This is a genomic window from Litorivita pollutaquae (assembly GCF_003205515.1).
Classification (GTDB): domain Bacteria; phylum Pseudomonadota; class Alphaproteobacteria; order Rhodobacterales; family Rhodobacteraceae; genus Litorivita; species Litorivita pollutaquae.
Window position 1 is genome coordinate 1 of the sequence record NZ_KZ826492.1, and the last position, 56843, is coordinate 56843.

The 56843-nt window shown below is 57.4% G+C and carries 55 protein-coding genes, 3 tRNA genes and 1 riboswitch (1 of these 59 running past the window's edge); of the genes, 13 read left to right on the forward strand and 45 right to left on the reverse strand.

Going from position 1 to position 56843, the window contains the following annotated elements:
* Positions 1-95 precede the first annotated feature (95 nt).
* Positions 96-428, reverse strand: coding sequence for a hypothetical protein (locus DI396_RS14960; protein WP_110797085.1), 333 nt, complete (start codon positions 426-428; stop codon positions 96-98).
* Positions 428-1738: a DUF4365 domain-containing protein gene (locus DI396_RS14965; protein ID WP_110797087.1), complete on the reverse strand. Its 1311-nt coding sequence runs from the start codon at positions 1736-1738 to the stop codon at positions 428-430. The genes DI396_RS14960 and DI396_RS14965 overlap by 1 nt, the downstream gene beginning before the upstream one ends.
* 304 nt (positions 1739-2042) lie before the next feature.
* Here DI396_RS14965 and DI396_RS14970 point away from each other — a divergent pair, with 304 nt between their 5' ends.
* The gene (locus DI396_RS14970) at positions 2043-3653 is read left to right on the forward strand and encodes a reverse transcriptase domain-containing protein (protein ID WP_204362864.1); all 1611 of its coding nucleotides are present in this window, start codon (positions 2043-2045) and stop codon (positions 3651-3653) included.
* A gap of 142 nt (positions 3654-3795) precedes the next feature.
* On the opposite strand, the gene DI396_RS14975 is transcribed toward DI396_RS14970, so the two are convergent.
* The 12 genes from DI396_RS14975 to DI396_RS15030 all read right to left on the reverse strand — a co-directional run bounded on the left by DI396_RS14975 (position 3796) and on the right by DI396_RS15030 (position 11359).
* Positions 3796-3870: transfer RNA gene (locus DI396_RS14975), tRNA-Phe, on the reverse strand.
* Between the two features lie 80 nt (positions 3871-3950).
* Positions 3951-4145 (reverse strand): DNA gyrase inhibitor YacG, encoded by a 195-nt coding sequence (locus DI396_RS14980; protein ID WP_110797089.1) that lies wholly within the window; start codon positions 4143-4145, stop codon positions 3951-3953.
* Positions 4142-5176 carry a ribonuclease E/G gene (locus DI396_RS14985; RefSeq protein ID WP_110797091.1) on the reverse strand — a complete coding sequence of 345 codons (1035 nt, stop codon included), beginning with the start codon at positions 5174-5176 and terminating at the stop codon, positions 4142-4144. The genes DI396_RS14980 and DI396_RS14985 overlap by 4 nt, the downstream gene beginning before the upstream one ends.
* A complete protein-coding gene (locus DI396_RS14990; protein ID WP_110797093.1) occupies positions 5173-5751 on the reverse strand; it encodes a Maf family protein in 579 nt (192 codons plus the stop codon). Before DI396_RS14990 ends, DI396_RS14985 begins: the two co-directional genes overlap by 4 nt.
* A 63-nt stretch (positions 5752-5814) precedes the next feature.
* Positions 5815-6033 (reverse strand): translation initiation factor IF-1, encoded by a 219-nt coding sequence (infA, locus tag DI396_RS14995; RefSeq protein ID WP_085311012.1) that lies wholly within the window; start codon positions 6031-6033, stop codon positions 5815-5817.
* An 87-nt stretch (positions 6034-6120) separates the two neighbouring features.
* Positions 6121-6999 (reverse strand): carbon-nitrogen hydrolase family protein, encoded by an 879-nt coding sequence (locus DI396_RS15000; protein WP_110797095.1) that lies wholly within the window; start codon positions 6997-6999, stop codon positions 6121-6123.
* A gap of 57 nt (positions 7000-7056) precedes the next feature.
* Positions 7057-7515: an arsenate-mycothiol transferase ArsC gene (locus tag DI396_RS15005; protein ID WP_110797212.1), complete on the reverse strand. Its 459-nt coding sequence runs from the start codon at positions 7513-7515 to the stop codon at positions 7057-7059.
* A 5-nt stretch (positions 7516-7520) separates the two neighbouring features.
* Entirely contained in the window at positions 7521-8000 is a 480-nt protein-coding gene (locus DI396_RS15010; RefSeq protein WP_110797096.1) for a UPF0262 family protein, read from the reverse strand.
* A gap of 6 nt (positions 8001-8006) precedes the next feature.
* Positions 8007-9311, reverse strand: coding sequence for a histidinol dehydrogenase (gene hisD / locus DI396_RS15015; RefSeq protein WP_110797214.1), 1305 nt, complete (start codon positions 9309-9311; stop codon positions 8007-8009).
* Positions 9312-9413: 102 nt separating this feature from the next.
* Complete coding sequence (locus tag DI396_RS15020) at positions 9414-9887, reverse strand: DUF2948 family protein (protein WP_110797098.1); 474 nt, start codon at positions 9885-9887, stop codon at positions 9414-9416.
* The gene (gene murA, locus DI396_RS15025) at positions 9884-11152 is read right to left on the reverse strand and encodes a UDP-N-acetylglucosamine 1-carboxyvinyltransferase (protein WP_110797100.1); all 1269 of its coding nucleotides are present in this window, start codon (positions 11150-11152) and stop codon (positions 9884-9886) included. Before murA ends, DI396_RS15020 begins: the two co-directional genes overlap by 4 nt.
* A 21-nt stretch (positions 11153-11173) precedes the next feature.
* A complete protein-coding gene (locus DI396_RS15030) occupies positions 11174-11359 on the reverse strand; it encodes a hypothetical protein (protein ID WP_110797101.1) in 186 nt (61 codons plus the stop codon).
* A gap of 100 nt (positions 11360-11459) precedes the next feature.
* Here DI396_RS15030 and DI396_RS15035 point away from each other — a divergent pair.
* Positions 11460-11534, forward strand: a tRNA-Thr gene (locus DI396_RS15035).
* Between the two features lie 310 nt (positions 11535-11844).
* Here the strand turns inward: DI396_RS15035 and DI396_RS15040 are convergent.
* Complete coding sequence (locus DI396_RS15040) at positions 11845-13098, reverse strand: GAF domain-containing sensor histidine kinase (RefSeq protein WP_110797103.1); 1254 nt, start codon at positions 13096-13098, stop codon at positions 11845-11847.
* A gap of 436 nt (positions 13099-13534) precedes the next feature.
* Here DI396_RS15040 and DI396_RS15045 point away from each other — a divergent pair.
* From DI396_RS15045 to DI396_RS15060, 4 genes are all read left to right on the forward strand, one after another.
* Positions 13535-13624: transfer RNA gene (locus tag DI396_RS15045), tRNA-Ser, on the forward strand.
* A 334-nt stretch (positions 13625-13958) separates the two neighbouring features.
* A complete protein-coding gene (locus DI396_RS15050; protein WP_110797104.1) occupies positions 13959-15668 on the forward strand; it encodes a sensor histidine kinase in 1710 nt (569 codons plus the stop codon).
* The gene (locus tag DI396_RS15055) at positions 15665-17002 is read left to right on the forward strand and encodes a sigma-54-dependent transcriptional regulator (RefSeq protein WP_110797105.1); all 1338 of its coding nucleotides are present in this window, start codon (positions 15665-15667) and stop codon (positions 17000-17002) included. Before DI396_RS15050 ends, DI396_RS15055 begins: the two co-directional genes overlap by 4 nt.
* A gap of 5 nt (positions 17003-17007) precedes the next feature.
* Complete coding sequence (locus DI396_RS15060) at positions 17008-18246, forward strand: ABC transporter substrate-binding protein (protein ID WP_162617245.1); 1239 nt, start codon at positions 17008-17010, stop codon at positions 18244-18246.
* A gap of 291 nt (positions 18247-18537) precedes the next feature.
* Here DI396_RS15060 and DI396_RS15065 read toward each other — a convergent pair whose 3' ends face one another.
* The 10 genes from DI396_RS15065 to ychF all read right to left on the reverse strand — a co-directional run bounded on the left by DI396_RS15065 (position 18538) and on the right by ychF (position 29293).
* Positions 18538-20025, reverse strand: coding sequence for an NAD-dependent succinate-semialdehyde dehydrogenase (locus DI396_RS15065; protein WP_110797109.1), 1488 nt, complete (start codon positions 20023-20025; stop codon positions 18538-18540).
* A 395-nt stretch (positions 20026-20420) separates the two neighbouring features.
* On the reverse strand, positions 20421-21578 hold the full coding sequence (locus DI396_RS15070) for an iron-containing alcohol dehydrogenase (RefSeq protein ID WP_110797110.1): 1158 nt from the start codon (positions 21576-21578) through the stop codon (positions 20421-20423).
* Positions 21575-21988, reverse strand: coding sequence for a hypothetical protein (locus DI396_RS15075; protein ID WP_110797113.1), 414 nt, complete (start codon positions 21986-21988; stop codon positions 21575-21577). Before DI396_RS15075 ends, DI396_RS15070 begins: the two co-directional genes overlap by 4 nt.
* A gap of 95 nt (positions 21989-22083) precedes the next feature.
* Positions 22084-22740 carry an ABC transporter ATP-binding protein gene (locus DI396_RS15080; protein ID WP_110797114.1) on the reverse strand — a complete coding sequence of 219 codons (657 nt, stop codon included), beginning with the start codon at positions 22738-22740 and terminating at the stop codon, positions 22084-22086.
* Complete coding sequence (locus DI396_RS15085) at positions 22740-23531, reverse strand: ABC transporter ATP-binding protein (RefSeq protein ID WP_110797116.1); 792 nt, start codon at positions 23529-23531, stop codon at positions 22740-22742. Before DI396_RS15085 ends, DI396_RS15080 begins: the two co-directional genes overlap by 1 nt.
* Before the next feature lies 1 nt (position 23532).
* Positions 23533-24513, reverse strand: a complete 981-nt coding sequence (locus DI396_RS15090; protein ID WP_110797117.1) for a branched-chain amino acid ABC transporter permease — start codon at positions 24511-24513, stop codon at positions 23533-23535.
* The gene (locus tag DI396_RS15095; RefSeq protein WP_110797119.1) at positions 24510-25406 is read right to left on the reverse strand and encodes a branched-chain amino acid ABC transporter permease; all 897 of its coding nucleotides are present in this window, start codon (positions 25404-25406) and stop codon (positions 24510-24512) included. Before DI396_RS15095 ends, DI396_RS15090 begins: the two co-directional genes overlap by 4 nt.
* 156 nt (positions 25407-25562) lie before the next feature.
* A complete protein-coding gene (locus tag DI396_RS15100) occupies positions 25563-26891 on the reverse strand; it encodes an ABC transporter substrate-binding protein (protein ID WP_162617246.1) in 1329 nt (442 codons plus the stop codon).
* An 896-nt stretch (positions 26892-27787) separates the two neighbouring features.
* On the reverse strand, positions 27788-28102 hold the full coding sequence (locus DI396_RS15105) for a hypothetical protein (protein ID WP_110797123.1): 315 nt from the start codon (positions 28100-28102) through the stop codon (positions 27788-27790).
* Positions 28103-28195: 93 nt separating this feature from the next.
* Positions 28196-29293, reverse strand: a complete 1098-nt coding sequence (ychF, locus tag DI396_RS15110; protein ID WP_110797124.1) for a redox-regulated ATPase YchF — start codon at positions 29291-29293, stop codon at positions 28196-28198.
* A 217-nt stretch (positions 29294-29510) separates the two neighbouring features.
* Between ychF and trpA the strand changes: the two genes are divergently transcribed.
* The 5 genes from trpA to pth all read left to right on the forward strand — a co-directional run bounded on the left by trpA (position 29511) and on the right by pth (position 34764).
* Positions 29511-30302, forward strand: coding sequence for a tryptophan synthase subunit alpha (trpA, locus tag DI396_RS15115; protein ID WP_110797126.1), 792 nt, complete (start codon positions 29511-29513; stop codon positions 30300-30302).
* A 233-nt stretch (positions 30303-30535) separates the two neighbouring features.
* Entirely contained in the window at positions 30536-31222 is a 687-nt protein-coding gene (locus tag DI396_RS15120; protein ID WP_110797128.1) for a DUF3800 domain-containing protein, read from the forward strand.
* A gap of 298 nt (positions 31223-31520) precedes the next feature.
* A complete protein-coding gene (locus DI396_RS15125; protein WP_110797129.1) occupies positions 31521-32684 on the forward strand; it encodes an alpha-hydroxy acid oxidase in 1164 nt (387 codons plus the stop codon).
* Between the two features lie 303 nt (positions 32685-32987).
* On the forward strand, positions 32988-33623 hold the full coding sequence (locus DI396_RS15130) for a 50S ribosomal protein L25/general stress protein Ctc (protein WP_110797131.1): 636 nt from the start codon (positions 32988-32990) through the stop codon (positions 33621-33623).
* A 340-nt stretch (positions 33624-33963) separates the two neighbouring features.
* A complete protein-coding gene (gene pth, locus DI396_RS15135) occupies positions 33964-34764 on the forward strand; it encodes an aminoacyl-tRNA hydrolase (RefSeq protein ID WP_110797132.1) in 801 nt (266 codons plus the stop codon).
* 55 nt (positions 34765-34819) lie between these two features.
* On the opposite strand, the gene trpB is transcribed toward pth, so the two are convergent.
* The 19 genes from trpB to miaB form a co-directional block, all read right to left on the reverse strand.
* Positions 34820-36055, reverse strand: a complete 1236-nt coding sequence (gene trpB, locus DI396_RS15140) for a tryptophan synthase subunit beta (RefSeq protein WP_110797133.1) — start codon at positions 36053-36055, stop codon at positions 34820-34822.
* Positions 36056-36196: 141 nt separating this feature from the next.
* The gene (locus DI396_RS15145) at positions 36197-36874 is read right to left on the reverse strand and encodes a phosphoribosylanthranilate isomerase (protein WP_110797135.1); all 678 of its coding nucleotides are present in this window, start codon (positions 36872-36874) and stop codon (positions 36197-36199) included.
* An 8-nt stretch (positions 36875-36882) separates the two neighbouring features.
* On the reverse strand, positions 36883-37233 hold the full coding sequence (locus DI396_RS15150; RefSeq protein WP_110797137.1) for a lipopolysaccharide assembly protein LapA domain-containing protein: 351 nt from the start codon (positions 37231-37233) through the stop codon (positions 36883-36885).
* Positions 37234-37236: 3 nt separating this feature from the next.
* Positions 37237-37518 (reverse strand): integration host factor subunit beta, encoded by a 282-nt coding sequence (gene ihfB, locus DI396_RS15155; RefSeq protein WP_110797138.1) that lies wholly within the window; start codon positions 37516-37518, stop codon positions 37237-37239.
* Between the two features lie 337 nt (positions 37519-37855).
* Positions 37856-39535: a 30S ribosomal protein S1 gene (gene rpsA, locus DI396_RS15160; protein WP_110797139.1), complete on the reverse strand. Its 1680-nt coding sequence runs from the start codon at positions 39533-39535 to the stop codon at positions 37856-37858.
* Between the two features lie 281 nt (positions 39536-39816).
* On the reverse strand, positions 39817-40305 hold the full coding sequence (locus tag DI396_RS15165) for a BLUF domain-containing protein (protein ID WP_110797141.1): 489 nt from the start codon (positions 40303-40305) through the stop codon (positions 39817-39819).
* Between the two features lie 72 nt (positions 40306-40377).
* A complete protein-coding gene (locus DI396_RS15170) occupies positions 40378-40986 on the reverse strand; it encodes a (d)CMP kinase (RefSeq protein WP_110797142.1) in 609 nt (202 codons plus the stop codon).
* Positions 40987-41272: 286 nt separating this feature from the next.
* Positions 41273-42619: a 3-phosphoshikimate 1-carboxyvinyltransferase gene (gene aroA, locus DI396_RS15175; protein WP_110797144.1), complete on the reverse strand. Its 1347-nt coding sequence runs from the start codon at positions 42617-42619 to the stop codon at positions 41273-41275.
* A gap of 139 nt (positions 42620-42758) precedes the next feature.
* The gene (gene trmB, locus DI396_RS15180; protein WP_110797145.1) at positions 42759-43571 is read right to left on the reverse strand and encodes a tRNA (guanine(46)-N(7))-methyltransferase TrmB; all 813 of its coding nucleotides are present in this window, start codon (positions 43569-43571) and stop codon (positions 42759-42761) included.
* A gap of 407 nt (positions 43572-43978) precedes the next feature.
* Positions 43979-45160 (reverse strand): methionine adenosyltransferase, encoded by a 1182-nt coding sequence (gene metK, locus DI396_RS15185; protein WP_110797147.1) that lies wholly within the window; start codon positions 45158-45160, stop codon positions 43979-43981.
* Positions 45161-45165: 5 nt separating this feature from the next.
* Positions 45166-45215, reverse strand: a riboswitch (SAM-SAH riboswitch).
* A 33-nt stretch (positions 45216-45248) separates the two neighbouring features.
* Positions 45249-46820 carry an apolipoprotein N-acyltransferase gene (lnt, locus tag DI396_RS15190; RefSeq protein WP_110797149.1) on the reverse strand — a complete coding sequence of 524 codons (1572 nt, stop codon included), beginning with the start codon at positions 46818-46820 and terminating at the stop codon, positions 45249-45251.
* Positions 46817-47770 (reverse strand): hemolysin family protein, encoded by a 954-nt coding sequence (locus DI396_RS15195; protein ID WP_110797151.1) that lies wholly within the window; start codon positions 47768-47770, stop codon positions 46817-46819. Before DI396_RS15195 ends, lnt begins: the two co-directional genes overlap by 4 nt.
* Before the next feature lie 33 nt (positions 47771-47803).
* A complete protein-coding gene (gene ybeY, locus DI396_RS15200) occupies positions 47804-48319 on the reverse strand; it encodes an rRNA maturation RNase YbeY (protein ID WP_110797152.1) in 516 nt (171 codons plus the stop codon).
* A gap of 230 nt (positions 48320-48549) precedes the next feature.
* Positions 48550-49065 carry a DUF6389 family protein gene (locus DI396_RS15205; protein ID WP_110797154.1) on the reverse strand — a complete coding sequence of 172 codons (516 nt, stop codon included), beginning with the start codon at positions 49063-49065 and terminating at the stop codon, positions 48550-48552.
* 32 nt (positions 49066-49097) lie between these two features.
* Complete coding sequence (locus tag DI396_RS15210) at positions 49098-50063, reverse strand: PhoH family protein (RefSeq protein ID WP_110797215.1); 966 nt, start codon at positions 50061-50063, stop codon at positions 49098-49100.
* A 295-nt stretch (positions 50064-50358) separates the two neighbouring features.
* Positions 50359-50676, reverse strand: coding sequence for a hypothetical protein (locus DI396_RS15215; protein WP_110797156.1), 318 nt, complete (start codon positions 50674-50676; stop codon positions 50359-50361).
* An 11-nt stretch (positions 50677-50687) separates the two neighbouring features.
* On the reverse strand, positions 50688-51269 hold the full coding sequence (locus tag DI396_RS15220; RefSeq protein ID WP_110797157.1) for an OmpA family protein: 582 nt from the start codon (positions 51267-51269) through the stop codon (positions 50688-50690).
* 774 nt (positions 51270-52043) lie between these two features.
* Complete coding sequence (locus DI396_RS15225; protein WP_110797159.1) at positions 52044-53126, reverse strand: Hint domain-containing protein; 1083 nt, start codon at positions 53124-53126, stop codon at positions 52044-52046.
* A 418-nt stretch (positions 53127-53544) separates the two neighbouring features.
* The gene (gene miaB, locus DI396_RS15235) at positions 53545-54912 is read right to left on the reverse strand and encodes a tRNA (N6-isopentenyl adenosine(37)-C2)-methylthiotransferase MiaB (protein WP_110797162.1); all 1368 of its coding nucleotides are present in this window, start codon (positions 54910-54912) and stop codon (positions 53545-53547) included.
* 132 nt (positions 54913-55044) lie between these two features.
* Here miaB and DI396_RS15240 point away from each other — a divergent pair, with 132 nt between their 5' ends.
* Entirely contained in the window at positions 55045-55926 is an 882-nt protein-coding gene (locus DI396_RS15240; protein WP_110797217.1) for a hypothetical protein, read from the forward strand.
* Positions 55927-56100: 174 nt separating this feature from the next.
* Here the strand turns inward: DI396_RS15240 and irrA are convergent, their stop codons facing one another.
* Positions 56101-56532, reverse strand: coding sequence for an iron response transcriptional regulator IrrA (gene irrA, locus DI396_RS15245; RefSeq protein ID WP_110797164.1), 432 nt, complete (start codon positions 56530-56532; stop codon positions 56101-56103).
* Between the two features lie 189 nt (positions 56533-56721).
* On the opposite strand from irrA, the gene fabA reads away from it, so the two are divergent.
* A protein-coding gene (gene fabA, locus DI396_RS15250; RefSeq protein ID WP_110797165.1) for a bifunctional 3-hydroxydecanoyl-ACP dehydratase/trans-2-decenoyl-ACP isomerase crosses the window boundary here: on the forward strand, positions 56722-56843 show its 5' end (the start). 388 nt of this gene lie beyond the right edge of the window; the window shows 122 of its 510 coding nt (coding positions 1-122); the start codon lies at positions 56722-56724; its stop codon lies off the right edge, out of view.

Here is a 56843-nt window from a genome sequence, read left to right on the forward strand (position 1 = left end):
TTGACGATCTTCTCGCCAGGGCTTTTCGTTGTCTTTCTCATCGTCCACTCCTTGGTGGCTACGATGAGCAACAAACCCTCTCTTAGCAAATCGCCCTATTTGGACCCATAGGCGCTGACGTCAGACAGTTCATCACAAATAAAAGGTACACGAAAAGGCCCTTGTTCCGTGCTGCCGGGAAAGGGCGGATAAAGGGTGGTGAGGCGAGTGTCAGCTTTTCCTTCAATGCCGACACGACATCGAGCAAGCCATTCTCCGGTACCTTCTACCGTCTCGCTGTCGCCAATAAGACCTACGCGAACTGCAGTGGGCGCGCCAGTTTGGCCCGCGTCGAATGGGCCGTAGTCCATCAATCCGTAGCGGATGTCGATATGGCGATGTGCCTGCCCGAACTCCAATTCAGGCTCGGGCAGATGTGATAGCTTCATCAAATCAACAGCCCTTCAATATCAGCGGGCGTCTCTCTCACTGGTTTCCAAAGTTCATCCGGCACACCGAAATCTGCTGCCAACTTCTCAACGGGAGCGAACGAAAGGAACGGATAAGTATCAGAAAACATATCGGTCTGCGTGTCAGTCGCCAAATATGCACGCCACATGCCAAATTGCCCACGCACATCGTTGTTCCACTCCATCCGCTTTATTTTTGCTAAATGCTCGCCTCCGAATTTGTCCTTTTCCCTGCCATTCCGAGTAAAATGGTATGTCGGTGTAATCTGTACATACCACTCTTCGCCAATGCGGATAAATTGCCACTGGAATGCTGAATGCCGCCAGAACTTAACCTGTCCGTCCTTTGTCCTATAGGGCTTGGCTACGGAGCGATCTGCCTTCTTCGCTTCAGCGAAGTACGTTATTCTGCGTTCTCGACCGCCGGGGTTTGGACGAAAATATAGCGAATAATGGCGGCGATCATAGCTCATCTCGCGCCTCACCATCTCTTTCATCGCACAGTTTAGCAATGCCACGAAGTCCCGTTCGCGGTCAGGGTCATCAGAGTGGGACCACTCGGAGACATCAAACTCTTCCATAGCGCCAGTGTCACACGCCTCACGCCAAGGATGGGTGTCAAGGTCATGGAAAGAAAGCGCCGCGCCGCCTCGCAAGATCGTTTCTCCCGGTGGGTATCGCACATGCTCTTGCACACGCCCCCAAAATTCACGCACGCTTTTTGCGTCGGTCGGTGCCCAAAAAATCGTCTTGGCAAGAGCAGACACGCGCAGCAAGTTTGGCGTGAGCCATTCAGATTGACGTGGTGCAGAATAATAGCTGCCCGGACGCGCAGTCTGAGCCACCTCCCGCAACGCCAATGCGGCATCTGCGTTGAACAAGTCCGCAGATTTATCGAACACGACCTTCCGTGTAGCACGGTTCTGTGGGTCACCAAACCACGCGCGCATATCTTTCCAATAAGCCTTGTCATTTTTTACGTCGACGACAATTAAGACGACAGGCGCTGTGCCAAATGTCCAATAGTCGATATCTTTCTCGTTGCAGGGCCAACTAAATGACAATTCGGACATCCCGGGAAGTGGGTTGCGGGTCGCCTTGCTCTGAAATTGCACAATTTGGTTTGCCACTTCACCAGTCGCTGGATCGCGTATTTCAATAGAACCGTCGATCCCTGCCTCAACACCCCCGGTCTCATAAAACAAATACTCCATCGCGGCGACAACTTTGCGGATGTGCGCGATCCCTTGTTCTCCAATTGCGTCAGAGCGCGAAATTTTCTTTGCCATGCGTACAATCACTAAATGTTGTCGATATCTCAGAGGCGACAACAGTAAGATGTGTATAAAACACCTTCCATCACGTGCCGACTACCTAGGACCAATCCTTGAACGATAGCACTTCGGTCAATTGACATGAAGTATTTGTTTCGCTTTCTGGTTGCGCATTTTACCAAGGTGCGCGAAGTTTGATGTACGAGGTTTCCCCTCGCAAACGCGCTGTCGTAACTGCGGCGTAAGAGCAAAAGTCTGCACAAGAAACGTGCGCCCAACATGAGCTATGTGCACATGGGGCGATTGGAGGGGAAACCTCGTGCCAAGCCCGTTCAATTTATTTGGTGGCGCGAGCCGAACAAAAATCCCACCTGAGCTAACGAGCAAAGACGAACTTCTTAAACACCTTGGTGTTTCCCCTGCTGAACTTAAGAAAATTTGGTGGTTTCGTGGTCGGATGTATTCGCATTTCAACATTTCAAAACGTTCAGGAAAGACTCGACTGATCAGCGCGCCAGATTACCGGTTAAAGATGCTGCAGCAAAAGATCGCGCGAAGCCTTGCGAAGTTGTATAATCCCCGTAAGCCAGTTCATGGCTTCGTGCCTGATCGGTCTGTTCGCTCAAACGCCGAGTCACATTTGCGTCGCCGTTTCATCCTAAACGTGGACCTCAAAAACTTCTTTCCGACGATTACAGAACCTCGAGTACAAGGACTGCTTGAAAGTATTGGCATCAATAAGGATGTGGCAGAGACAGTTGCACGGATTTGCGCAAACAATGATTGCTTGCCGCAAGGGGCACCTAGCAGCCCCGTGATTTCCAACATGATTTGCTTCCGCCTTGACAAAGCCCTAATGAAATTCTCCAAGGAACATCGGCTCCTCTACACACGATATGCCGACGACATAACGCTTTCTAGCTTTCAACCGCCTACAGCTTTGTTTGAAGGCGACCGCCCTGACCCCGGAAAAGTCGCCGAAGAAAAGCTGTCCGATGAACTTCGCTCGATAATCAGAAACAATGGATTCGAGTTGAATCCAGAGAAAATCCATTATGCGGACAAGAATTCGCGAAGGATAGTAACAGGGATCAAGATTAATGAGGGAATGAACGTTGACCGACGGTATGTCAGAAACGTTCGGACCGCATTGTTCAAGGTTGAAAAGCATGGCCCCGCTGCTGCTCAGGCAGAGTTGGAGGCGCGCTTCGGCAAGACCTGCAAAATCCAAGCGCATCTTCAGGGCAAAATTTCTTGGGTAGGCTTTGTTAAGGGGCAATCTGATCCAGTTTTCCGCGGCTTGGCCAAGCGCTACAACGCCTGCTTTCCTGCGTGTCCTATCAAGGTCCACCCCACTCAAGCTGAAATCGTAGATCGGGCGATATGGGTGGTGGAGACCGAAGACGATACTGGCACAGCATTTTTCTTAAAAGGTGTCGGACTCGTGACTGCCGCTCATTGCGTCAACAGTGCATCGGAAATCGAGGTATTCCATCCTTTGAAAACCGCCAACAGGTTCAAGGTAACGATCAAACACATTTGCGCGCACCGAGACCTAGCAATCCTCGAACACTCGATTTCTTCGACAGAGTATTTCGAGCTGGAGTCATTCACAGGTTCCCCGGTAGTCGGAACAAACACCTTAGCTGCAGGCTTCCCAACCTACGGACCAGGTGATCAACTTAACATTAGACAAGGAAGCATAAGCTCCCTAACGACCAAGAGCGCAGTTCCCTTGATTGAGGTTTCGCAAATGCTTGGGCAAGGGATGTCTGGCGGTCCGTTAATGAACAAGAATAACGAGATTTTGGGCATCATCCACAAAGGTGGTCCTGTTGCCTACGTTGCAAAAGATGGAAGCGTTTCTCCACAGCGGCAGCTTGCGGTTGCGATTTCAGAGCTAAAAGCATGGGTGTCGGCCCTGCCGTAAGCCACTATGCGCACTCACATCCTTATGGGATTGCCGGATACCTGTACGCGCAGATTGCTACCCCAGTGATACCCCAGCTCAAATTGGGCACCCACACAATTAGCCGAGAAACGCGCAACACATTGATTATATTTAATTTAAATGGTGCCCGGGGGCGGAATCGAACCACCGACACGAGGATTTTCAATCCACTGCTCTACCCCTGAGCTACCCGGGCACCGGAGAACGCGTTTGCGTTCGGGTGCGTGCGTTCTAGGGGAGGTGCGGGGCGCTGTCCAGAGGCTTTTGTCAAAATATTCAGTGTGGTTTTGACTCTGTCTCTTCTGCGGCGCGCATTGCCTGCTCTATGGCCTCTTCGATGTCATCAGGGTCCTGCGACGGGACGGCATATCCCCCTGTAAACCATCGGGCCAGATCGACATCTTTGCAGCGATCAGAGCAAAAAGGGCGGCATGCTTCGGTGCTTTTACGCCCGCAGATGGGGCAACTCATTGCGCGCTACCACGCAAGACCTCGCTCAGCGGCAGGCGCGCGCGTTTGCGTTGCAATTCATAGTTTCCCAAAGGGGTGAACCCGGCCATGACCGTGTCGATCCCGTCTTCGCGCAGCGCCTTGCGCAGTGCACTTTCGAAACCGGGGCGGTCCTTTTTGGGCATCGGAGCCAAATCAAGGATCACCTGACCACCAAGGCCGCGCAGGCGCAATTGGCGCGGCAAATCCCGCGCTGCCGCGATGTTGGCTTTGGTGCCCGCCGCCAAGGAGGTGTCCGCGCCGGTGTTCACATCGACCGCGACAAAGGCGCGCGTCGGTTCGACATACATCGATGCACCGCCCGACAACCGCACGACCGCCGCAGACAGATCGTCGATCGCGTCCAAAACACCATGCGCTTCAAAGCCGCCCTCGTCGGTCTCGATCTGGGCCTCGTCGGTCCAGTCGCGCCATGCAAGCGCGTGTGGCCCGTCGCCTTCGGTTAGCGCCTCTGCGCCGCCCTCTGCGTCGCCCATGACGGCCACCGCCAGATCATGCATCGCGGCGATGTCTTCTGCGATCTCGCCGGCCTCGGCGCCCTCGCAGGATGAGCGCAAGATCAACCCCATGTCAGAGCCGCCCATCACCTCATGCGCGATGCCGAGCAGCAGATCGCGCATCTCCTCGTCGCGGATCTTGCGCGAGATGTTTAAACCCGGGGCGTCGGGTGTCACAATCGCATAGCGGCTTTTGAACAGCAGACGTTCGGTCACCGGCAAGGCCTTGCCCTCTTCGGCGTATCCGGTCACTTGCACCAACAATGCCTGCCCGGGTGCAAGGCCTTTGATCTGGCGCAAAAATGCAGACCCGTCAGGGGTTTGCATGAACATGCCGCCTTGTCCCTTGACCGGTTTATCGGCAATCGCACGGTAAATCGCACCGGGGCGGGGGGCGTCGGAATCGATCAACAAATCAATCAGCCGCCCGTCTTCCAAGAGCGCCGCCGCTTCGCGGCCTTCATATTGGTCGAGAACGATCATCCGGCCTTTCATGGGCGGTCCTTCCACATCGGGTAACCTGCGGCCGTCAGCAGGGTTGCGGTTTCGGCAAGCGGCAACCCGACCACGGCGGTGAACGATCCGCTGATCCACGGGATCAATGCGCCTGCGGGGCCTTGAATGCCATATCCGCCGGCTTTGCCTTGCCAATCATTCGTGGTGAGATAGGCATTTAATTCTTCGTCCGACAGGCGCTTCATCTGCACCGTGGTCACAACATCGCGTTCCCACATCTGTGCGCCGCGTTTGACCGCAACGGCGGTGATCACGCGGTGGCGCCGCCCCGACATGGCAAGTAGAAATTCCGCAGCCTCGCCCGCATCCGCAGGCTTTCCAAGAATGCGCCGCCCCAGTGCCACAGTGGTATCCGCTGACAAAACGATATCATCCGTATCAGCACGCACGGCCAATGCCTTTTCGCGCGCCATACGGGCGCAGTAGGACCGTGGCAATTCGCGTGTGGCGGGGGCCTCGTCGATGTCAGGGGGGCGGATATCATCGGCGACAACGCCGATCTGCGCCAGCAATTCGCGCCTGCGCGGGCTGCCGGAACCGAGGATAAGTTTCATGCGCGCACCTGTGGGCCAAGGCCCGCAAAGCAGGCGGCGCGCCACGTCAGTGCGCACATGGGATTATTTGAACCGGTAGTTGATCCGACCCTTGGTCAGATCATAGGGGGTCATTTCGACCTGTACTTTATCGCCAGCCAGAACACGAATGCGGTTTTTCCGCATTTTGCCTGCCGTATGCGCAATGATGGTATGGCCGTTTTCCAGCTCGACCAGGAATGTCGCGTTCGGCAGGAGTTCCTTCACGACACCGGGGAATTCGAGCGTATCTTCCTTGGCCATGTTGTCTCCATCTTTGAAAGCCCGCTCAATTTGCGGGTCGAGGCAGTAAATGGGCGCATTTTACCCGATTTTCAAGGCTTATCTGCCCTAACGGAGCGAAACTTGCGTGATGGCCAATCGATCGGTCTGTTCCACCCAGTGTTTCAGTCCCAGAACATTGCCATCGCGGCGCAATTCGCAAAGGGCAGGCAATGAAACCTTGCCGTAGGTCCAGCCATCGGTGCCGATACGGCCTTGGGCAGATACACCGGAGGGCGGCATGCCGCGATCGGGCGGCGTGAAAATGGCACCCATGCCGACTTGTTCTTCGATGCCTGCGATCCGCGCATCCCCCCCGGTGAGCGAGGCCATGACGCAGGCGCATTGCCCCTCCAACGCCCGGGCCATCGCGCCAATCCGCACCCTCCAATACCCCTCCAAGGCCTCGGTGCAGGACGGCACAAGGAGCAATTCCACACCCGCCTCGACCAATGCGCGGGCCAGCAGCGGGAATTCACAGTCATAGCAGATCAAGATGCCGATCTTGCCCAAGGATGTGTCAAAGACTTGCAGCGGCCCACCGCCCGAGACCGCCCAATCGTCGCGCTCGAAACGGGTCATGATCTGTTTGTCCTGAAACCCGATTTGTCCTTCGGGCGTGACCAAGGCCGCGCGGTTGACGAGGCTGTCGCCCCGCACGACCGGTGCAGAAGCGGCGAGGATATGCACCCCCAATCGGCGTGCCAGATCGGCATGTAACTCCCAAACGCGCGGCATCATATCGGAAACGGCAACGCTGGCGCGCGCAATGTCTGCCGCTACGGCCTCGCCCGCGATCGAGGCCAATTCCATCGCCCCATATTCGGGAAACACCATCAGATCGGCGCCGTGGCTGGCCGCCTCCTCGCACCAACGCGTAAGTTTGGCGGTATAGGCGTCCCAATCGGCAAGCCATTCGGCTGGATAGGCGGCGGTTGCGATTTTCATCGGACGGTCCTTTTCAGCTTGGGCGCAATCATTACGGGGGCGCCGGCACTACGCGGCCTAGAGCCGCAAGTCCGGCGCGCCCCAACGTTCGGTGAAATGCGCAACGATTTGATCGCGGCTTTGGCGATAGGCCTCCAATTTTGCCTCGCGTGTCTCGCCAATCCCGGTCGGATCCATGATCGGCCAATATTCGACCTCAAGGTGAAACACACGGGTGAGTTCCAAGGCCTGCCTTTGGCTGGCAGGAGACAGGGCAATGATGAGATCAAAAGAGGACAGATCATCCCCCCATTGTTGCATCTGTTCGAAGCTGCGCGAGCGATGCCGCGACAGTTCGACCCCGATTTCCTGGCATACGGCAATGGCGAAACCGTCGATCTCGAGATCGCATTTGACACCGACCGATTGCACATAGGTGCCGGTGCCGTAGAATTTCTTCATGATGCCCTCGGCCATCGGCGAGCGCACGGCATTATGATCGCAGCAAAACAATATGGATTGGGGGAGGTTGGTGATCACCCCTAGCTCCCGAAATGCAGCACGCAAATGAGGGTAAACAGTCGCCGCGCCGTATCGTGATCGACCTCGGCCTTGCCCTCCAAGCGTTCGGCCAACACATTGGCACCCTCATTGTGAATGCCGCGCCGCGCCATATCGATGGTTTCGATCTGGCTCGGCGGCATGTTTTTCACGGCATCAAAATAGCTTTCGCAGATGGCCCAGTAATCTTTGACCACTTGGCGGAATGGCGACAGGGACAGATGGAATTCTGCTGCCGGATCGCCGGCTTCGGTACGGATGTCAAACACCAACCGTTTTTCGCGGATCGATAGGCCGACACGAAATGGCCCGTCCGGCACCGCGCGGTCGTCGCGCTTTGGCAGATCAAAACTGTTCTTTTCCATCAAATCGAACATGGCGACCTTGCGCTCTTGCTCGATCTCCGGAGTCGGCGGGGGCAAGCCCGCATCGTCCAACTCGATATGACTGATATGCGACATGCCTGTTTATCCTTCGTTCAATCGGTCAAGGCGGGCGCGGACGGACAATCCATGCGCCTCTAACGATTCGGAGTTTGCCAGACATTCGGCCGCAGCGCCAATAGCGCCAAGCGCGGCAGGCGTCATTTGAGCCAAAGTTGTGCGTTTCATGAAGTCGAGCACCGACAGGCCCGACGAAAACCGTGCCGAACGGGCGGTTGGCAACACGTGGTTCGGCCCGCCGATGTAATCGCCAATGGCTTCGGGGGTGAACGCGCCAAGAAAGATCGCGCCCGCATGGACGCATTTTTCCGACAGGCTCTCTGGATCCGCGACGCAAAGCTCAAGGTGCTCGGGGGCGATGCGGTTCGACAGGGCTGCGGCCTGCTCCAAATCCGCGACGGTGATCACCGCGCCAAAATCGCGCCAACTGGCGCCCGCGATCGCGCGGCGTTCCAGCGTTTCGAGCCGCTTGTCGACGGCGGCAGCCACAGCACGGCCAAACGCCGCGTCATCGGTGATCAAAAGCGATTGCGCGCTCTCGTCATGTTCGGCTTGGCTCAACAGATCGAGCGCGATCCAATCGGGATCGTTGTCTTTATCCGCGATGACCAAAATTTCGGACGGCCCTGCGATCATATCGATGCCGACCTTGCCGAACACCCGCCGTTTTGCCGCCGCAACAAAGGCATTGCCGGGGCCGGTGATTTTATCCACCGGCGCAATGGCTTCGGTGCCGTAGGCCAGAGCCGCAATCGCTTGCGCACCGCCGATGCGGTAAACCTCGTCCACGCCGGCGATTTTTGCCGCGAGCAGGACCAAAGGATTGACCACACCGTCCGGCGTTGGCACGCAGATCGCCAAACGCGCGACGCCCGCGACCTTGGCGGGGATGGCATTCATCAACACCGACGAAGGGTAGCTTGCCAATCCCCCCGGCACATAAAGTCCTGCGGCGGCAACCGCGCTCCATCGCCAGCCAAGCGTCGCACCGGCATCGTCGGTCCAAGACTGATCTTCGGGAATTTGACGGGTGTGATAGGCACGGATGCGGGTTGCGGCCAATTCAAGGGCGGCGCGTTCGGCATCGCTGACCTGTGCGCAATACTGCTCAATCTCGGCGGGGGAAAACCGCATAGTCTCGGCCGTCAATTCAAGCCGGTCGAATTTCGCCGTCAGTTCCAAAACCGCCGCATCACCGCGATGGCGGACATCCGCGATAATACCCGCGACAACATCGTCGACATCGGGGCTGTCTTCGCGTTTCGCGGCCAAAAGGCCCGCGAAGGCGGTTTCGAAATCGGGATCAGTGGCATCAAGAAAAATCGGCATGGGCGTCTCCGGCATTGCATATTTGCACATAGCGCCCGTGCCCGCGCGCCTCAAGCCCCGCGTGGCAGTCGGTCGCGCAGGGACGGGTGGTGTTTGACGCCATCAATCGGGGTGTTGCGGGGTTTTCTTCGACGGGGCCACATAGGGGCGCGTCACATCTTTGAGGGTGGCCTCGATGCTTTCGACCGCAAGGCGGATGGCGCCGTCGCCTGCCAATGTCAAAATCACATGGCCTGCGCCGTCTTCACCGGGGTCAAACGCAATCGTCAGAACCGATAAAACGAGATGCTTGTCATCGCGGCTGACACCTTGGGAGGCGACCGACAGCACGTTTTCAAACGACAACACCGATTGCACCCGCTCGGGCGCGTGGCGCGCGCTGCCTTGATCTTCCCAACGCATCCGGTTGAGCAAAAGGGCGAAGCGCCGCGCGCGCGGTTGCCACGTCATTTCCGTGGCGGGAAACACCGCGTCTTGCACCAATGCCGAGATCACTTTGAGATCGGCGGCGTCCATCGCCCCAAGGTTAAGCGGCGCTTCGCGGCCCTCTTCGAATGTGGCGTCGGATCCGCTCATCGGTCCGACACCCGCTCTATGTTCGCGCCCACGGCAGAAAGCTTGCGCACCACATGTTCATAGCCGCGATCAAGGTGGTAAACGCGGCTGACCACGGTTTCACCCTCTGCCGCCAGACCGGCGAGGATCAGCGACACAGAAGCGCGCAAATCGGTTGCCATCACCGGCGCGCCTTTGAGGCGATCCACGCCAGTTACGGTGGCATGGCCGCCTTGCACGTCGATTTTCGCCCCCATCCGGATCAATTCCGGCGCATGCATGAACCGGTTTTCAAAAATCTTTTCTTCCAAGACCGAGGTGCCGTCGGCGGTGCACAAAAGCGCCATCATCTGTGCTTGCAAATCCGTCGGGAAGCCGGGGAAAGGTTCGGTGACCACATCCACCGCGCGCACGCGGTCATCGCGGCGGCGCACTTTGAGGCCGGCGGGGGTTTCTGTCACTTCAATGCCTGCGGCATCCAGTTTTTCGCAAAACGCGCCGATCAGGCTCATCTTTCCACCCAAGAGTTCCACCTCGCCGCCAGCAATCGCAGGGGCCAGCATATAGGTGCCCAATTCGATCCGGTCGGTGACAACCGGATGTGTCGCGCCGTTCAAACGGTCCACACCCTGAATGGTGATCGTCGAGGTGCCGTCGCCGTCGATCTGCGCGCCCATCGCACGCAGGCAATCGGCCAGATCAACGATTTCCGGCTCGCGCGCGGCGTTGTTGAGAACCGTGGTGCCCTTGGCCAATGTCGCGGCCATCAATGCATTTTCGGTTGCGCCCACCGAGGCAAAGGCGAAATCAACAATGCCGCCTTTGAGGCCCTTGGGGGCCTTGGCGTGCACATAGCCTTCCTTGAGTTCGAGTTCCGCGCCCATGGCCTCCAGAGCCTTGAGGTGCAAATCCACGGGGCGCGCGCCAATCGCGCAGCCGCCGGGCAAGGAGACAACCGCACGGCCATCGCGCGCCAGCATCGGACCCAGCACAAGGATCGAGGCGCGCATTTTGCGCACGATGTCATAATCGGCGGTGTGGTTGTGGATGTCATGGCTCGACATCGCCAGAACTTTGCCGCCCTGCAAGGACGTCACTTCGGCGCCCAAAGATTGCAACAGGTCGGTCATCGTCTTGATGTCCGACAACCGCGGCGCATTGGTCAGGGTCAGCGGCTCTTCGCTCAGCAATGTTGCCGGCATCAGAGTCAGGCAGGCGTTCTTGGCCCCCGCAATTGGTATTTGCCCTTTGAGCGGGCCATTGCCCGTGACGATAATCGAATCCATGTCTCTACCCTTCCGAAGCGATTACTCGCCCTGATCACTGCCTCTGTTTTGCCCTGCGGGGTGCGCGTCCGGCACAGGCTTATCGCTGCTGCGCACGCGTGCCTGTTGCTTGCGCCGGGCCAAATTGGCCTTCAGCGCCGCCTTCAAGCGGTCCTCGCGGGTTTGGCCGGTTTTCGGCCCCCGATGTGTGGTTTTTTTTCCATCCATGCCCCCTCTGTAAAGCACATGCAAAAAACCGTCCAGATTACCCTTGCACGATCTTTCATTTGCGTCTAATCAGCCGCCCACACGATAGGTTCGTGACGATGCTGTGGTAGCTCAGTGGTAGAGCACACCCTTGGTAAGGGTGAGGTCGAGAGTTCAATCCTCTCTCACAGCACCATCCATCTTTATAGATCAATCACTCACGAGACGATAGCGCGTCAATGTTTGCGTTAAAGCGACAGTCCCCCGTGCGCATGAAGACCTGCGAAGGACGGAGATGCTGCAGCAAGCGTGGACCTATCCCGCGCTGCCGGAACCGAAGCCACCATCGAGCACTTTGAGGGTGATCCCGGGCCAAAGCATTTATGGCCCATATACACGTCCCCACATTCCTAAAGTGATTGTCTCTGCCCCTCAGTTCATATTTGCTGGTGAGGTAACACTTGAAATCCGAACTCCCCACGGGCGAGGCTGCATCATCCCTTGCCTTAAGGAACGGGTTTGGTGTGGGGGGGCAGCAAGGGTATCCTGAGGCTGAATGTTGTCACGTTGCGTTCACATTTGACCTCGATCTGGCCGTTGTGCGCTGTGGCGATGGACGACACGATATAGAGCCCAAGCCCAAGCCCTTCTCCTGCTGCGTGAACTCCGCGCTGGAACGGGTTGAACAAAACTTGGCGCAATTCGTCGGGCACAGCGGCCCCATTGTTTGCGACACTGATTTCGATGCCATTCTCATCGATAAGACCTTGAACGCAAATAGGGGTGCCGGGCGTGCTGTATCGAACGGCATTTGACAAAAGATTCGAAACAGCCTGCGCGACGCGCGGAGCATCACAACTCACCGGCCGGTCGAAATTCAGATCAAGTGTGATCTCAAGCTCCGGAGCTGTAGCCCGACTTTCCTCGACGACCTGCGTTATGGCCTCGGTTAGTGGGGCATCGGATTGAGCAGAAATACGAATACCCCCGCCCAAGCGCGCCTTGGCGTGAAGCATGATATTTTCTATCAAATCGTTCATGCGGCGCAGCGAGGATCGCATCATCGGAAGTATGGTCTGCGCTTTTTCGGTCATGGGTTCAGTGCTTAGCTGCCTGAAACCGGCATCCAGTGCAGCAATGGGGTTTCGCAGATCGTGCCCTAAAACTGCGACGAACTCCTCTTGAATTTGACTTAGCTTGCGCTCGTGAGCGATCATCTCCTCATGTGCTTCCAGGCGTTCTTCTGTTTCGAGGCTTTGACCGATAATATCGGCAAACATCTCCAGCATCGCGACTGATCGCGGTTGCTTTACATCGCGCGGCTGTGGGTCGATTGCGCAAAGCGTGCCAAAGAACGTCCCATCACTCCGATAAATCGGGATCGATGCGTAACTCACGATGCCAAACATGGCTGCAATGGGATGGTCTCGGTAGACTTCATCGGTCGCTGTGTCGTTGAAGATAACCTTGTTTGACGTATCGCGAACGGATTGGCAGAAGGTTGACTGGATTTCGATTTCGTCGCCCGGTTGCAAACCGAAGTTGACCTCGTCGACGGTTCGGCACGCTACCCAATGATCATCGGTCACGCGCGCGACAGCAGCAAATCGCATGTTTGTAGCCAGCATGACCGTTTCGAGAATTGTGCCGATCAAAGCACTATCGGCAAGCATCTCGATATCAGACTGGAATTTGTGCGTTCCCTCCAAAAAGGCAGCGTGGTCCTGTATCGTAGCTTGCCGTGCGGCTAAATCATTCACTTCGGCTTCCTCACACTAGGTTCTGCAACAGGACACGCGTCTAATCTGTCAAGGACAAAAGGCGTATCCTAAAAGACAATATAGTTGGACCTGCGACGCAGAGGCAAGACTCCGGCACGCCCCAAGACGAGCTTGGAGTGAGAAGTGCGGGTCTGGTCCAATGTCCGCTTTATGAAAGCTGCGTCGCAGCGTCGAGAGCGTCCGTGAATGGCAGTTAGGGGCACCTCACACGGCACGTAATCGCACCCGATTGCCGTGCTTAAACGAGTCCAAAGCGCTTTCGCTGCAAGGGAACTGGCACAAATGTTTCCCAAACCCAGCGCCATTCGGAGCCACAGGGTGCCATTTGCACTGATTTTGAAGCGTCGATGGGAAATTTCAAAAAGAGGTTTTTTCGCCTTGTAACCTCTACGTTGACTTGGCTATACGCGTCGGTGGAGACGTGGCCGAGTGGTCGAAGGCGCTCCCCTGCTAAGGGAGTAGGCCCGGAAGGGTCTCGAGGGTTCGAATCCCTTCGTCTCCGCCACCTATATAAGTGAGGTGGCTGCTTTTAAACTAAAAATGTCCCCGAAATATTTTGCGTTCCCACATTCATTCCCGCATTCCCGCGCGCGCCGTTTGATGGAAACTTTCCTTTTAGTCTGGTTCGGTCACATTTCCCGTAAGCAGCTTGCGTTGTTCGTCGCGACGAGTTTGTCCGTAGCCCGCGTTATCGCAGGACGTTTTGGAATGCCAACACCCCGCACAGCGCAAAATGGGACATTTTTGCCTGATCGCAACGACACTTGAGCCGACAAAGACGAGCGCTAACCGCTCAAAATTTCAATGTGAGCGGTTAGCGCTCCAACGAGTTTGCCTATATGCTTTCTCTTGGAGGAAGGTGTTTGCGACTAAAGTTGCCATTTACACGGCTGAATTTGGCACGTCGCTACATTTGGGGCGCATTGGTCGTTGCCCTTATTCCATTGGCTCTCATCGCTGGCCTCTATGATCGTTACAGCGCCAATCTACTTAACAATCTCGTCACCAACAGAGTGGAGTCCGAGCTTGAGGCGACAGCTGCGAAATTGGACAACTTCTTGGCAACTCAGGTCAATCGGTTGGAAAATATCGTTGATTTGCCGGACACTACCGCATTCTTTGCAAACCACGAAGACAGCGACCTCAGGCCGTTGTTGGCTGACTTTTTGAGAATTGAAACTGAAAGCCCGGACATCTATGCCATCGAGCTTGCAGATATAGATGGCAATACCCTGCAAACCATTCCCTCAAACCGGTATCGCGAAAAACCGGATGACTTCAGTACATTGCCACTGGTCCAACACGGCGCTGTAACTATTTTGGGTCCGGTGCTGCCCAAGAACAACCGACCAGGCTGGTTTCTTATCAGCATGCCTGTGAAGCTCAATCAAGAGACGATCGGCATGGTGTCCTTGCGGATGCGGCTCGCGTCCCTTTCGGAACAAATGTCGTCACTCGTTGAGCCGAATGTCTACCGTCCGCATATCGTGGTCTTTGATCGCGTGAGGCTTTCGGCGGTCGGCACGGCAGCTGAGCCCGGCATTGAAACAGCAGGATCGCGCCAGTTCTTTCCAGGTTGGAAAATCCAATTGGTAAAAGGACGCGACATCTACAAAGAACCTCGAACTTATATTCGTTATCTCCTCATGGTCGCTGCGGCGTCCTCTGCGCTCTGTCTGGTCTATTTGTTCTTCCAATTGTCAGAACGTTTGTCGCGCAACCTTCAGCCACTCAGTGAAGGTGCCCGCGCGGTCGCAAACGGGAACTTTAGTGTTCCGGTGCCCGAGGATGCGCCGGGAGAGCTTGGGATTTTGGCCCGATCTTACAATCAAATGAGAGAACAGCTTGGCAAACTCATTGAATCGCGAATTGACGTGGAACGCCGAGCTGCTCTTGGCAACATGGCGGCCGGTATCGCCCATGAAATTCGAAACCCGCTGACAACGGTATCGGCCACTGTGCATGGTTTGAAGCGCACCGAAAAAGACGCCGAGAGACTGCAAATGCTTGATGTAATCTCGTCGGAGATTGCCCGGGTGGATGGCGCGATCAGCGAGCTTTTGAACTATGCCCGCCCGAGCGAACCAGAAAAAGAACACGTCGCCATCAAAGAAATCCTGCAATCCATAAAGGTCCTGATCGCGGCGACTGCGTATGAGAGCAGCGTTGTGGTCAATATCTCGGGGCAATCGAATTTGGTGCTGTTGCTCGATCAGGCCCACCTTCGACAGATCCTGCTCAACCTGGCCCTCAACGCGATCGAAGCAATGCCAGAGGGAGGCCACCTAACCATGCGCGCCTATCGCAATAAGGGGAGCGCGGTATTGGAGGTTTCCGACGACGGAACGGGTATTGATGATGATACCAAAGCAAAGGTCTTGCGACCGTTCTTTACAACAAAATCATACGGCTCAGGTCTGGGGCTCTCGATAACCAACCTGCTTGTCGAGGCCAACGGCGGCACCATGCAAATTGAAAGTGAAACAGGAATAGGAACAACCGTCACCATGACGTTTCCGGGCGTCGATACAAAGCGAGGCAAGTCATGAGTAAGACAACCGTTCTGATTATTGATGATGAGATAAAACTCACCCAGTCTCTGGCATTTACCCTTCGGCAAGCGGGGATGATTTGCCTTGAAGCGCACAATGGTCATACCGGATGCAACCTGCTCGAAAGCCAAAGCCCGGACGTTGTTCTTCTCGACATCCGGATGCCGGGTCAATCCGGGATAGAGGTGTTGGAATGGATGACAGCCGAAGCGCCGGATATACCGGTCATCATGATGAGCGCCTTCGACGATACGAAGGACGCCGTGACCTCCATCAAGATGGGCGCGGTCGATTACATCTCGAAACCCTTTGATATCGATGAATTGATTCATTTGATCGAAGGAACCAGCAGACGCAAACGACTTGAATCTGAAGTGAAGTATCTGCGTCAACGCTACACGAATGACCCGGAGTTCATTGGCAATTCACACTTGATCCGGACCTTGCGGCAGCAGGTTGAACGCGTGACCGAAAGCAATGTGAACACTTTGTTGCTGTCTGGTGAAACTGGCGCCGGGAAAGCCGTTATTGCCAAACAACTGCACCTAAAAGGAAGTCCGGCTGACAGCCCTTTCGTCGAGATCAACTGCGCAACCTTACCGGAGGGCCAGATTGAGGCCGAGCTTTTCGGGGCTGATAAGGGGGCCGTCCCTGGCAACGTGTCGCGCAGCCGCGGTCTGGTTGAAATCGCCGATGGTGGAACGCTGTTTCTTGATGAAGTCAGCGAGATGCCTCTGTCCGTCCAAGCCAAATTACTGACCTTTATCGAAACCCGGAACTATCGCCCGGTTGGTATCACCCGGGAGCATTACGCCGACGTTCGGGTCATTGCTGCGACCAACAAGAGTTTAGAGGAAGCTGTTGCCGATGGGTCTTTTCGTCATGACCTGTTCTTTCGCCTCAACGTCATGCCCATAGAAATTCCTCCGCTACGTGATCGGGGACAGGACATAGAGTTGCTCGCAAACTATTTCGCCCAGCGCTTTGCGCAAGAGACCGCAAATAAACCTATTGGTTTTGGCAAGTCCACGATCGCCTTTTTCAATTCGTATCCCTGGCCAGGGAATGTTCGGGAATTGAGAAACCTCGTCGAACGCTTGACGATCCTTCATGCTGGGCAGGTCATTTCTGCGGATCATCTGCCCTCGGAATTTAAATCCGTTGATCCGGTGGGGCCGATGTCCATCGAAGAATCGATAGATGGGGTTGAAAGAAACATGATCCAGGATGCTCTGTTGAAATCTGGCGGGAAGAAGGGGGTGGCTGCTGAACGGTTGGGCATCTCTCGCCATGCGCTCAAACGCAAGATGCATCGGCTTGGCCTCCAATGACTTGGATGAAACGCATTCAAGGTCTCTGCCTTGCAGGTTGCGCGGCGCTTTCCATTGCATCGCAATCTGTCGCGCAAGGGCAACCGGTCAAGGTCGGATGTCTCTATCCTTTAACCGGGCCCGCAGGTCTTTTTGGGCGTGACAGCTCTGTCGCGATCCAAATGGCGCTGGTTCATATAAGATCTCAGAAACCAGCAGGCTATCCGGAGTTGGAAGTCATAATCGAGGACACGCGATCAAAGTCCTTGCGGTCTGAACAGATTGCGCGTCGTCTTATTGAAGAGGAAAAAGTTGATTTCCTATGTGGCGTTGTGAGTTCAAGCGTCGCGCGCGCGGTGTCTGCAGAGGCCGCAAGGCATGAGACCTTCTTTATCGGGACCGACCACGCATCCCCTACCCTGACAACCGAAGCATTGAATCCCTATTACTTTCGCATGAGCAATGGGACCCGGCAGTCGATGCTTGCGGGTGCCAAGTACATCCGCGAAAGCTATCAAAACCCCGATAAACCCCTATCGATTGCATTCATCGGGCCCGACTATGAGTACGGATATCAAGCCTGGGATGATCTCAGAGAATTCCTGCGGCAAGAAGGCGTCAAGTTCGAGATCGCCGGCGAGTATTGGCCTCGCTTGTTTGAAACCGACTATTCAATCTACATTCAACAGCTTTTAGATTCCCCCGCAGATATCGTAGTGAACGGTCACTGGGGGTTGGATTTGCTCACCTTTGTAAAACAAGCGCGCCTGAGCACCCTTTTTGAAAGCACGCAGTTCATGAACTTTGATGCTGGCGGCAATTTCGAGATCCTGGCGGAACTGGGCAATGACATGCCCCTTGGTCTGGTGCTGTCGGCCCGGCATCACGTCAATTGGCCTCCGACGGACGCCAACAGGACGTTTGTTGATGAGTTCTACGAGATTGCTGGCCGCTATCCGAGCTACGCCGCGCAGGGGGCTTACGCGGGGATTTTGGCCATTGCGGAGGCCGTGAAAGAGGCCAGCGGCATGTCCGACAAAGAGGCAATCCGCACCGCACTTGAAAATCTATCACTATCGCTACCGGAAGACCCGGACGGCTTTAGTTCGGTCATGGATCCAACGTCACATCAACTTCTGCAAGTGCAGGCAATTGGGAAAACAATATTCAACAAAACCTACAAGCCAGCATCTGTCCTGATAGGCGAATGGTCGATCTACTATCCTCCGCAAACCTGGCCGACGCTTGACAGCAACCCCGACTAGTCTGGATGGAACAGTGGACCTGTCGCGGTTTGATGCCGCTCCTTTGATAGCCCTTATTGCAACAAAGGAGACGAGCTATGGGACTGAAACGGACAGATGATTTCCGGGCAGATACGTCCTGACCTTGGTTGACTGCCCAGTTTTTTGCTCCCAATTCAATGGCTTGGCGGCGCGTTTGGCCCAAGCACGCCACCAACAGGCAAACTTCGCTTCGACGTGCTCAAGCTGGCGAAACGGTGGAAGCCGAAAACCCACCTAACGGATCAAAGTGAGGTCAAAACAAAACTTGCCCTATGCAACGCCCCCGATGCAGATGTACTTGATCTCAAGGTAGTCATCACAACCATATTTCGACCCTTCACGGCCTTGGCCTGATTGCTTTATCCCGCCAAAGGGGGCGACCTCTGTCGAGATCAGGCCGGTGTTGACACCCACCATTCCGTATTCAAGCGCTTCCGCGACTTCCCAGACTTTGGAAAGATCCTTGGCATAAAAATAGGAGGCCAGACCAAAGATCGTGTCGTTGGCCTGCGCGATGACGTCCTCAACCGTTTCGAACCGGAAGAGCGGCGCGACAGGTCCGAAGGTCTCGTCGGACGCAATGAGCATGTCGCGGGTCACGTCTTTGAGAATTGTTGGCTCAAAAAAGGTGCCGCCGAGGTCGTGCGCCTTGCCGCCCGTCACAATCGAAGCCCCCTTGGAGGTCGCATCCTTGATGTGCTCTTTGACTTTCGCAACGGCGTCAGCACTGATGAGCGGGCCGGCCACAACGCCATCCGAGAAACCATCTCCGACTTTCATAGCCTCAACAGCTGCCGTCAGTTTTTCGGCAAAAGCGTCATAGACACCGGATTGAACGTAGATGCGGTTCGCACAAACGCAGGTTTGGCCGTTGTTGCGGTACTTGGAGATCATTGCGCCTTCAACGGCCGCATCGAGATCAGCATCATCGAAGACGATAAATGGGGCGTTGCCCCCCAGTTCCATCGAGGTTTTCATCACCTGATCTGCCGATTGCTTCATCAAGATGCGGCCCACTTCGGTTGAGCCGGTGAACGTGAGTTTGCGGACCTTTTCGTTGTCGCAGAACTCTTTTCCGATGATCGAAGACCGTTTGGAGGTGACGACCGACAGGAGGCCCTTGGGAAGTCCTGCCTGCTCGGCGAGATAGGCCATGGCCAGCGCCGAAAGCGGCGTTTCGGCCGCCGGTTTTGCAACAAAGGCGCAGCCGACCGCAAGAGCAGGCGCCACCTTTCTGGCAATCATCGCATTCGGAAAATTCCAGGGCGTGATCGATGCAACAACACCAACAGGTTGCTTGAGCACCATGATCCTTTTGTCCGGTTGGTGACCTGGAATAATGTCGCCGTAGACGCGCTTGGCTTCTTCCGCGAACCATTCGATGAAGCTCGCCCCATAGAGGATTTCTCCTTTGGCCTCGGCAAGGGGTTTGCCCATCTCGGCACAGAGGATCGCGCCAAGATCATCGGCATTGGCAACCAAGAGATCATACCAGTTTCGCAAAATGCCCGAACGGTCTTTCCCGGTCTTTTTGGCCCATTCCTTTTGAGCGATATAGGCAGCGTCGATCGCCGCGCGCGTCTCGTCAACCCCCATGTCCGGCAACACGGTGATCACGTCGCCCGTCGATGGATTTCGCACCTCAAAGGTATCGCCGCTCGACGATCTGTTCCGCCATTCGCCGGCGATAAAGGCGTCATTCAACAGAAGGCTCTTGTTGATCAACCGTTGTTCGAGTGTTGGAAGAGATTCAGTCATTTTTCCGTATCCTACTTTCCTGTGTCCCCGCCAAACGCCGGGCTTTTCCTTGCTTGTCTTTAAGGTTTTCACCTAGGGCGACTTGGCTCCGCTGCGATTAAAAAAGGCCCCGCGCAAAGCGTGGGTTTTGAATGGCATCCAACAGCATCGCAGCCGAGGGCCATATTTTCGAGCAGCCCGAGGGAGCGCATCCGATCCTCGGGTTCGTCGTTGCTCAGGCCCACGTGGGCGTTGCGGACCCTTGCGCCGATCTCGTCGCTGTTGCGAATTTGTCTGGATGTGCCCATGAGAAACACCCCATAGGTTTTACCGGACGCTACGAAACGGATGTGCCCCCAAAGCTTCGGATCATAGTTTGGTGTTCGATTCTCCGGCAATTTGCAATCCAATTTCCCCTAATAAGCGGCTTGATAGATCGCCAAGGCATCTGCGCGGGTGACTTCTCGGGGGTTGTTTACCAGCAACCGGGTCTGGTTCATCGCATCATCAGCGAGCTTGGGAAGGACATCTTCGGCGATGTTCATCTCACGCAAAGACTGTTGCAAACCACAGGCTTCAGAGAGCTTTTGAAGCTCATCACAGAACGCAAGCGCCCGGCCTTGTTCTCCCACCTCGGCCAGTTTCGGAAATGCGAAAGGTGCGATTTCCGCATAGGGTTCCGGATGGGTCTCAGAGTTGAACCGGAGCACATGCGGCAGGACCAGCGCGTTTGATAATCCGTGCGGAATGTGGAAATGGCCGCCCAGCGGATAGGCGAGGGCATGAACTGCTGCGACCGGAGAGTTGGCAAAGGCCTGTCCGGCAAGCATTGATCCCAGCAGCATTGCCGAGCGCGTCTCAAGGTCAGAGCCATCCCGGACAGCCGTCAACAAGGACGCGCCCATCAGCTCAAGCGCTTTTTCCGCGAGCATGCGTGATATCGGATTGTTGTTTTCGCTGGCCGATGCGTAGGATTCGATTGCGTGGACCATGGCGTCAATGCCCGTGGCGGCCGTGATGTGCGGCGGCAACCCAAGTGTCAGCTCGGGATCAAGCAAAGCGATATCAGGGATGAGGATCGGCGACACGACCCCCATTTTTTCGTTGGTTCCGGTGGTGACGATCGAAATCGGCGTAACCTCCGATCCGGTGCCCGAGGTTGTTGGAATGAGGATAAGCGGCAGGCGTGGCCCCTTTGCGTTGCCGACACCATAAGCGCTGCTGAGCGTTTCATTGCCGGGCGCCAACAGCGCCGCGAGTTTTGCCACATCCAGCGATGACCCCCCGCCAAGGCCAATAACCCCCTCAGACCCATGCGCGATGGCCGCTTCGGCACAGCGCATTACAACGTCTTCGGGCGGATCTGCCTGCACATCGTGAAACAAGCTCACCTCAACGCCGGATGCCTTCAAGGCGGCGAGGGCTTTATCCACGATGCCCGTGGACATCATGCCGGGGTCTGTAACCAGCAAAACGCGTGACCCAATGCTCGTTTTGACCATTTCGCCAAGCTGCGAAATCATGCCGGCACCGAATCTCACACTGGCGGCAGTATTGAAGGTAAATGGGGTCATTGGGTGGCTCCTTTTCGGTCTTCTCCGAATATCCATGTTGCTATTTTCGTGCGTGCCGCGATTTCCGAGATCGGCCAGCCAAGCCTGAGCATCTCTTGTTCTTGAATTTTGGTGCCTCGAAATGCGACAGAGGGCGCAGGTTCGAGTGGCGTGATCTCTACCCCCGAAGCTGTTGCCGGTTCCATCTCATACGATAAGAACCAGATCAGTAATACGCCAAGGGCCCAAAAAGTAATTGTCCAGGCCCATATCGATGGAAGGCCGACATGCCAGGCGTCATAGCCCACCGTTGGGGGCCTGAAGGCTGCATCGCCAAGGAAGTCGCCCGCACCAACAGCCAGAAAAACCCCCGCTAAAACAGCGGACCATGCCGCAGGCTGAACGGCCCGGTTCGTGCTTTTCGGTTTCATGGAGCGGCGAAGGAAAGGGTCATGATCAATGATTTTTGCGCCACCCGATCCCCATTTCCTTGTGCGTACATCTGAGCCTCCCAAGACGCCAGCGATTAGGCTGCGTCTTTATTTGCTATAGTGATTTGCCCACGTTCGATTGAGTAAACCTTGTCGACGACTTTTTCTGAGTGGGTGTAGTCAGATTCAGAGACGAGAACGGTCAACTTCTCGGACTTGAGGTTGCCGATCACTTCCATGAGGCGGGCCGCCAAAGCGGGCGCGACACCTTCAAAAGGTTCATCCAAGAGCAGCAATTCCGAACCCGTGACCAGCGCGCGCGCCAAGGCAACCAGCTTTTGTTGCCCGCCGCTGAGTGTCATGGCCTTGCGATCCGCAAATCTCCCGATCTCGGGCATCAATTCATAAACCCATTTCAGGCGGGAGCGATCAGAAGTGTTGGTCGCCCAAAGCGATACCAGAATATTCTCTTCAACCGTGAAATGCGGGACCAGCCGGCGATCTTCAGGAAGATATCCAATTCCGAGGGCCGCTCTTTCATGGGCTTTGGCTGTATGCAGGTCCATGTGGTTGAACTGAATTCTCCCTTTCTCAACAGGTAGAATCCCCATGATGGATCGCATGAGTGTGGTTTTTCCTGCACCGTTGCGGCCGACAAGACCGCAGGTGGTTCCTGTTTCGATTTCCAGGCTCACATCTCTGAGGATGGGAACGCGTTGAATGGACAGGCTGATATTGTCAATTACAAGCATTAGGTCGCTCCGGCTTGTTGAGTGCTGTCAGAAGAACTCCGGTGGTATTCGCTGCCGATGACGAATTCCCGGACTTTCGCGTTTTCAAGAACCTCGGCCGTTGGTCCGTCTGCAAGGATGGTCCCCTCGTAAAAGGCGACGCAGCGCGGTGAGAACGCTTCGACGATTTCCATGTCATGTTCGATAAAAAGCACGGCTGTCCTGGTGGTTTGTAGCGCATCAATAAGGACCCGCATGAAATCCATCTTTTCATCTGCGCTGACACCACTGGTTGGCTCATCAAGAAACAGCAGATCGGGCTCGGTGACGGTTGCCATGGCAATATCAACCAATTTGCGAACCCCTTGGGGAAGGGTTTGGATTTCCTGATCGGCATAACCGTCAATGTTGAACCTTGCGAGCAACGCATGCGCTTCATCTTCCAGCGCGCCGTCGATCGCGGGTTGGAAAAGAACAGGTCTGTCCTGTTTCGCGATCGTCAGAGCGATCAGCATGTTTTCGATGACGGGCAACTCGGGAAAGAGCTGCGGGATCTGAAACGATCGACAAATACCGAGCTTGGTGACCTCTCGTGTTGGGCGGCCCGCGATGCTCTTTCCACGATAGATGATATCGCCGGACGTGGGCTTGAGATATCCGGTCACCATATTGACGAAAGTTGTTTTACCGGCTCCGTTAGAGCCAATGACCCCCAGAACTTCGCCAGCTTGGATCGAGATATTAATGTCCTTCGCCGCGTAAACGGCCCCAAACTTCATCTCTAGGTTTTTGGTTTCAAGAATTGTCGTCATACTATTCACCTGCGATCGGTGCTGAAGCACCGTCATCTCGTGTTGCTTTCTTCTTTCGGGTGATCAGTGACCACAGACCCTTGGGAAGAAAGATGATTGTCAGCAGCATCACGGTGCCCAGGATCATCTGCCAGGTATTGGGAGAGATCTCGACAGCGTAGACCCGGACAATCTCCAGCAGGAAAGTGCCGATCATCGGAGCAATAATATTTCCGGTTCCCGAAAGAATTGAGACAAACACAAATTGGCCTGAGGTCGTCCAATTCGTCATTTCAGGATCAACGTGTCCGAGGGGCAGCGCCCAAAGCACACCACCAATGGCCGAAACAACGGCCGCGAGCACATAGGTGATATGAACGGCCTTGTGAGCCGAGGTTCCCAGATACTCAACCCGCAACTCATTTTCGCGGATGGCTTCGTTGATATAGCCAATCGGGCTTTTGAGGAACCGGTTGAGGGCGATGGCGCAACCAATAGCAATGATGCAGGTCAGTGTGTAGAGCGTCAGCTGCGCAGTCTCGCCGGTTGGGCTCCAGCCAAGATAAGAAGCTGTCGGCAGGTTGAAGCCGTCGGTTGAGCCAAGCTCTTCAACGCTCGACAGCATCCCGAAAAGGATCATCGACAGGGCCAGCGAGAGCATCGCGAAAAAGATTTCCCGGTAGCGGCGCAACAGGAACCCGAGCAGAGCCGAAAGAACCAGAGCGGCCAGGATGCCAACAGCAAGCAAAACGAAGAAGTCTGTGATGCCATAGAACTTGGCCATCATGCCAGCGGCATAGCCGCCGACGCAAAAGTAAAGCCCCTGTCCAAAGGACACCAATCCGGCGCGCATCTGGATCATTACACCAAGGGCGACAAGCCCCGTGCCCATGGAAACGTGGACATAATTCACCAGCCACTTGGGAAGAATGAAGGCGATGATGATGAGAATAGGAAGGGCGATGAGAAGCCCGATTTCGGTGCGGTCGAGATTCTTGATCATATCTTCCTGCTTTCTGCCAAAGCGAAGAGGCCATAGGGTTTCACAGCAAGAACTGCGGCCATGACGAGGTAAATTGAGAACAGCTCCGCAGGGGGGTAAAGGTGGACGGAGGCCGCGCGTGCAAAGCCCACGATGAGGGCGCCCAGCATCGCTCCGCCGATGGACCCCATGCCGCCGATCACGATGACAGCAAATGAAAGAACGATAATCTCTGCGCCAATACCCGGCGACACCGAGATTTCCGGTGCGGTGATTGCGCCCCCCAGGGCACCTAGAACCGCGCCCAGAACGAATGTGGCGGTGAAGAAAAGGGTCACGTTGATGCCAAGGGCGCCGCTGATCTCACGGTCTTCGATGACCACAAGAAGCAGCTTGCCGATCCGGGTTCGGTTCAAGGCGTAAAAGAGCGCCAAACCGACGGCGATGGCGGTGCCGATAATCAGGAATTTGTAAACGGTGTAGGGAATTCCGAAGACCTCAACCGTTCCGAAGTAGAACGCAGGTTGCCATGCAACGTAAGAATCTGTGCCCCAGATCAGTTTGGTGGCATCTTCTAGGATCAGGAAAATCGCATAGGTGACCAACACCATCAGCACTTCATCCCGCCCGTACATGAACCTCAGAATGCCGCGTTCAACGACCAACCCCGCGATCACGCCCGCGATAAGTGCGGCAAGGGGGATGAGCAAGAAGGTGAAAGCAACTGTACTGCCAGTTGCGGTGTAAAGCCCGATGGCCCAGGCTGATGAATAGGCTCCAAGGGCATAAAACCCGCCATGGGCCATGTTGAGGATGCGCATCACGCCGTAGATCAGCGTTAGCCCCACCGACGACAAGAAAAGCCATGCAGCAAACCCAAGGCCATCCACTGCTATCGCGACTGCGGTAAGCATACGTTACTCCAATTATTGCTAGCGACTCAGTTCGGCATGCCTGCTCGGCTCCGAAAGAAAGCCCGAACCGTCTGGTTTTTGTGTCCGAATGGTTTGGTAAGTTGGCTTTCAGGGCGACCAGTAAAGCGTAGCCGCCCCGAAAGGATGGTCACTGTGCTAGTCGCACTTTGCGCCTTCGAAGCCGCCATTGATCCAGTCAATGGAGTTCGCCCCGGCCGGAGGGTTCACACATTCGGCAGGGAAGTGGATGATGTCCACCAGCGTTGCTGAACTTGTATCTTTGTCATATTTGTATGTGCCGTAGGCCGTGCCCTGGATCGCCTGATGCCCGTTAGCCAAGGCCATGGAAACGGTGCCGCTTGGCCCTTCCCATTCAAGCCCTGTAAGAGCGCCGATGATTGCATCCTGATCCGAACTTCCGGCCTTGTCTGCCGCCGCTTTCACGCCGAGAAGCGCTTGAGCCATCTTGTAGGACGGATAGGTCGGCAACGTGCCAAAGCGATCAAAGTATGCCTTGCGGAACCATGAGTTCAGCTCGGAGTCCGGTGCAAGGTCACCGTGGGGGCCGCGCGCGCCGATGATGGTGCCGTCGGGCATTTGGGCGCCCAACCGGTGCATGGCCGTCTCCCCGGCGCTCAAGATGACCTTGGAGCGCTCAAAGATGCCGCGTGCGGAGCCTTGAATGATAAAGGCCTCTAGATCGCCACCCCAAAAGCTGGAGTGCACAACATCCGGCGTTGATGTCAGCAAAGCTGAAATCTCGGAGCCGTACTGACCGGAGTGAATCTTCGGGAATTGCTCTGTTGCGATTTCTGTGTCGCTGCTCAATTGCGCCATGGTCCCGGAAAAGTCACGCCAGTTGTCCTGACCGAAAGCATAGTTCTGGTTGATGCCCGCAATGGTGCCGGCCGGTGCGCCGGTTGCAACGAGATAACGGGCTGCAGCAACGCTATCCATTGTCGCGTGCCCGCCGGTGCGGAAGGTGTATTTCGGGTCGGTCACGATTTCTTCGAAGATCTGCGGTGTGCCGCAATCAAACAGAATGGTCAGCCGCTCTGCCTTCTCTGCTTCCGGCGCGATCGCCTTGCAGCTACCGGAGGAGACATAGCCGATGATCATTTCAACGCCGTCTTTTTCGACCAGTTTGAGGTAATCAGCATTCTTCTGTTTCGAGTTCTCATCCACGAAGATCGGATCAATCATCGACCCACCGATCCCGGCTGTGTTGTATGGCCCCGGCACTGCCCCGGCGTTGATGGCTTCGATCATCAGTTCAGCCGCGTTGCGCGCCGGAACCCCGAACGGCCCCGCCGCACTCCCCGACAGGAAAGTCACAAAACCGACTTTGACGGAACTATCCTGAGCCTGAGCTTCGGACGGTGCTGCGAAAGTGGTCATTAGACCAATCGCGGCAGCGGCGAATAATGACGTGGTGTTGTCGAGTGCCGCACCAAACGGCGCCTTTTTACGAACGGAATTGTTCATTGGTATCCTCCAAGTTTTGACCTTGTGAAGGATCAAAATCCGCACAGCCGACCACGTGTGATCCGGGCACTCGAAGTGCCGTTTTCCTGAACGAAATCCTCCCCACACGATCGTCTGATCGCGTTCACCCATCTCGACATGCCGGGAAAATTCATTCAACTTTTTGGAAATAGGTTTCCGAGCGCATACCGCTCACAACCCCGTTTTTTTGAGCGCAAACCGCTCAAACGGGAGTTCCTTTGTTCAAAGGCGTTGGCTGCTTGAGGCGCAGTGGGCCTGTCGCGCGAGCTCTATTTCAAGAATGCCGGCGAAACTCGATTGTGCCTGAACTTAGCGTAAGAATTTCCGCTGGCACGGCATAACCCTTTCAAACATCACCATTTCCCTCAAGATGTGATGTTATTGGCTGTGCGTTGGCATTACAGATATCCGCTTTCGCACCGTCACGCCCGGGCTTTAATCGCAGAACGTTACACATAATTGACGCGCCACAGTCTGCCGTTGGGCGCAGAAATTCGTGCCGGAGATTCGCAAACGCGTCTACGGTTGGCATCGCTCATGCAAGGCCCGCTTCCATTGATGGATCATCGGGGGGTGAACCCTGAATCGACTGGCCAAATCGCTCACCTTTTTCTCGCCCTGCAATGCTTCTAACACGACCTTGGCCCCAAACTTCGGGTGGTGCTGCTCCTGTATCGGCATATCTAATCTTCATCATAGTGAAGATCAGCAGACGACAAATCGCAGATGACATCGGGTCCGAATTGGGGGGCGCTCAGGGGTTCAAAACGCGGACCTCACAAAAAGAAGTCTGTTTCGAGCCGAGACACTACTAAAAATCACACGCACTATGTGATGGGAAAATTGCACGCAACGAAGCCGCGCGGGCACAGCGCCTAAAAATCCGAACTGTATGCGGGCATGGGCGTGATTTGCTCGGCTTCAAGGTCTGTCGCAGGATCGCCGAGCATTCCGCCCGAAGCGAAGCCGTCCATGACCCCCGCGCCGCTGCCCAGATCAGTGAACACCGAGGGCGCATCGCTTTTCACAACCTGATCCACATCGAACGAAAAGGCGGGCGTGCCGGACATCTCGGCGCTGTCAACGGCGAAACCGCTGCTAAAAGCTGCGCCCCCGTTGACCGACCCGGCCAGCACAGATGTCCCGACCAAACACGTGAGCGCCGAAAAGAGCGCGACAATATAGTTCATTAAAAATGATCCTTACATAAAAAACGCCCGCACCGCAGGTGCGAGCGCCTCACAAAGTAACACATGCCGGCTTTTACAGCAAATCCACCGGGATCACGTGTTAAACAGGAAGTGCAGCACGTCGCCGTCCTTGACCACATAGGCCTTACCCTCAGCGCGCATTTTGCCCGCTTCCTTGGCCCCTGCCTCACCGCCATTGGCGATGAAATCATCATAGGCAATGGTTTCGGCGCGGATAAATCCTTTCTCGAAATCACCATGGATCACCCCCGCCGCTTGCGGCGCGGATGTGCCATGACGGATGGTCCATGCGCGGGCTTCTTTCGGGCCGACAGTAAAATAGGTTTCAAGATGCAGCAGTTCGTATCCCGCGCGGATCAACCGATCCAACCCCGGCTCTTCCAGCCCCATTTCGCCAAGAAACATCTCGGCTTCATCGGGTTCAAGCTGGCTGATCTCTTCTTCGATGCGGGCCGAAATAATCACATGGCTGTTGCCTTGCTTGGCGGCCATGTCCCCGACGGCGGCGCTATAGGCATTGCCATTGGCGGCTTCTTCCTCGGAGACATTACAAACATAAAGCACCGGCTTGGTGCTCAAGAGTTGCAGCATCCGCCAAGCCTTGGCGTCTTCGGGATCCACCTCAACCACCCGCGCGGGGCGGCCCTCTTCGATCGCGGCCTGCGCGGCGGCGAGCAAACGGTCCTGCTGTGCGGCCTCTTTGTCATTGCCTTTGAGCTTGCGTACCAAACCGGCGCGGCGTTTCTCGATGCTTTCCAGATCAGCCAACATCAATTCCGTCTCGATGGTTTCGGCATCCGCCACCGGATCCACGCGGCCATCGACGTGGGTCACATCGTCATCCTCGAAACAACGCAGCACATGGGCAATCGCATCGGTTTCGCGGATGTTGGCCAAAAACTGGTTGCCAAGCCCTTCGCCTTTGGACGCGCCCTTAACCAAACCGGCGATATCCACAAAGGTCATGCGCGTCGGGATGATTTCTTTCGATCCGGCAATCTTGGCAAGCTCATCAAGCCGCGCGTCGGGCACGCCGACCTCGCCCACATTGGGCTCAATCGTGCAAAACGGGAAATTCGCCGCCTGAGCCGCAGCGGTTTTGGTCAACGCATTAAACAGCGTGGATTTGCCCACATTCGGCAATCCCACAATCCCCATTTTAAACCCCATGACCCGTCTCCTTGGCTGGCGGGCCTGACGAGGCGGCATCGCGCACGCCGCAGACCCATGTCGCATACATCGCGCTGCTTCTATTGGCGCAGAGGCGGTTGCGCAAGGCTGCACAGGGCTGCGCGCCCGCGAATATGGAGGCCACGGCGCTTTGAACCATTGATTTTTCCCGCGCCATGGCGCAAACCGCGAACCGAAGCTTTGGAAGGACAGGCCCATGACCCGTATCGACGCCAAATTCGCCGAACTGCAGGCCGCAGGCAAAAAAGCCTTTGTGACCTATGTGATGGCCGGTGACCCCACATATGAGGCCTCGCTCGATCTGGTCAAAGCCTTGCCTGCTGCAGGCGTTGATATCATCGAATTGGGCCTGCCCTTTACCGATCCGATGGCGGACGGCGAAGCGATCCAATTGGCCGGGCAAAGGGCGTTGGATGGCGGGATGAGCTTGCAGCGCACGCTTGATCTGGCCCGCGCCTTTCGTGAGGACGACGACACCACGCCGATCGTTTTGATGGGCTATTACAACCCGATCTACAATCGCGGCGTCGATAAATTCCTTGTCGATGCCCGCGAGGCGGGGATCGATGGATTGATCGTTGTCGATCTGCCCCCCGAAGAAGACGCGGAACTCTGCCTGCCGGCGCAGGCCGCAGGATTGAACTTCATTCGTCTGGCCACGCCGACCACCGATGACAAACGCCTGCCCACGGTTTTGACCAACACCTCGGGGTTCGTCTATTATGTGTCGATCAACGGCATCACCGGCAGCGCCGAGGCCAATGCCGATGATGTGGCCCCCGAAGTGGCGCGGATCAAAGCCAAGACCGATCTGCCGGTTATCGTTGGGTTTGGCATCAAAACCCCCGAACGCGCCGAAGCGATTGCGGCGGTGGCCGATGGTGCCGTGGTCGGATCGGCCATCGTGTCAGAGATTGCCAAAGGCAAATCCACTGCCGAAGTCGCGGCCTTTGTCAAAACTCTGGCCGATGCGGCGCACCGCGCCTGATCGGCCACCCCTGATCACCGTCAAAACGCCCGCGCCGATCGCAGATTTGCGGCAGCCGCTTCCCTGCCCTTCGCGCGGCCCAAACCGCCGCGCGGGAATGCCGCCGTGGCAGATTTCGCCGCAGGTATTTTCAAGGAAAATAACGCATTTCGGGAAGATATTCTCTTACCTTTGGGGAGGTACTTCCTTAGAAACGGTGAGTGACAAACAGCTTAAAGTATTTCAATCCGTAAATGACAGAACAGTCCCCCCAGCCCACCCTCTATATTTTCCTTGATGAAGGGGGAAACTTTGACTTCTCTTCGGGAGGCTCGAAGTATTTCACCTTATCCTGTGTCAGCTTGTATCGACCGTTCAAGCTTCATACTGACTTGGATACCTATAAGTACAACCTGATTGAGCATCGCATAAAACCGCGCATTGCGATGGAGTATTTTCATTGTGCTGATGACAACCGGTATGTCCGAGATAAGGTCTTTTCTATGCTCGCCGCTTCGGTGCCTGACCAAGCTGTAGACTCAGTGATCGTTGAGAAAAGTAAGACAGGGCCGGCCTTACGGCCTCCGGAAAAGTTCTATCCAAAGATGTTAGGATATCTTATCCGACACGCGGTTGGGCGAGCGCCGCACGGTGTTGGTGAGGTCATGGTTATTACTGATAACTTACCCGTTTCTAAGAAGCGCAAAGCTATCAAGAAAGCAGTAAAAACTGTGCTTTCCGACATGCTCCCATCAAGCACTCCATACAGGATTATGCATCACTCGTCGCGCGCCCACTATGGTCTGCAAATCGCCGACTATTTTAACTGGGCAATATTGAGGAAATGGGAACACGGTGATGTCGTTTCCCACGCGAAAGTTGCATCGCAGATACGAAGTGAGTTTGATATTTTTAGTACGGGCACCCGTCACTACTATTGAGTAGATGACCCCTCCGACTACCGAACTCGGAGAACCCCTTGGGTTCTTATCATCGGAGGGGAACCTTTGGATGTAGATATAAACATATACCTGCAGAAAACAAGCACTGAGATAGGCTCAGCTCTTCTAATCACGTTCTGAAAACAGCGGGCAGGGCCTTCCCAAAAGTAGGCTGACCAGGGCCACAGCCATCGTCGTTGCTTATGCAAGGCCCGCGCCGCCACATCACATCTATCCTTGATCCACGCCGGCATGATTGGTAAAAATTATTGACCAAACGCCGCCAGAGGAGCGCGCCATGCCCGTCATCACCTGTATCGAAGATCTGAAACGCCTTGCGGAACGGCGTGTGCCACGGATGTTCTATGATTATGCCGAAAGCGGCAGCTGGACCGAACAGACCTTTCGCGAGAACACCTCTGACTTCGAAAAAATCCGCCTGCGCCAACGGGTTGCTGTGGATATGGAGGGGCGGTCGACCAAGAGCCAGATGATTGGCCAAGACGTCGCCCTGCCTGTCGCTTTGGCCCCCGTGGGCCTTACCGGCATGCAACATGCGGACGGCGAAATCAAAGCCGCCAAAGCCGCCGAGAAATTCGGCGTGCCGTTTACATTGTCGACGATGTCGATTTGCTCCATCGAAGATGTGGCCGAGAACACCGAGAAACCCTTTTGGTTTCAACTCTATGCCATGCGGGATCAAGCATATCTGCGCCGGTTGATTGACCGCGCCAAGGCGGCGAAATGCTCGGCGCTGGTGATCACGCTGGACCTGCAAATCCTCGGGCAACGTCATAAGGATTTGAAAAATGGCCTGTCCGCGCCGCCCAAAATGACGCCAAAAACCATTGCCAATCTGGCATGGAAATGGCGTTGGGGCATGCAGATGCTACAAACCAAACGGCGCGGGTTTGGCAATATCGTCGGCCATGTAGATGGAATCACCGACCCGTCGTCGCTGTTTGCCTGGACCGCTGAACAATTCGATCCGAAACTCGATTGGGCAAAGATTGCCGAAATCAAGGACATGTGGGGCGGCAAGGTGATCCTCAAAGGCATCTTGGACGCCGAAGATGCGAAAATGGCGCTTAAGGTCGGGGCCGATGCCATCGTTGTCTCGAACCACGGCGGGCGGCAATTGGACGGAGCCATGTCGTCGATCCGTATGCTCGAGCCGATTTTGGACGCGGTTGGCGGCGAGATTGAAGTCCACCTCGACAGCGGCATTCGCTCGGGTCAGGACATATTGAAAGCCGTCGCCATGGGCGCCACCGGCACCTATATTGGCCGCTCGTATATCTACGGGCTTGGTGCGATGGGCGAAGCCGGTGTCACCGCCGCGCTAGAGGTTTTGCAAAAGGAATTTGATATTTCCATGGCGCTGTGCGGACAACGCAACATCGCGGGATTGACGCGGGATGTTCTATTGGTGCCCGAAGATTTCGCAGGCCGCTGGCAGTAAGAGCGCGCGCCAAGCCAAAAAACAACGGCCGCGCCGCGCCCGAAAAGGCGGCGAAACGTCTGCGGCTGACACCGAGGACCAGACGCTGCCTTGACCAACGGCGCAGGCCACGCCCTCCAGAGGCGCGGCATCACCTGCCGGATCACGCAACACCGTCTCGCGCGACGGTCAATCTGGCGCGACTTTCCTCAATAGAACCTGTAAATACCCCCTTCCAAAATCAGATATTCCGGTCTATACGCGCGACTTCACGCGGGAATACAGCCTTGGAGGATTCCCGCCCTTACTTATTGGAGAATTATTATGGCTGGATCGATTCCTGATCTTACTGCCGAACTGCGTACGGGGACTGGCAAGGGCGCCGCTCGTCAAGCGCGTCGCGATGGCTTGGTTCCTGGTGTTGTATACGGTGGCGGCGAAGACCCCATCGCGATCAACATCCCGTTCAACGTCCTGTTCAAACGCCTGAAGCAGGGCCGCTTCCTGTCGACGCTCTTCAACCTGAAGGTCGAAGGCCAAGAGGACGTGCGCGTGATCTGCCGCAACGTGCAACGTGACGTGGTCAAAGACCTTCCGACACACCTCGACCTGATGCGCCTGCGCCGCACGTCGAAAGTGAAACTCTTCATCCACGTCGAGTTCGAAGGCGAAGAAGCCTGCCCCGGTATCCGCAAGGGCGGCGTTCTGACCGTTGTGCGCCCCGAAGTGGAACTCGAAGTCACCGCCGGCGACATCCCCGAAAGCATCGTGGCCGATATCTCGGCGCTCGAAGTGGGCGACACGCTGACCATCTCGAGCATCAATCTGCCCGAAGGCGCGCGCGCAACCATCGACCGCGATTTCGTGATCGCCAATATCTCCGCTCCATCGGGCCTGCGCTCGTCCGAGAACGAAGAAGATGATGACGCCGCAGAAGGCGAAGAGGGCGGCGAAGAGTAATCTTCCCCCGAATGCGACAAGACCAGAACGCGGGAGCCTAACAGCCCCCGCGTTTTTTTTGTGGCGTGGTCCTTTTTTGTACTGCGTCCCGCCGGCGCATGGCGCTCTGCCCGCTTCGATCATACTGGGCCGATCATATTGGATCGACCCGGCCGCGCAGAGTGGCACGCGCCGGATCATCGGGGCACATGGCCGCAAAAAACCATAAGACCGTCTTTGGATGAGAAAGCCCCTGCAGGTTTCCGGCGCCATGTATCCGAGCCCCCCGCGCAGCCCGTTGATTTGGCCAAGCACAGCGCGTATCAGAGGCCAAAGCCTCCACCAGCCAAAGGAACCGGCCATGCAGCTTTTCGTCGGCCTCGGAAATCCGGGCAACAAATACGCCAAGAACCGCCATAACATCGGCTTCATGGCCATGGACGAGATTGCCCGCGATCACGGATTCGCCCCATGGCGCAGCAAATTTCAAGGTCAGGTGACCGAAGGTATGCTGGGCCGCGAAAAAGTGATTTTGCTTAAACCCGAAACCTTCATGAACCTGTCTGGTCAATCCGTCGGGGAGGCGATGCGGTTCTATAAACTCGACCCGGCCGATGTGACGGTGTTCCACGATGAATTGGATCTCGCTCCGGCCCGTTTGAAACATAAGATTGGCGGCGGCCACGCCGGTCACAACGGGCTGCGCTCGATCCATAGCCATATCGGAGAGGCCTACGGGCGCGTGCGCATGGGCATCGGGCATCCAGGCCACAAGGATCGCGTGGCGGGTTATGTCCTGTCGGATTTCGCCAAGGCGGACGAGGCGTGGCTTGACGATCTGCTGCGCGGCATCGCAGACGGCGCAGCGGCCTTAGCCGAAGGCGACGCAGCCAAATTTTCCAACGCGGTCGCCCTACGGGTCAACCCGCCCCGCTCGGGGACCGGCACACAGAAACCCGCATCCAAATCCAAAGGCCCGCGCGGCGACCGCCCCGGTCCCAAACGCGTAAAAAAGCCAACGGTCGACATCAAACCCGTCACCGGCAAAGCCAAACCTGCGGCCACCACCCCACCAGAGGAAAAACCGGCCACCGCCCCCGAAGCGCCCAGCGGCATCGCCTGCAAGCTGCAGCAATTGGCCAATAAATTTCGCAGTGAATAAAAAACCGCGCGCAAGCTTCCTCGCGCGCGGTTCAAATTTTTCCACGGCGTCAAAATCACCCGCCGGTGTTAATCTCCACGCCCAAGTGCTTGGCCACGGTGAAAATATCCTTGTCGCCTCGCCCGCACATATTCATCACCAAAATATGGTCCTTTGGCAGGGTCGGCGCGATTTTCATCACATGCGCCAAAGCATGGCTGGGCTCGAGCGCCGGAATGATCCCCTCGGTGCGGCAAGAAAACTGGAACGCCTCCAAAGCCTCTTTGTCGGTGATCGACACGTATTCCGCCCGCCCTGTCTCATGCAGCCAACTGTGCTCTGGCCCGATGCCCGGATAATCCAGACCTGCCGAAATCGAATGGCCTTCCAGAATTTGTCCGTCGTCATCTTGCAATAGATAGGTCCGGTTGCCGTGCAAAACGCCCGGCCGGCCGCCAGTCAAAGACGCGCAATGCTCCATCTTCTCGTCAACGCCCTTACCGCCGGCCTCGACCCCGATGATCCGCACGCTTTCGTCATCCAGGAATGGATAGAACAACCCCATCGCGTTCGATCCGCCGCCAATCGCCGCCACGAGGCTGTCGGGCAACCGCCCCTCGCCTTCTTGCTCGGGCAATTGCCAGCGCACCTCTTTGCCGATAATCGCCTGAAAATCTCGGACCATTTCGGGATAAGGATGCGGCCCGGCCACTGTGCCAATGCAATAGAACGTGTTTTCGACGTTGGTGACCCAATCGCGCATCGCATCATTCATCGCGTCTTTCAACGTGCCGCGGCCCGATGTCACCGGCACCACTTCGGCCCCTAGAAGGCGCATGCGAAACACATTCGGCGCCTGCCGTTCAACATCTGTGGCGCCCATATACACCACACATTGCAGGCCGAATTTCGCACAGACCGTCGCCGTCGCAACGCCGTGCTGCCCCGCGCCGGTTTCCGCAATGATGCGGGTTTTACCCATGCGGCGGGCCAAGATGATCTGCCCGAGCACATTATTGATTTTATGCGCGCCGGTGTGGTTCAATTCGTCGCGCTTGAGATAGATTTTCGCCCCGCCCAACTCTTCGGTCATCCGGCTGGCATAATACAGCGGGCTCGGACGCCCGACATAATGCGTCCACAGATCATCCATCTCGGCCCAGAACGAGGCGTCGGTCTTGGCCTTCTCGTATTCTTCCTCAAGGCTGAGGATCACCGGCATCAAGGTCTCGGACACAAAACGCCCGCCAAAAATACCAAACCGCCCCTGCTCATCAGGACCGTTTTTGAAGCTGTTGAAAAGGTCGTTCATCTGGCTGCTCCCTTGCGCGTTGCACGCCGATGTAGCGCATGCGCCCAGTACGGTAAAGCGATGCGGCCAAAATCGCCGCGCCCGCCTTTCTATTTTCCGAAAATATCCCCGCCGGAGGCATCCATCGCCACCACAGAGCGCTTAGGTCAACTTTGGCACGGCACGCTGGCCCCCGGCGCCATGGACTGCCGCGACAAAGGCGCGAATTTTGTCCGCGTCTTTCACCCCCGGCGCGCTTTCCACGCCCGACGAGACATCCACCTGCCGCGTGCCCGTGCGGGCAATCGCTTCAGCCACATTGCCTGCATGCAAACCGCCCGCCAACATCCATGGCCGCGTCCAGTATTTGCGTTGCACCAGCTGCCAATCGAACCGAAGCCCGTTGCCACCCGGCAATACCGCGCCTTTCGGCGGCTTGGCATCGATCAGCAATTGATCCGCCACCTGCGCATAAAGGTCGATCAACGGCAGATCGGCAGCCTCTGCGACCCCGATGGCCTTCATCACCGGCAAGCCATAGCGTTGCTTGACCTGCGCCACCCGATCGGGGCTTTCCGATCCATGGAGTTGCAACATATCCAAAGGCACCTCGCCGGTGATCTTGTCCAACATGGCATCATCGGCATCCACGACCAACGCCACCTTGGCCAACCCCACAGGCGCGCAAAACGCCAATTCCCGCGCGGTCCCGATGTCGACATTGCGCGGGGATTTTTCAAAAAACACGAAACCGCAATAGGCCGCGCCCGCCTCGGCAACGGCCTGCACATCGGCGGGTGTTTTCAACCCGCAGATTTTCACACGCACATCAGAAGTCATCGCGCCGCTCAGCTGGCTTCATCAAGCAGGGCAAGCACCTCGTCCTTGCCCTCATCCCGCTGGCCCTTCACGCGGCGCAATTCGCGTTCAAGCTGCTTGACCTCGCCATGCTTGCGGCGCGCCTCGGCCCGGTGCTTATGCTCGCGCATCCATTCCCAGATGAACCCGACCAACAGCCCCGCAATGATCCCGCCAAAGATCACCAAAAACAGCGGCATTTGAACCGAAGGATTCATAGCAGAAAATACCGCCAACTCTTCGGGCAACACCTTGACGGTGACCATTTGGCGATTGGCCAAAGCAATAGAAATGAGGGCCAGCGCAAAAATAGCGATGGAGGCATAGCGAATGTAGCGCATGGATTATTTCCCGTTCAGTCGATCTCGCAGCAACTTGCCCGTTTTGAAGAAAGGAACGTGTTTCTCTTCGACCTGAACGGATTCGCCGGTGCGCGGATTACGCCCTACGCGGGCATCACGCTTTTTCACCGAAAATGCGCCAAAGCCGCGCAATTCCACACGGTCGCCGCGCGACATCGCATTGGTGATTTCTTCGAAGATAGTATTCACGATCCCCTCGACATCACGTTGGTAGAGATGCGGGTTTTCGTCGGCAATTTTCTGAATAAGTTCAGATCGGATCATCGGTGTCCCCCCCGGGTTCAAAGTATTGGCACAGCAGTGTTTTAACTTAAACTATAGGAACAATCTGCCCAGAGCGAAACACAAACGGCAAGAGGCAGCTGCGATTTCGCGTCACATTTCGGCGTGTTTGAACGAATTCCCCCGCCAACTTCGGAAAATACGGTATTCATTCGCCTGCAGCCCTCCGCTGTCCCACGCCCCGCACCGCATAGAAACCCATTGATTCGCTTGAGGAAAGCCGGTGGTGCTACTGTGTCCCATTCGGATACCGCAATGCAAGACGGCCCCGCGATCTCTCGCGGGGCCGTCCAAATCATACAGCTAAGCAGTGATGTGCTTATTCGTCGCCCTTGAGCGCTGCGCCAAGGATATCACCGAGCGATGCGCCCGAATCCGAGGAACCATACTGCTCGACGGCTTCTTTCTCTTCGGCGATTTCACGCGCCTTGATCGAGAGGCCGAGACGGCGGGTTTTTGCATCCACGTTGGTGACGCGCACATCAACTTTGTTGCCGACCGAGAAACGCTCTGGGCGCTGCTCTGCACGGTCACGGCTGAGGTCGGAGCGGCGGATAAAGGACTTCATGCCTTCATATTCCACTTCGATGCCACCATCTTCGATCGATGTCACTTCAACCGTCACGATCGAGCCGCGCTTCACGCCGCCGATGGCTTCGGAGAATTTGTCACCGCCCAAGGCTTTGATCGAGAGCGAGATGCGTTCTTTGTCGATGTCCACTTCGGAGACAACGGCCTGAACCACGTCGCCTTTGCGGTAGCTTTGGATCGCATCTTCGCCGCGCTCGTCCCACGAGATGTCGGAGAGGTGAACCATGCCGTCGATTTCGCCGGGAAGACCGATGAACAAACCGAATTCGGTGATGTTCTTGACTTCGCCTTCGACTTCGGTGCCCTCGGGGTGGGTTTCTGCAAACACTTCCCACGGGTTGCGCATGGTCTGCTTGAGACCCAGCGACACACGGCGTTTGGCCGCGTCGATTTCCAGAACCATGACCTCAACCTCTTGCGAGGTGGACACGATTTTGCCCGGGTGGACGTTCTTTTTGGTCCAGGACATTTCCGAAACGTGCACGAGACCTTCGACACCGGGTTCCAGCTCCACAAAGGCGCCGTAGTCGGTGATGTTGGTCACGCGGCCGGTGTGAACCGATTCCAGCGGGTATTTGCCAGCAACCAGATCCCAAGGATCGTCTTGCAATTGCTTCATGCCCAAAGAGATGCGGTGCGTGTCTTTGTTGATCTTGATGACCTGAACATTCACCGTCTCGCCGATCGCAAGGATCTCGGAAGGGTGGTTCACACGGCGCCATGCCATGTCGGTCACGTGGAGCAGACCATCAACGCCGCCGAGGTCGACAAATGCGCCATACTCGGTGATGTTTTTGACAACGCCTTCAACGGCCTGACCTTCGGTGAGGTTGCCGATAACTTCGGCGCGCTGCTCGGCACGGCTCTCTTCAAGGATGGCACGGCGCGAGACAACGATGTTGCCACGGCGGCGGTCCATTTTGAGGATTTGGAACGGCTGCTTAAGACCCATGAGAGGGCCCGCGTCGCGCACGGGGCGCACGTCGACTTGGCTGCCCGGCAAGAAGGCCACGGCGCCGCCGAGGTCAACGGTAAAGCCGCCTTTGACGCGGTTGAAGATGGCGCCTTCGACGCGCTCTTCGGCTGCATAGGCTTTTTCGAGACGATCCCATGCTTCTTCACGGCGGGCCATCTCGCGCGAGATTACCGCTTCGCCGCGGGCGTTTTCAGCCGATCGCAGGAAAACTTCCACTTCGTCGCCAACGGCGATTTCGGGTGCTTCACCAGGATTTGCGAATTCTTTAAGCTCGACACGGCCTTCCATTTTGTAGCCGACGTCGATGATGGCTTGGCCCGCTTCGATCGCGATCACCTTGCCTTTGACAACACTGCCCTCTTCGGGTGTGTCCATTTCGAAGCTTTCATTCAGGAGGGCTTCGAATTCCTCCATAGATACGTTCTGAGCCATGTGGTCTCTAGGTTCCTTTAACATATGTTTCTGGCCGTGCGGTTGTCTCCGCCGGTCTTGAGGTTTGGTCATATGGGCGATTCGCAAAACAAAGAGGGCCGGAGGTCCGACCCTGCTCGATCTCTCATGTTTTGCGGTGTTTTCACCGTCTCGACGTCGCGGCAAATACGCGCTTTAGCCTACGAATGCAAGGGTTTTGCGCATTCGAGCCATGCAATATGCCCCGATCCGGCCCGCAGGCTGTGATTGGCCGGCGCAGCGCCGCCGACAGCGGCGCGTGCTCACGCGCCTCTGGTCAGCCGCGAAATATAAGTGGCCTCGCTTTCGCCAGCTTGGCGCGCATAGGGGAAGGACGACCCGAACTGCGCCGCATCCCGTGCGGCCTGCGCCATATCGGCCCATAGCTGCGCCGCCAAAGGCGCAGAAATATCAGGCCGCGCCCCATTGCCCAAAATGCCCAGACCGGCCATTTGCACCGCCACAACATCATACCCCATCGACCATCCGTCAAACGGCGTCGCCGCCTCGGTCGTCGCCTCCATCAGCACCTCAAAGGAATGGTGGCGCCGGTCGGTTTCAATCCGTGGCAACAACCCGCGCAGGGCCTGCTCTGGCCCATGGAGCGCCTGAAAGAACTGGTCCTCGGCGCGCCATAAATATCCTGTGATCCCCTGCCCCGGATTAAAGGCAAGAGCCTCACGCACGATCGCAAGGTCGGACACATCGAATTCGGGAAAGCAGGCGATGCTGCGGTAGAGAACTTGAAGCATGATCTATCGTTGGCTTAAGCGCTGGGAATGGTCAAACGGGATATGACCTATCCCTATTCTATTCGCTTTGCACTACCCCCGTCTGGCGTCGATATGGGCGATCGCTTGGGCCACGGCCGCGTCGATGTCCATCTGCGACGTGTCTAAAATCACCGCATCCTCGGCGGGTTTGAGCGGCGCGGCGGCGCGGGCACTGTCACGGGCATCGCGTTCGCGCAGGTCGGCCAGCACACTTTCATAGGTGACATCATGGCCGGACCCGCTCAATTCCTTGAACCGCCGTGTGGCACGTATATCGTCATTGGCCGTCACGTATAATTTCGCCTCCGCCTCGGGGCAAATCACCGTGCCGATGTCACGTCCATCCAGAACCGCCCCCCCCGCACGACGGGCAAAGGCGCGTTGAAAATCGACCAAAGCGGCGCGCACTTCGGGGATCGCGGCGACACGGCTGGCGGCTTGCGCCACATCAGGTGTGCGCAGATCATCGGCCTGCAAATCCTCGGCGCGCAGGTTTTGCGCCGCCTCCAATGGCGACGTGCCGTCCAACGTCCGCCGCCCTGTGGCCCGATACAAAAGGCCGGTGTCCAAATGCGCAAAACCGAAATGCGCCGCCACTGCCTTGGAAATGGTGCCTTTGCCCGCCGCTGCGGGTCCGTCGATTGCAATGGTGAATGCCACGCGCGTTCTGCCTTTGGTAGATGTCGGGGATTCGTGTTGTACCCCAAGCCCGCCGCGCCGTCACCCCTGACGGAAACAAGACGTGAGGTGACGGCGAAAATGAGGGCACAAGGCTCACAAGCCGCCTTGGCTTTTGCTTGCCCCGGCTCTGCTGTGGCGTTCAATATTGAAAACAATCCGCGCCACAGCGACACTACCTGCCCAAAGCATCCGCCTGTGCATCTCCACCGCATCAAGCACAATGACCGGGGTCAAAGGCATGCCAGCGGCGGCGTCGGATCGACGCTCAGCTTCGACGGATCTCCGCACCAAGCGCCGCCATCAGAGGTTCAAACACGGGAAACGACGTGGCAATCGGCGCGCCATCATCGACAGACACCGGCGCGTTGGACGCCATGCCCATAATCATGAAAGACATGGCAATGCGGTGATCGAGGTGGCTGACCGCCTCCATGCCGCCCGCGACATTGCCGTGGCCCGCGCCTCTGACGATCCACCAATCGGCGCCGTCCTCGACGGTGATGCCGCCTGCGCGCAACCCGGTGGCCATGGCGTCGATCCGGTCGCTTTCCTTAACGCGAAGCTCCTTGACGCCGCGCATCACCGTGTCGCCTTTGGCAAAGGCCGCAATCACCGACAGGACCGGATATTCATCAATCATCGATGCGGCCCGTTCTGGCGGCACTTCGATGCCGTGCAAGTCAGGCGAGAACCGCGCGCGCAAATCGGCAACCGGCTCGCCGCCCTCTTCGCGCGGGTTTTCGAACGTCAGGTCCGCGCCCATCTCTTGCAAGGTGGTGAACAATCCCGCCCGCGTCGGGTTCAACCCGATATTGGGCACCAACACATCCGATCCGGGCACGATCAATGCCGCGCAAACCGGAAAGGCCGCCGAGCTGGGATCACGCGGCACGATGATCTCTTGCGCGTTGAGTTCAGGTCGCCCCGTCAAGGTGATCACGCGCCCCTCGTCCGTCACCTCGGTGGTGATGGTTGCGCCAAATCCGGCCAGCATCCGTTCGGTATGATCGCGGGTGGCTTCTTTTTCGATCACGACCGTCTGCCCCGGTGCATTCAGCCCCGCCAGCAATACCGCCGATTTCACCTGCGCCGAGGGCATGGGCACCACATAGCGCACCGGCATCGGGTCTGCCGCGCCGACAATCGTCATCGGCAAACGCCCGCCCGTGCGGCCATGCGATTGCGCCCCGAACAAAGCCAGCGGATCGGTCACCCGCGCCATCGGGCGGCCATTCAAGCTGGCGTCGCCGGTAAATGTCGCCGTGATCGGAGAGCTCGCCATCGCCCCCATAATAAGCCGCACGCCGGTGCCGGAATTGCCGCAATCAATCACGTTTTCAGGTTCGGCAAAACCGCCAACCCCAACGCCGTAAACCCGCCAATTGCCGCCGCCCAGATCCTCGACTTCGGCGCCAAAGGCGCGCATCGCCTTGGCAGTGTCGAGCACATCCTCACCTTCGAGCAACCCGCTGATCCGCGTTTCGCCCACGCACATCGCGCCAAGGATCAAAGAGCGGTGCGAAATGGATTTATCCCCCGGCACATGCGCCTCGCCTTTGAGCGGGCCGCAAGCGGCGGAAATCATCGGGATCGGGGTGCCGTGCGCGGACATGGGGGCTTCCTTCGTCTAATATCAAAAGCCTGATAGCAGGGGCAGCGTGAGCGGTAAATGGTTTTGAAAACCGCCCCCTCGACAGCGGATCACACGGTGCTCTGCGCGCCGCCCCCACGCAGCCGCGCCCGCGAGCGCATCACAGGCGCCGGAAGGTCAAATAATGTGGCGTGCGCTCTTCGCGGATGGCTTTTTGCTCGTAGCGGGTGGAGATCCAATCGCCCCACGGCGCGCGCCAATCCTCCGGCCCTTCGGCGCACCATTCGAACCCGGCGCGCGGCACCTCTTCCAAGGTTTGGCGCACGTAATCGGGGATATCGGTGGCGACGCGGAAAATCGCGCCGGATTTCATCACGCGGGCCAATGCGGTCAGGTAATCCTGGGTCACGAACCGGCGGCGATGGTGGCGTTTCTTCGGCCACGGATCAGGATAAAGCAAGAAGGCCCGCTCAATCGACGCATCGGGCAAGACATCAAACATATCGCGCACATCGCCCGGATGCACCTTGAGGTTTTCGACCCCCGCCTTGCGAATTTTACCCAAAAGCATCGCCACGCCGTTGATATAGGGCTCGCATCCGATGATGCCGACATCGGGGTATGTGGCGGCCTGATGCACCAAATGCTCGCCGCCGCCGAAGCCGATCTCAAGCCACACGGGCTTGCCGCCGAACATCGCGGCGGGGTCGAGCGGCACGCGGTCCGGGTTGACCTCCCAATCCACCGCTCCGGGGGAAAGTTTGGCCAGATCCTCTTCCAAATAGGCCTCTTGGCTTTGCCGCAATCCCTTGCCCTTGAACCGGCCGTAAAAATTGCGCCATGGCGCGCCGCTGGGATGAGTGCCGCCGGCCGGATCATCGGAGGCGGTGCCACGAATATGCACGGGGCCAGCGCCCTTTTTCACATAGGGCGTATCGGGCTTGGCGGGTTTGGAAGGGCTGTCATCATTCATGGCCGCCTCCTACTGCGTCAGGGCCGGCAAATCAATGGGCACGCGCAACAGCATTGGGCGCAGCCTTGAGCCGTGAGCATCGGACGGGCCGCATCGAACACCTACGCGATATGAGGCGAAAAGGCGCGCGCGCCGATCACCCGCCGCCGTGACCAGGCGCTGTTTGCCGCCAGCGACAGCGCCATTTTGGACGCCGCAAAAACCCGCCCAGCGCGGCAATCATATCGGGGTATCCCAAGCCTTGAGGCAACATTGGGATGGCGGGCAACCGCGAGCGTGCCGCGCTGCAGACCCTGCACGCGCCCGCAAAGCAGTCGGCTTGAACATGGGGGAGCGGCGCATCCGGGACGCAAAAAGGGCGGCCCGTTTCTGGCGAGCCGCCCTTTGCAAGCCATCAAGGTGAAAGCTTAAACTGCTTTTTTCAGCGCTTCGACCAGATCGGTTTTCTCCCACGAGAAGCCACCATCTGCCTCAGGTGCGCGGCCAAAGTGGCCATAGGCTGCCGTGCGCTCATAGATCGGTTTGTTGAGCTGCAAATGCGAACGGATGCCGCGCGGCGTCAAATCCATAACCTTCGGGATCGCCGCTTCGATCAGCGCTTCACTGACCTCGCCGGTGCCATGCGTATCCGCATAGATCGACAGGGGTTTGGACACGCCAATCGCATAGGACAATTGAATGGTGCAGCGGTCCGCCATGCCAGAGGCCACAACGTTTTTCGCCAGATAGCGCGCCGCGTAGGCCGCCGAACGGTCCACTTTGGTCGGATCTTTGCCCGAGAAGGCACCGCCGCCGTGGGGGGCCGCGCCGCCGTAGGTATCGACAATGATCTTACGCCCGGTCAGGCCCGCATCCCCATCGGGGCCACCGATGACGAAAACGCCCGTCGGATTGACCCACCATTCTGTCGCCTCGTCGATCCACCCCTCGGGCAGAACCTCGCGGATGTAGGGTTCGACAATGGCGCGAATATCGTCGCTGGTTTGGGCCGCGTCGGCGTGCTGGGTCGAAAGCACGATCGAGCTGATCCCAACCGGCTTGCCGTTTTCATAACGCACCGAAAGCTGGCTTTTGGCATCGGGGCGCAGGGTCGGCTCGGTGCCGTCCTTGCGCACTTCGGCCAAACGGCGCAGCACCGCGTGGGAATACAGGATCGGGGCGGGCATAAGCGCCTCGGTCTCGTTGGTGGCATACCCGAACATGATGCCCTGATCGCCGGCCCCTTCGTCCTTATCCGTCGCCGCATCGACGCCCTGGGCGATATGGGCCGATTGCTCATGGAGCAGATTGGTGATCTCGCAGGTCGCGTGATGGAATTTGTCCTGCTCGTATCCGATGTCCTTGATACAGGCGCGCGCGATGTCTTCGATGCGGCCCATATATTCGGTCAACTTGCTTTGATCCGACAGGCCGACCTCCCCGCCGATCACCACGCGATTAGTTGTCGCAAAGGTCTCGCAAGCCACCCGCGCTTCGGGTTCCTCGCTCAAAAGCGCATCGAGGATGGCGTCGGAAATGCGGTCACACACCTTATCGGGGTGCCCTTCGGAGACGGATTCCGAAGTGAAGATATAGTTTTGGCGGCTCATGAAAGTGCTCCATTTAAAGTGAATCCGCCCCGTCAGGAAGCCGTTGGGGCGGCGTTGCTGTTTTGCCTATGCGCCGCCTCGGGCGCGGTCAATCTCTATCTGTGCTGCGTCTAAAGACAGCATAAACACTGAGACCTGTTAACATCATGATAAGCAACACATAGGCGGGGATATCCCCGAAACGCGCATAGAACGTCGGCGGGAGCGGCGCAGGCACGCGAACGTCACGGTATCCCGCCGCGCCCAAGGGGATTTGCGCCAGAACCCGACCGCGCGGGCCAATCAGCGCCGTCACGCCGGTATTGGCCACCCGCACCATCGGCAACCCTTGCTCGATCGCGCGCAATCGCGCTTGCGCCAGATGCTGATAGGGACCAGAGAGATTGCCGAACCACGCATCATTGGTCAGTTGCAGCAAGTAATCGGGCCGCGCCAGATCGCCATAGGGCGCGCTGCGCATATCGCGCGCAAACACCGCCTCGTAGCAGATCAGCATAAGCCCCCGCCCTGCCGCGCCGAAATCCAACACCCGTGGTCCGGGACCGGCGGAATACCCGTGCCCCTCTTGCGCCGCAAAGGCGCCGATCCCGATGCGGGCCAACGCATCGCCAAAGGGGATATATTCGCCAAAAGGCACCAGATGGTGCTTGTCGTAGAGCGCCTGCACATCGCCGGCCCCGTCGATCAAAACCGCGCTGTTGAAAAGCCGCGGCCCGTCAAAACGTTGAATACCGGTCAGGATTGGCACCCCGCCTGTGGCCTCGACCATATCCGCAAAGGTCGGCGCAGCATTGCCGAGCAAGACAGGCAACGCCGTCTCGGGCCAGATCACCAAATCCGGCACAGCGCCATCTTCACCCGCCAAAGCGCTGAACCCGCGCATCCGCTGATAAAACGTTCTCATATGCGCAGGATCCCATTTCAGGTGCTGCGGCGCATTGGGTTGGACAAGCCGCAACAACGGCGCGGCGGGCGGAACCTCGGCCAAGGGCGCCTGCCTTTGCAAGCCGCCGCCATACAATAGCGCCGCCAGAACCAAGATCACCGCCCCGCGTGCAAACCGCCCGGTGATCAGCAACCAAATCCCCGCCGATATCGCCAACATAACAAAACTCAGCCCATGCGGTCCGACGTAGGCGGCCGCCTGTGCAAACGGGCTGGAAATCAACGCATGGCCAATCAACGCCCATGGAAAGCCGGTGAACACCCACCCGCGCAGCGCTTCGGCCAAGGGCAGCAAAACCACCAATGCGGCGATCCTATGCGCCCGCGATACCCGCGCAGCGCCCCAAAACGCCGCGCCCCAAAACAGCGCCAGTCCGCCTGCCAATCCGATCAAAGCAAAGGGGGCCATCCATCCGTGACGCGCCACATCAACCAAAAACGGTTCAACGATCCAATTCAGCGCCACAAGAAAATACCCGGTGCCCACGGCCCATCCGGTCCCGAACTGAGCGGCAAAACCGCCATCCCGCGCCAAAAGCGCAAAAACCGCAGCCCACGCCAGCATCGCCAATGGCCAGAGCGACACAGGTGCAAGCCCCGTGGCGCATACCCCGCCCAAGAGCCCCAGCACCGCGCGCCTGCCCCACGGCCCGCGCGCATCGAACCACGCGGTCACGGATGCGCGCGCCGGCAACCGCCCGCCCTGTGCGCTCATTCGGCAGCCTGTTCGGTCCCGCCAGAGGGGCGCACGCGCAACCGTTTGATCCGGCGCGGATCGGCATCGACCACTTCGATCTCAACCCCGGCGGGATGGGTCACCACCTCGCCGCGCACCGGCACACGGCCCAGCAGCATAAAGACCAACCCGCCCAGCGTGTCGATCTCTTCTTCGTCGATGCTTTCATCCTCGGTCAGGGACAGGCCCAACTCGGTCTCGAACTCTGCCAAGGGCGCCTTGGCCTGTGCCAGATAGCTGCCGCCGCGTTCGTGGATCCAGAATTCGCCCTCGTCGATGTCATGCTCGTCTTCGATCTCGCCAATCACCTGTTCGATCAAATCCTCGATGGTCACCAACCCGTCGACCCCGCCGTATTCGTCGATCACCAAAGCCATATGGCGGCGTTCGGTTTGCATCTTTTGCAACAACACGCCGATTGGCATCGACGGCGGTACGAACAAAAGCGGGCGCAGCATGTCCTTGAGAATGAACCGTCCCTCCACACCGTTGAATCCGAAGCGCAGCGCAAAGTCTTTCAGATGGACAAACCCCAAAGGCGTATCCAGCGTGCCGTTGTAAACCGGGATACGCGTCATCCCACTATCGCGAAAGGTGGTGACCAAATCATCACGGGTGATCGTGGCCGGAACCGAAACCACATCAGCCGATGGCACCATGACGTCCTCGACCCGCATCCGGCGCAGATTGATCATTCCGTGGGTCACGGGCACCACCGACGTGCTGTCGCGCGCCGCGCCCGAGGGCGCATCTTGATGCGCCTTACCGTCGTCGCTGCCGCCGCGTCCGAAGACACGCCGCCAGAACCCGCCACGGGCCGCTTGACTTTTTATCGGAGAATGTTGCCCTGCCGTGCCCGTATCGGGAGCCGGAACAGAGGATTGCGCGCGCTGCGCTGCGTTAGAAGAGCCGTCGCTACTGTCGCCCATTATACCTATCTTTGGCCAAAAAATTTTGGAGCATCACACGCCCCGTTTCTCGCAATATGGGTCACCGACCCCCAGTTTGCCAAGTATAGAAACCTCAAGCCCCTCCATCACAGTGGCATCTAGGTCACGAATATGGTCAAAACCAAGCAAATGTAGCACCCCATGCACCACCAAATGCAAGCAATGATCCGCCAAGGGCGTGCCGGATGCCTCTGCTTCGCGCGCACAAGTGTCGAACGCGATGGCAATATCACCCAATTCCGCCTCCATCGGGGAGGGAGGCCCGACGGGCAACGCGGGCATATCCCCCGCCACTTCGGCCCCGCGCTCTTCGGAGGGCCAGCTGAGCACATTGGTCGGCGTCGGTTTGCCGCGAAACTCGGTGTTCAATACGGCAATTTGCGCGTCATCGCAGGCCAGAACCGCGATCTCGAAGCCTTCGGCCGCCACGCCCAATTCAGACAAGACGGCCCGCGCGCCACGCTCGGCCAGAGCCGCAAACTCCAGCGCGCGCCAACGCGTATCCTCTATCCGCACATCCGTCAGCATCCCATTGCCTCTTATCGCCTCACTCAGAGCAGGATCCGTATATCCCGCCCTCTGCATCACACCATATTTTGCATTTCATGCGCCACCGCAACCCTTTGCGCAACACGGCCTTAATGAGCGCGCAGATCACGGGTTGCACCGATCCGAAAGCGCGGCGCTCGCGCCCCCACCCCCGAAGTGGACAGAAAACAATTCGGATATGACGCGGCCTGCACCGGCTTTATGCGTCCCTAGGCCAGCTTGCGCGGCAAGCTCGCCCCATAGCCCTCTTCGCCAAAGATCACATTCCCGGCCCCGCTGAGCGGACCGTCAGCATGAAACCACACCTCGGTCACCCAATCGGCCGCGACATCGCAGATGATGTCATTGGTGGCGAAGTCCACGCCAAAAGGCGCAGGGAGAGGCACCGGCGGCACCGGCCCGGCCCCCGTCATCCGCACACAGAGTAATTCGCGATAGGGCTCTACCGCCTTGTTCAGCGCGTAGAGATCCGGCCCGAACACATGTGCCATGACCGTGAAGCTGCCGCTCTGCTCCGGATCGGGATGGATACCGATATCCACGCCCTCGGTGTCATCGGGCAAACCGGCCAGTAAATGCTGGACCTTCATCACCGCCGCACCCATCTGTGGCCATATCGCCTCGCGCAGTCCCGACCGGTAAAGCGCCTCATCGGACACTATATCCGCTCCCAAAGGCGCGGGCGCGGACACCAATTTGCGCAAAAGCCTTCGCAACGCGTTCATTTTCACCTCATAAAGCCACGCCCTAAGCCGGGTTAGCTTTTGGGCAAAGCGCGCGCAGTATCCGCATCATAGGCTTCGATGATCGCCGCCACCAGCGGGTGCCGCACCACATCTTTTACGGTGAAATAGTTAAAACTGATTTTCGGAACATTGACCAAAAGCCGCTCCGCATCATGCAGCCCCGATGTCACACCGCGCGGCAAATCGATCTGGCTGCGGTCTCCGGTGATCACCATGCGCGAACCTTCGCCCAAACGGGTCAGGAACATTTTCATCTGCATCGACGTGGCGTTCTGCGCCTCGTCCAGAACCACAAAAGCATTGGCCAATGTGCGTCCGCGCATAAAGGCCAAAGGCGCGATTTCGATCTTTTTTTCCTCAATCAATTTGCCCAGCATCTTCGCGGGAAGGAAATCATTGAGCGCATCATACAGCGGCTGCATATAGGGATCGACCTTGTCCTTCATATCGCCGGGCAGATAGCCAAGTTTTTCCCCCGCTTCCACCGCAGGACGCGACAGGATGATCCGGTCGACGTGGCCCTCGATAAACATCGACACCGCCACAGCCACGGCAAGATAGGTTTTGCCGGTGCCCGCAGGACCGATACCAAAGGCCAATTCATTGTCAAACAGCGCGTTAACATAGGCCTTTTGCGCATCGGTGCGCGGCTCGACGGTTTTCTTGCGGGTCTTGATCTCGACCCGTCCGCCCCGAAACATTTCCAATTGGGTATCGGGGGCCGCAGCCTCGCCATCGCCCATCCGCAATGCGCGATCCACATCGCTGGCCAACACCTCGCGCCCGCTTTCCAGACGTTCATATAGCTGGTTGAGAATCTGCGCCGCTTCGAGCCCTGCCACCTCATCCCCAATGATCGCCAGCTGGTTGCCACGGCGCAAAATCTGCACGCCGACTTTTTGTTCTATTGCGGCGAGGTTTTTATCGTATTCGCCACAAAGCTCGATCAACAAGCGGTTGTCAGGAAACTCGACCATCACCTCTTTGAGGGCGGAGAGATCGGCGGGCGGGGGCAAAATGCTGGTGGACAATCAGTTCTCCTAGTTGGAGGCCCTGATCCCGCGATGCCTGATCGGTATCGCGGCATGGTGGTTGGTGCCGGGCCTACGATAAGTCATAGCTTTTCAGCTGCCTTTATGGTGCGCCTTTGCGCGGTGCGGCGCAAGCCGCTTGATCGAAATGTCATCGCTTTGACATGAAAAAAGCCGGAGCCTGCCCGCCCCGGCTGATTTATTGGCAGATGCCGCAGGGTAAACCGCAGCGACGCCTCGCTTACAGCGGATCCTCGATGGTCTGCCCACCTTTGTAGTTGCCTGTCGCCGTATTGGGCGGCGCAACGCCCGAACAGACCGGCTTGCCATATTTGTCGAGCCGCTGCGACAGATAACCTTCGATGCCGTCGTCGATCATCCAGTGGTCACAGCCGTTCGGATCAACCCAAATGCCCGCAACCAGTTGGCTCAGATGCTTTTTGCGAAAGCCATAATCAATGGTTTTGTCGGTATCGACCTGACCGCCACCGCCTTCGTTGATGCAGCCGGAAACCGCCATACAGAGGCCGAACATTATACTTGCTTTAATAAGTTTCATTGCCTCACCCCTCAGCGGATACAAATAATTTCAACACGGCGGTTCTTCGCCATGCCACTCGCGGAGGCGTTCGAAGCGCGTGGCAAGCGTTCGCCATACCCGCGCACATCCGCAATCCGTGCACCCGCGCTTTGCGCAACACGCGCCACTGCGGTGGCACGGCGCATCGACAGATCCATGTTGTAACGGTCAGAGGCGCGGCTGTCGGTATGACCTGTGATGATGTAGGATACTGCGCCGGTTTCTTTAAAGAACTGCTGCAAACGCGCCTTACCGGGGCGGCTGATCCTTGCGCTGTCGGTTGAAAAGAACTGATCACTATTCATCACACCGCACACATTACCACGGCGACACACAGGAATACCCTGACGGGTGGTGTGAGGTGTCATATAGCCCTCGAACCCGTCATCCATCACCCAATGCTCGCATCCATCCGGGTCCACCCAAATGGTCGGCGCATACCGCTCGTTCGTTGCTCTCTTCGTGTTGTCGAACAAACCCTCTTGCGCCGAAACGGCGCTTACCGCCACCACAGCAGCAACCAAACCGCCCAGGCCCAAACGCGCCATCGATCGAACTGCTTTGGAAATCATAATCGCCACAGTCACTGTCCTTTTTATTTCCCTCAGGATGGCCAGAGAGGTTTCTCCTCCTCTTGGCCAGACAAAATACTGATCGCAGTTTACCAATTTTTACTGACTTGTGAAGGTACTTTCACAAGATATTGTGGTACAGATCGCCACAACCCCAATTTTAAGATAGCCTCACAAGAGATTTCTCGATGGGCCGCGTTGCACCGGATCCGGCGTGATGCAGCCCCTGCCCCTCGAAAGGGCCCGACAACTCATGGCGAGCCCCGAGCATCGGCACGGCGCGGTACACTCGCAAACAGAACCACGTGCAGAGGGGAAAGCCCGCGCCATGACCACCTGCATGAGAACGGCACAGCCCAGATCAACCGGCAGACTCGCGTTCTTCACGGGCGCAGAACGCCTGCGAATGACGATCGACATGCCTGCCGAAGTAAAACGGCCGTATCTGGCGAAAATATCGCGCGACGAACACGGCGACCCGACGCCATGCCGCGGCGGATCAAAGTGAGAGATAGAGCACCGACACCTTGTCCTTGAGGCCGGATGTCGGTGACGTGCAGACGGGAGACCGGCGGCACCATCAAAGCCAATGCTATGGGAAACACCTACCCTAGGACCGCGAACTCAACGCAGGCATAGCCCCCGGCACCGGTTCTGGGCGGCGCGTCGGCAGCATGCCCCCCTTGATCCACAAGGCAGCCGCCAAACATTCAAATATCAGCCGTAAAATCAGTCGGTCGGATCAAGCGACGCCCGCATGCAGGACGCCCGTGTTCAGGATGCCAGCGCAGGATCGGTGATCGATATGCGATCCACAAGGCATAGGTGGTTCTGCTGATGACGTTCGGCAAGCCTGCGCCCCCGTGCGCCCAAGGCAATCTGCCGGCTCGGCGCGCCGCCATCGGCCCATTTTACGATTTCTGGAAACAGGTGCAGGATTTCGTGCCGCCCCTGTGCCCCGACAGAGCGCAGCGCCTGCACCCCCAAATAGAGGCTTTCGCAGGGCGCGCCAGAGGCGACGAGAATTTCATGCCCCTCCAGCAAAATGTGAAAATACTCGGTCCGTCCGGCGTTCTTGACGACCTCGATCCCGTCAAGCGCGGTCAAATGCTTGATCGCCACCAACACCTCCTGCTCCCCAAACATGCGCTCCGCCACCTTTGAGCGCACCAAAACCCGATGCTGCGGGGACAGGTAGAGATCGGTTTGCGGCATACCCGCACCCAAAGCCCCCTTCGCAACACGGATCGGGCATAGGTTAGGGTATTTCGCCAAGGTCTCTGCCTCGACCACCGTTGCGCCGATCCACTTGATCTGCTGCATTCCGTGATCTGCGGTCATCACCCGATCCTTGCAAGTCAGCGTTTCGATCGGCACCTGCCGCCCCTGCGCGACCTCGATCAATGTGCCCCGCGTGAAACAAACCACACCAACCGAATTGTTTCCCGTGGAAATCACCGCCGCATCGTTAAATCCCACGTGGGACAAACTACCGGTGTGGATCGCTTCAACATTCATACTGCCGTAGCTGTCGTTAGGAATGATAAAATGCCGGACATCGCCCCCGTTGGACACGGTCAGGAACACAACATCCAAATTGGCCTCGAGCCCCCAAGCGAAAGACTTGCTGGAGCCGTCGCCCAGACTGAAGCTGCCATTGCTGTTTGGCTCATAAATACTGTCGATGTTATAGGATACACCGTCAATGGTGAGATCGTCACCCGTATCAAATTCGCCATCGTTCAAATCGCTTGACGATACATTATCAATCACGTCAAGCAGATTGCCATTTTCCTTCGAATAGGTTGTGTACTGGCTAATCTCGGTCACTTCAATCAAGTCATGAATTGTTGCCATCGTATCTTGGGCCCTTCATTCCTACGCTTCGCCTGTAACACCATGCTCCAGATCAGTAATTTCTTGCACCTTACGGCAAAGAAATTTCCAGATTATGAAGCCGTGCGGATGCAGCGGTAGAAAATCAAAGTCGGCGCGCAAAAGTGGGGCCAAGGCCGTCAAGCAACGGAACCGGGCAACATGTGGCTCCGGCAGGTGGGGCCACAAATAAAATGCACCGTGGCCCTCCGGCCCCGCGCTCAATGGCTGCAAGGCCGCCATCTTCCCGTCCGGCAAAGATCGCGTCATTGTGTCGAATGGAGCCGTCAAGGCAGGCAGGGCCTGCACCCCCGCGAAGAAGCGGCTCCGGTGGCGGTTGCTGGCGTGTTGATATCGGCGCTGTCCGGAAAAACCCCAGCCCGCGCCAAACCGGCAGGCCTTACGCCAATATACCGCGCAGAGAATTGCTGCTGCTATCAGTGATCCGCACACGGCGTATCTCGCCCACGCCTGCGGGGTTATCCCCAACGTGCACCGCATGCAGATATTCAGACTTTCCGACCATCTGCCCTTCATGGCGGCCTTTGCGCTCAAACATCACCGAAACCTCGCGCCCGATCATCTCGTCTTGGATGGCGCGTTGCTGCTCGGTCAACAGCCCTTGCAAGCGCGCCAAACGTTCAGCGGCGACAGCGTCATCCACCAACGGCCGTTCGGCGGCCGGCGTGCCCGGACGGGTGGAGTATTTGAACGAATAGGCCTGCCCGAAACGGACCTCTCGGATCAAATCCAACGTGGCTTGAAAATCGGCTTCGCTCTCTTCGGGGAACCCGACGATAAAATCCCCGGAGAGCAAAATATCAGGCCGCGCCGCGCGGATACGCTCGATCACCCGCAAATAGCTTTCGGCGGTATGCGACCGGTTCATCCGTTTCAAAATATGATCGCTGCCCGATTGCACCGGCAGATGCAGGTAGGGCATCAATTTGGCGCAAGAGCCATGCGCCTCGATCAGATCATCCGTCATGTCATTGGGGTGCGAGGTGGTAAAGCGGATGCGCTCCAACCCGTCGACCTCGTTGAGCGCCCAAATCAAATCGGCCAAAGACCGCGTGCGCCCGTTCGCGTCCAACCCGTGATAGGCATTCACATTCTGCCCCAAAAGCGTGATCTCGCGCACGCCGCGCTCGACCAGATCGCGCGCCTCGCTCAGCACCCGTTCAACCGGGCGCGACACTTCGGCCCCGCGCGTATAGGGCACCACACAGAAGGCACAGAATTTGTCACATCCCTCTTGCACGGTCAAAAATGCCGCCGGTGCGCGCCGCGCTTTGGGGCGGGCGGCGAGATGCTCGAACTTATCCTCTTGAGGGAAATCGGTATCGATCGCCTTGCCGCCTTTGCCGGCCTTGGCTTCCAACTCTGGCAACCGGTGATAACTTTGCGGGCCGACGACCAGATCGACCATCGGCTGGCGACGGATGATTTCCTGCCCCTCGGCCTGCGCCACACACCCGGCCACGCCGATTTTCAAATCCGGATTGGCATCCTTCAAAGGGCGCAACCGCCCCAGATCGTGATACACTTTTTCGGCGGCGCGCTCGCGAATGTGGCAGGTGTTGAGCAAAATCATATCGGCATCACCCATGTCTTCGGTGGCAACATAGCCCTGCCCGCCCAAAGCCTCTGCCATGCGCTCGCTATCATAGACGTTCATTTGGCAACCGTAGGTCTTGATAAACAGCTTCTTCGGCGCCGGGGTGTCCGCCGCTGCCTGCTCTGTCTGCCCTGTTTTCAGATCGCTCATCTGCCTAAATCTCGCTCGCCGATGGATGAAAACCGCCGTATACCATATGCGCTGCATCTTGCAATGCGGGCCGAATTAACCGAATTTGCAAGTCAGCGCGCTACAACGCACCCACCGGCAAGAAAGCGGCACATGACCTACGACAGCCTCGAGGCATTCCTGAAAGCACAAAAAGCCGCGCCGCTGGTCGCGCCATCTCTTGGCCCTGCGGCAATGATCTTTGTCGAGGATGACATCGAGGTGGACACCACCCTGCGCCACCACTTGCAAGCCGGATTCAAAACCCTGCTGGCCTTCATGCCTGACCGCATCACCTTGCCCAAGGACCTCGAAGAGCGTCTCCACCGCATCACCTATGACACACGGCAGCACGGCGCCCTGCCCCATGCTGTAAACGCGATCATCAAAGCGGCACCAAATACATGGCTTTATTACTGCTATAACGCCGAATACCTGTTCTACCCGTTTTGCGAAAGCCGCGGCATTGGCGAACTCCTTGCCTTCCACACCGAAGAGCGGCGCAGCGCCCTGCTCACCTATGTTGTCGACCTATACGCCGCCGATCTGGGCGCGCACCCGAATGCCGTCTCGCTCGAAGACGCCCATCTCGACAAATCCGGCTACTACGCCCTCGCGCGCAGTGACGCCGGCAAAAACGGCCACCCCAAAGAGCGCCAGTTGGATTTTTTCGGCGGCCTGCGCTGGCGCTTCGAAGAGCACATCCCCGCCAAACGTCGCAAGATCGACCGCATCGCCCTATTCCGCGCCGCGCCGGACCTGACGCTGCGTGAAGATCACACCTTTAACATCGAAGAATACAACACCTATGCCTGCCCGTGGCACAACAATATCACCGCCACCATCTGTTCGTTCCGCACCGCCAAAGCGCTCAAGCATAATCCCGGATCGACCTTTGATATCGATACCTTCCGCTGGCACAATTCCACAGCTTTTGAATGGCACTCGCGCCAATTGCTCGATCTGGGCCTGATGGAACCCGGCCAATGGTTCTGAGCCGCGCGATTTGAACGACATTTCGCGCCGCTCCCGGCAAAAATCGCCGCCCCTTTCTGCTTTCTCTAAATATCCCCGCCGGAGGCACCCAAACCCCGCCGCGCAAACCGCCGCGGGCGACCCCAAGCCGGACCGCACAAAATCACCTAAGAGCGTTAAAAACGAGCGCTAGGATCAGGTCCGGCGCAGGCGGATCACCACATCCACTTTGGAAATCTGCGCCCCCTCGGGCGCATCCGGCAACCGCGTGATTTCCAACTCGCTCGCGGGCGCGTCCATCAACTCGGCGCTGTCTTCCCAAAAGAAATGCGGGTGATCGTGGGTGTTGGTGTCGAAATAACTTTTCGAGCCATCCACCATCACCTCTTGCATCAATCCGGCGTCACAAAACGCCCGAAGCGTGTTGTACACCGTGGCCAAAGACACCCGCTCGCCGCCCGACTGCACATCGGCAAACAGGCTTTCGGCCGTGACATGACGATGCTCGCCATCGCCTACCAAAAGCGCCGCCAAAGCCATGCGCTGCCGCGTCGGGCGCAATCCTGCGGTCCCGAGCCAATCGCTCGCACGTGCCTCGAAGGCTTCTGGGGTGACTGTGTCTTTCATCTTCTGCTATATATATCGCGCAACTGCGCCTAATTTCAACGCATATTCGCGCCCCTCGCCAAGAGCCGCCAATCCCGGGCGCATAGGCCCCGCCAAACCGCGTAAAACCGCGCAATACTTGCGTGAACCAGCCGCGGGATGCTAGAGGAAACCTGACCTTATCCAACTCAAATAAAGGGGCGCGCCTGAATGGCCCAATATCCGAGCAGCTTTGACAAAGACGATCTTCTGAAATGCGCACGCGGCGAGCTTTTCGGCGAAGGAAATGCTCAATTGCCCGCCCCGCCCATGCTGATGATGGACCGGATCAC

Excerpts from the sequence above, each read along its gene's own strand:
- DI396_RS15225 (WP_110797159.1), bottom strand. The coding sequence starts at position 53,126 with ATGGCAACAATTCATGACTTGATTGAAGTGACCGAGATTAGCCAGTAC.
- DI396_RS15000 (WP_110797095.1), bottom strand. The coding sequence starts at position 6,999 with ATGAAAATCGCAACCGCCGCCTATCCAGCCGAATGGCTTGCCGATTGG.
- DI396_RS15050 (WP_110797104.1), top strand. The coding sequence starts at position 13,959 with ATGCTTTCTCTTGGAGGAAGGTGTTTGCGACTAAAGTTGCCATTTACA.
- DI396_RS15095 (WP_110797119.1), bottom strand. The coding sequence starts at position 25,406 with ATGCTTACCGCAGTCGCGATAGCAGTGGATGGCCTTGGGTTTGCTGCA.
- DI396_RS14965 (WP_110797087.1), bottom strand. The coding sequence starts at position 1,738 with ATGGCAAAGAAAATTTCGCGCTCTGACGCAATTGGAGAACAAGGGATC.
- ychF (WP_110797124.1), bottom strand. The coding sequence starts at position 29,293 with ATGGGGTTTAAAATGGGGATTGTGGGATTGCCGAATGTGGGCAAATCC.
- DI396_RS15125 (WP_110797129.1), top strand. The coding sequence starts at position 31,521 with ATGCCCGTCATCACCTGTATCGAAGATCTGAAACGCCTTGCGGAACGG.
- DI396_RS15020 (WP_110797098.1), bottom strand. The coding sequence starts at position 9,887 with ATGAGCGGATCCGACGCCACATTCGAAGAGGGCCGCGAAGCGCCGCTT.
- DI396_RS15240 (WP_110797217.1), top strand. The coding sequence starts at position 55,045 with ATGACCTACGACAGCCTCGAGGCATTCCTGAAAGCACAAAAAGCCGCG.
- DI396_RS15030 (WP_110797101.1), bottom strand. The coding sequence starts at position 11,359 with ATGGATGGAAAAAAAACCACACATCGGGGGCCGAAAACCGGCCAAACC.
- murA (WP_110797100.1), bottom strand. The coding sequence starts at position 11,152 with ATGGATTCGATTATCGTCACGGGCAATGGCCCGCTCAAAGGGCAAATA.
- DI396_RS15145 (WP_110797135.1), bottom strand. The coding sequence starts at position 36,874 with ATGACTTCTGATGTGCGTGTGAAAATCTGCGGGTTGAAAACACCCGCC.
- rpsA (WP_110797139.1), bottom strand. The coding sequence starts at position 39,535 with ATGGCTCAGAACGTATCTATGGAGGAATTCGAAGCCCTCCTGAATGAA.
- lnt (WP_110797149.1), bottom strand. The coding sequence starts at position 46,820 with ATGAGCGCACAGGGCGGGCGGTTGCCGGCGCGCGCATCCGTGACCGCG.
- DI396_RS15055 (WP_110797105.1), top strand. The coding sequence starts at position 15,665 with ATGAGTAAGACAACCGTTCTGATTATTGATGATGAGATAAAACTCACC.
- DI396_RS15130 (WP_110797131.1), top strand. The coding sequence starts at position 32,988 with ATGGCTGGATCGATTCCTGATCTTACTGCCGAACTGCGTACGGGGACT.
- miaB (WP_110797162.1), bottom strand. The coding sequence starts at position 54,912 with ATGAGCGATCTGAAAACAGGGCAGACAGAGCAGGCAGCGGCGGACACC.
- DI396_RS15220 (WP_110797157.1), bottom strand. The coding sequence starts at position 51,269 with ATGATTTCCAAAGCAGTTCGATCGATGGCGCGTTTGGGCCTGGGCGGT.
- DI396_RS15165 (WP_110797141.1), bottom strand. The coding sequence starts at position 40,305 with ATGCTTCAAGTTCTCTACCGCAGCATCGCCTGCTTTCCCGAATTCGAT.
- DI396_RS14960 (WP_110797085.1), bottom strand. The coding sequence starts at position 428 with ATGAAGCTATCACATCTGCCCGAGCCTGAATTGGAGTTCGGGCAGGCA.
- trpB (WP_110797133.1), bottom strand. The coding sequence starts at position 36,055 with ATGAACGACCTTTTCAACAGCTTCAAAAACGGTCCTGATGAGCAGGGG.
- ihfB (WP_110797138.1), bottom strand. The coding sequence starts at position 37,518 with ATGATCCGATCTGAACTTATTCAGAAAATTGCCGACGAAAACCCGCAT.
- DI396_RS15090 (WP_110797117.1), bottom strand. The coding sequence starts at position 24,513 with ATGATCAAGAATCTCGACCGCACCGAAATCGGGCTTCTCATCGCCCTT.
- DI396_RS15010 (WP_110797096.1), bottom strand. The coding sequence starts at position 8,000 with ATGTCGCATATCAGTCATATCGAGTTGGACGATGCGGGCTTGCCCCCG.
- DI396_RS15080 (WP_110797114.1), bottom strand. The coding sequence starts at position 22,740 with ATGCTTGTAATTGACAATATCAGCCTGTCCATTCAACGCGTTCCCATC.
- DI396_RS15120 (WP_110797128.1), top strand. The coding sequence starts at position 30,536 with ATGACAGAACAGTCCCCCCAGCCCACCCTCTATATTTTCCTTGATGAA.
- DI396_RS15105 (WP_110797123.1), bottom strand. The coding sequence starts at position 28,102 with ATGAACTATATTGTCGCGCTCTTTTCGGCGCTCACGTGTTTGGTCGGG.
- DI396_RS15060 (WP_162617245.1), top strand. The coding sequence starts at position 17,008 with ATGAAACGCATTCAAGGTCTCTGCCTTGCAGGTTGCGCGGCGCTTTCC.
- ybeY (WP_110797152.1), bottom strand. The coding sequence starts at position 48,319 with ATGCTGACGGATGTGCGGATAGAGGATACGCGTTGGCGCGCGCTGGAG.
- DI396_RS15215 (WP_110797156.1), bottom strand. The coding sequence starts at position 50,676 with ATGAAACTTATTAAAGCAAGTATAATGTTCGGCCTCTGTATGGCGGTT.
- pth (WP_110797132.1), top strand. The coding sequence starts at position 33,964 with ATGCAGCTTTTCGTCGGCCTCGGAAATCCGGGCAACAAATACGCCAAG.
- DI396_RS15210 (WP_110797215.1), bottom strand. The coding sequence starts at position 50,063 with ATGGTCGAGTTTCCTGACAACCGCTTGTTGATCGAGCTTTGTGGCGAA.
- aroA (WP_110797144.1), bottom strand. The coding sequence starts at position 42,619 with ATGTCCGCGCACGGCACCCCGATCCCGATGATTTCCGCCGCTTGCGGC.
- trmB (WP_110797145.1), bottom strand. The coding sequence starts at position 43,571 with ATGAATGATGACAGCCCTTCCAAACCCGCCAAGCCCGATACGCCCTAT.
- hisD (WP_110797214.1), bottom strand. The coding sequence starts at position 9,311 with ATGCCGATTTTTCTTGATGCCACTGATCCCGATTTCGAAACCGCCTTC.
- DI396_RS15100 (WP_162617246.1), bottom strand. The coding sequence starts at position 26,891 with ATGAACAATTCCGTTCGTAAAAAGGCGCCGTTTGGTGCGGCACTCGAC.
- DI396_RS14985 (WP_110797091.1), bottom strand. The coding sequence starts at position 5,176 with ATGAAAGGCCGGATGATCGTTCTCGACCAATATGAAGGCCGCGAAGCG.
- DI396_RS14980 (WP_110797089.1), bottom strand. The coding sequence starts at position 4,145 with ATGAGTTGCCCCATCTGCGGGCGTAAAAGCACCGAAGCATGCCGCCCT.
- DI396_RS14990 (WP_110797093.1), bottom strand. The coding sequence starts at position 5,751 with ATGAAACTTATCCTCGGTTCCGGCAGCCCGCGCAGGCGCGAATTGCTG.
- DI396_RS15195 (WP_110797151.1), bottom strand. The coding sequence starts at position 47,770 with ATGGGCGACAGTAGCGACGGCTCTTCTAACGCAGCGCAGCGCGCGCAA.
- irrA (WP_110797164.1), bottom strand. The coding sequence starts at position 56,532 with ATGAAAGACACAGTCACCCCAGAAGCCTTCGAGGCACGTGCGAGCGAT.
- DI396_RS15070 (WP_110797110.1), bottom strand. The coding sequence starts at position 21,578 with ATGACCCCATTTACCTTCAATACTGCCGCCAGTGTGAGATTCGGTGCC.
- DI396_RS15205 (WP_110797154.1), bottom strand. The coding sequence starts at position 49,065 with ATGAACGCGTTGCGAAGGCTTTTGCGCAAATTGGTGTCCGCGCCCGCG.
- infA (WP_085311012.1), bottom strand. The coding sequence starts at position 6,033 with ATGGCCAAGGAAGATACGCTCGAATTCCCCGGTGTCGTGAAGGAACTC.
- DI396_RS15085 (WP_110797116.1), bottom strand. The coding sequence starts at position 23,531 with ATGACGACAATTCTTGAAACCAAAAACCTAGAGATGAAGTTTGGGGCC.
- metK (WP_110797147.1), bottom strand. The coding sequence starts at position 45,160 with ATGAGCCGCCAAAACTATATCTTCACTTCGGAATCCGTCTCCGAAGGG.
- DI396_RS15065 (WP_110797109.1), bottom strand. The coding sequence starts at position 20,025 with ATGACTGAATCTCTTCCAACACTCGAACAACGGTTGATCAACAAGAGC.
- trpA (WP_110797126.1), top strand. The coding sequence starts at position 29,511 with ATGACCCGTATCGACGCCAAATTCGCCGAACTGCAGGCCGCAGGCAAA.
- DI396_RS15150 (WP_110797137.1), bottom strand. The coding sequence starts at position 37,233 with ATGCGCTACATTCGCTATGCCTCCATCGCTATTTTTGCGCTGGCCCTC.
- DI396_RS15075 (WP_110797113.1), bottom strand. The coding sequence starts at position 21,988 with ATGAAACCGAAAAGCACGAACCGGGCCGTTCAGCCTGCGGCATGGTCC.